The following is a 52,669-nucleotide window of genomic DNA, read 5'->3' as shown; positions in this document are numbered from 1 at the left end:
GTTGAAAAAGAAAAACCTGCCAATGGCAGGTTTTTTTATGCGTCAGTTTTAGCGACTGGTCATCAGAGCGGATCAACTTTCAGGCAGGAAACCGCATGGCGGAAACTGCCCTCCAGCAACGGGCGGGTTATCGCACATTCCGGTCCGGCAATCGGGCAGCGCGTTCGGAACACGCAACCGGATGGCGGGTTAATCGGCGAAGGTAACTCACCTTCCAGCAGCTGAATAGTTTTGTTGCGCTCTTTGTCCGGGTCCGGAACCGGCACCGCAGACATCAGCGCGCGGGTATACGGATGCTGAGGATTGTTATACACCTCGTCATACGTTCCCAGCTCAACCGCATGGCCCAGATACATCACCAGAACACGGTCAGAAATGTGTTTAACCACCGCCAGATCGTGCGCGATGAAGATCAGTGACAGGCCCATTTCACGCTGCAATTGCTGCAACAGGTTGACCACCTGCGCCTGAATGGAAACATCCAGCGCTGAAACTGGTTCGTCACAGATAATCAGTTTTGGCTCAAGGATCAACGCCCGGGCGATGCCGATACGCTGGCACTGACCGCCCGAAAATTCGTGAGGATAACGGTTGATCAGGTTAGGCAACAGCCCGACCTTCAGCATCATAGCCTTCACTTTTTCTTTCACTTCCGCGCGAGGCATTTTCGGGTTATAGGTTTTCAGCGGCTCGGCGATGATTTCGCCGATTGTCATACGCGGATTCAGGGACGCCAGCGGATCCTGGAAAATCATCTGGATATCGCTGCGAGTATGACGCCATTCGCTGTCAGACATGTTCAGCAGATCTTTGCCCAGCCAGGCCACGCGTCCGTCAGTGGCTTTAACCAGACCGATCAGTGCGCGGGCAAACGTCGATTTGCCGCAACCCGATTCGCCTACCACGCCCAGCGTTTCGCCTTCGTAAAGACGCAGCGTCACGCCGTCTACCGCTTTCAGCGTTTTCGACGGTTGCCAGAACCATTGTTTGCCGTCTTTGATGTCGAAATGGACTTTCAGATCCGACACTTCGAGCAGGACTTTTTTCTCGGGCGCGAACGAATTCATTGCCGCACTGTTCATTACTGTGTTGTCTGTCATACCAGTTCCTCCAGCGGCTTGTAGCAGGCACGTAAGCGACCATCACCGAAACGCTCAAGCGGCGGCGCAGAGGCACAAATATCCATGGCATGTGGGCAACGGGGCTGGAACGGGCAACCTTTTGGCAAACGCAGCAGGTTCGGCGGGTTGCCCGGAATGGTTAGCATCGCCCCACCCTCGGCATCCAGACGTGGAACTGCATTGAGCAGGCCAATGGAATACGGATGGCAAGGCTCGTAGAAGACATCGCGTGCGCGGCCATATTCCATGGTACGACCGGCATACATCACCAGCACTTTGTCGCAAATACCGGCGACCACACCAAGGTCATGGGTAATCATGATAATGGCGGTATTAAACTCAGCTTTCAGCTCGTTGAGTAACGTCATGATCTGCGCCTGAACGGTCACGTCCAGCGCCGTGGTTGGCTCATCGGCGATCAGCAATTTCGGGCGGCACAGCAAGGCCATTGCAATCATTACGCGCTGGCGCATACCACCGGAAAATTCGTGCGGGTACATTTTCATACGCTTGCGGGCTTCCGGCATTTTCACCGCATCCAGCATACGCACGGACTCTTCAAACGCTTCGCGTTTGCTCATCTTTTTGTGCAATACCAAGACTTCCATCAGCTGTTCGCCAACCCGCATGTACGGGTTGAGAGACGTCATTGGATCCTGGAAAATCATCGAAATCTGTTCTGCACGCAGCTTGTTCAGCTGGTTTTGTGGCAGATTCAGGATTTCGCGACCGTTAAATTTCGCCGTACCGCCGATGCGGCCGTTGCTGGCAAGCAGCCCCATGAGGGCGAAGGCGGTCTGGGATTTACCGGAACCGGATTCCCCGACAATACCGAGTGTTTCACCGGCGCGCAGATCGAAGTTAAGGTCGTTAACGGCGGTAACATCACCGTCCGGCGTCCCGAAGGTCACGCGCAGGTCTTTGACATCTAAAAGAATCGGCGACGTTGTGCCCTCAGTTGCGGCAGGTGCTGCAAAGGTGGAATGTTCAATTGTGCTCATGGTCGCACTCCTTAACGATCTTTCGGGTCGAGGGCATCACGCAGGCCATCGCCGATAAAATTGAAACAGAACAGAGTGACAACCAGGAAACCTGCCGGGAAGAGCAGCAACCAGGGTGAAACTTCCATCGAGTTGGCGCCGTCGCTCAGCAACGCGCCCCAGCTGCTCAGTGGCTCCTGCGTACCCAAACCCAAGAAGCTCAGGAAGGATTCGAACAGGATCATGCTTGGAACCAGCAGTGACGCATACACCACCACAACGCCCAGCACGTTAGGAACGATGTGACGCAAAACGATATTGCGCGTGTTCACACCACTCACCAGCGCGGCTTCGATGAATTCTTTGCGTTTCAGGCTGAGAGTCTGACCGCGAACAATACGCGCCATGTCCAGCCAGGACACCATCCCGATTGCCACGAAGATCAACAGGATATTCTGCCCAAAGAACGTCACCAGCAGGATAACGAAGAACATGAACGGGAAGGAGTTAAGAATTTCCAGCAGACGCATCATGGCGGAGTCGATTTTACCACCCAGATAGCCGGACAAAGATCCATAGAGCGTACCAAGGATCACCGCCACAAGCGCCGCGGCCACGCCGACCATCAGGGAAATACGCCCGCCGATTGCCACACGCACCAGCAAATCACGGCCAGAAGAATCGGTGCCGAAATAGTGGTGAGAGGCGAAATCAGGCGCGCCAGACATCATGTTCCAGTCGGTATCATCGTAGGCAAACTGCGACAACATCGGTGCAAACGTGACGAACAATGCAATAAAGGCCAGCACAATCAGGCTGGTGACCGCAGCGCGGTTATGCATAAACCGGCGTCGCGCATCCTGCCACAAACTGCGCCCTTCCACTTCCAGCTTTTCGCTGAAGTTTTCGACGACGTCGCTATTTTTTTTACTTAAGATCATTGACGTACTCCGGCATTAATAACGGATTTTCGGGTCGATGACGGCGTACAGCACGTCGACGATTGCATTGAACAAAATGGTCAATGCGCCCACCAAAATGGTCAGGCTGAGAACCAGCGAGTAGTCACGGTTTAATGCCCCATTAACAAACAGCTGGCCGATGCCCGGCAATCCGAAAATGCTCTCGATAACCATAGAACCGGTGATGATCCCAACGAAGGCCGGCCCCATATAAGACAGTACCGGCAACAACGCAGGCTTCAGTGCGTGACGCAGGATAATGCGGCGCAGCGGTAAACCTTTGGCGCGAGCCGTACGGATGAAGTTGGAGTGCAGAATTTCAATCATAGAACCGCGGGTGATACGCGCGATACTGGCAATATACGCCAGTGAGAGTGCGACCATCGGCAGGATCATGTATTTCGCTCCGCCGCCATTCCAGCCACCGCCCGGCAGCCATTTCAGGGTAATCGCAAATATCAGCACCAGTAACGGCGCAACCACGAAACTGGGGATAACCACCCCGGTCATCGCAACGCCCATCACGGTATAATCCCATTTCGTGTTTTGGTTCAGCGCCGCAATAACCCCGGCCGATACACCAAAAACAATCGCCATGATAAATGCCGCCAGCCCGAGTTTCGCTGAAACCGGGAACGAGGCCGCAACAAGATCATTGACGGTGTAATCCTTGTATTTGAACGACGGGCCGAAATCGCCTTTCGCCAGCTGTTCTAAATAGTGGAAATACTGCTTATACATCGGATCATTGAGGTGGTATTTCGCCTCAATGTTCGCCATCACTTCTGGCGGAAGATTACGCTCACCCGTAAAAGGGCTGCCCGGTGCGAGACGCATCATAAAAAACGAAATGGTGATCAGAATGAATAGCGTCGGAATCGCTTCCAGACAGCGGCGTAAAATAAACTTTAACATTGCCCGTACCTGTTTCTAAGCCTGTCACTACAGCTTGATAGTTTATGGCTTGGTCACGACGGCCATCGGGTGATAGCCGTCGTGGTGGCTCTTTGCTTCAGTACGAAAATTCGCACTAAAAACTTTACCTTCATCAAAATACAACAAGCAGGGCAGCTCGGGGATGCCCTGCTGTGCACTAAGTGATTAGTGTTTGATGATGTACAGATCTTTCACGTAGACGTTGTCTTGTGGATCTTTACCGGTGTAACCCCCGACGTAAGGTTTCACCAGACGAGCATTCACGTAGTAATAAACAGGAACGATGGCAGAGTCTTTATCCAGCTGAGTTTCCGCTTTCTGATACAGCGCAGCGCGTTCTTCATCAGTTTTGACATTCAGGGTATCTGCGATGTCTTTATCAAACGCCGGGCTCTTATAGTGCGCGGTGTTGTTGCTGCTGTCAGACAGCATGGTGTTCAGGAAGGAAGAAGGTTCGTTGTAGTCAGAGCACCAGCCCGCACGCGCAACGTCGAAGTTGCCCTGATGACGGCTGTCCAGGAAGGTTTTCCATTCCTGGTTGACCAGTTTAACGTCAACGCCCAGGTTTTTCTTCCAGATAGCAGCTGCAGCGATCGCCAGCTTTTTATGCAGATCAGAGGTGTTGTACAGCAGATCAAACGTAAGAGGTTTCGCAGAGGTGTAACCTGCTTCGGCCAGCAGTTTTTTCGCCTGCTCGTTACGCTGTTCCTGAGTTTCTTTGAACCAGGCCGGAGGCGTCAGTTTTGCGCCATCGGTGTAAGGCGGGGTGTAGCCATAAGCTGGCAGATCGCCCTGCGCTTTCACTTTGTTCACGATGATGTCGCGATCCAGACCCAGTTTCAGCGCTTCACGAACGCGGGAATCGGTGAAAGGGGCTTTCTGGTTGTTGATTTCGTAGTAATAAGTACACAGGTACGGGTCAACATGAACTTCAGCCGGGATTTCTTTTTTCAATTTCTGGAACAGTTCGATCGGCATGTTGTTGTAAGTCATGTCGATTTCGCCGCTGCGGTAGCGGTTAACATCTGTTACTTCAGAAGAGATTGGCAGGTAAGTCACCTGATTGATCACAGTTTTCGCGTTATCCCAGTAAGTCGGGCTGCGTTCCAGAACGATACGTTCGTTGACGGTCCAGGCTTTTAGGGTGAAGGCGCCGTTGCTCACGTAGTTTTCAGGCTGAGTCCATTTGTCGCCAAACTTCTCAACCACTTTTTTGTTTACCGGCTTCATCGCGGTGTGAGACAGCATTTTTACGAAATATGGAACAGGTTCGGTCAGGGTCACTTGCAGGGTATGGTCATCAATCGCCTTCACACCCAGGGTATCAGGGCTTTTCTTGCCACTGATGATGTCATCGATGTTTTCGATGTGGCCGTATTGCAGGTAGCTCTCATATGGAGAAGCGGTTTTCGGGTCAGCCAGGCGCTGCCAGCTGTAAACGAAATCTGCTGCAGTGACAGGATCGCCATTTGACCATTTAGCTTCCGGACGCAGGTGGAAGGTCCAGACTTTAAAATCTTTGTTATCCCAGCTGGTTGCTACGCCAGGGATTACGCTGCCGTCTTTGCTGTCGGTATTGACCAGGCCTTCAAGCAGATCACGGATGACGTTTGATTCCGGCACGCCTTCAACTTTATGCGGGTCAAGTGACTGAACTTCAGAACCGTTATTACGCACCAGTTCTTGTTTTGCAGCCAGTGTCACGCCAGCAGGCACATTGGCCGCAAAGGCGTTATTGACAGAAATAGTGCCCACTGCAGCCATGATGCATGCAGCCAGCAGATTTTTTTTTGTGATGTTGGTCATTTTTATTTAACTCCAATTTTTATTATGAACTTGCACGCCCGGGTGCAAGATAAACCCTTGCTGGGTAAATGGGTTTCAAAAGCAGGAACGAATTGCTCGAGAAAGGCTCCCCATGTAGTACCACCCGCAGATGGCTGTCCCCTATTACTGCATGTTGCTACATCTCAGGTTTGATGAAACGTCAGGCTGTATTCGCCGTGCGGTTTCCAGGATCCTTGAGGATGACCCCACTCCATTTGATAACCCCGTACGCCACTCCACAATGTTCAGTCGCACACCAGGCAATCACATTCTGTTATTTCTGTACTTCACCCGATTATTTTCTTTTAACCCGAATTAAGGCGATAGAAAATCCGTCGCAGTTAAGCGCTGTCATTCATTTTAATCAGAAGAAGTACTGAAGATTTGTTTTGTTGAATCGGGAGAGTCAACGCAAGGTTGTTAATTGTCGTCATCTCAATACCTGACTTTCTTTTCACAGAAAGCGCACGAGGATAATTTTGTGATACGCATGATGACACGACACTCTCCAAAACAAATGAAATTGCTTCAATCTCTCTATGCCGGGCAAGATTCATTCTCACTCTGAGCACGACTCTAAACAAAATTCCATTTTTGAAGACGATTTGAAAATTATCAGAAGCCTGATACGGGCGCCAATAAATTTTGCAAATTTGTTACGTAATTCTCTTTTATGCGTTAAGTGTGCCAGAAGGACACCTGCAACCTCACGTCAGAAATGGCACTTAACCCATTGTTATATGTTGAGTTAACATGCTATTTCTCACACTTTTTTGTAACGACGGTTGTTCAGGAACTGCTCTGACACAATCAGTTAACAATGGGATGATTTCAAGGATAAAGCGCTGTTAACTGCTGTGTTAACACTAATAACATCTCGGTACGGCCTGCACAAGCCTTACAGAATGATGTGGATAAATTAACGGCAATACGGGCAATAAATAACAGTATTTAGCGAAGAATTAGCTAAGTTTATTAGAATAAATGGAGACTTGGATTAAAAAGGAAGGTGAGATGTAGATTTACGCCACATTAGGGTGCAAGTGCTCTCAATTAAGGCATTAGCTGCACTATATTAATGCACACGATTATAAGAAGGAGTAATAATTCTCACGGATAACGTTAATGTATCCGCGAGAATTTGTAGCCTAGGAATCAGAGCAAGCCGGGGAAAATAGCTTTAATACCGGTGACGATAAACTCAATACCGAGTGACATCAGTAAAAGGCCCATGATACGGGTAATGACGTTGATGCCAGTTTGCCCTAACAGGCGGACTAATAAAGGTGCCGCACGGAACAGCAACCAGCAGCAGAATGCAAAGAAGATGATGGCAACGGTCAACCCCAGCAGATTCTGCCAGCCGTTGTAGCGGGAACTCCAGACAATCGTCGAGCTTATCGCACCCGGCCCGGCCATCAGCGGCAACGCCAGCGGAACCACGCCAACGTTTTCACGGATCGCCGTTTCTGACTTCTCCTGTTTATTCTGCTTATCTTCACCCAGCTTGCCGCTGATCATCGACATCGCAATCGTCACAACCAGGATCCCGCCGGCAATGCGGAATGAATCAATGGAAATCCCAAATAAGTGCAAAATCGCGTCGCCCAGGAAAAGCGCCGTCGACAATATAATGGCCACGGACAGATTGGCTGTCATGTTGGTCTTATTACGCCCTGCCGCTGCCTGATAGCTGGTCATACTGATAAACACCGGCAAGATCCCCACCGGGTTGACCAGTGCAAACAGGCCGACGAAAAATTTGATATACCCTGAAAAATCTAATAAAGATTGGCTCACGCAGAACTCCGCACAACTATGCCAGCAGAAGAAGGTTTTGATGGGCGCTAATGTACTGGAATCCCCGTAAAGGCGCCACGCCGTTTCATAGTTTTTATCACCAGATTTTGAAATAAAGGCAGTGAATAAGGCTTTTGTTAAAAATGAGTTTTTTTATTGATAACTTTAGCTACTAAACTGTATTATCCATGGGTTAATTTGATAATCATTCTCAACAACACCCTGCTGAAAGGTGTCAGCATCGGTATTTAGTGATCTAGATCAAATTCACCCTGCCTACAAATAGGTAAGCTCAGTACATAGTCACTCAGCGTTACTTGAAGACAAAACGTTAAGTGAAAAAGGTGATTTAAAAGATTTCGACTTTACCCGGTGCTTCACAACTGAAAGCTCTTTGAGCAAATAAAAATACAAAGACAACACATTGAGATCCTTAGCATTAATTAGTTTCTCACGGTGACTGATAGCAGGTCTATACTAGTCTTTGGCAGATTATTTACTAAAAGAGTTTAACTTTATCAGGAGAGCATTATGGCTGTAACAAATGTCGCTGAACTAAACGCACTCGTAGCACGAGTCAAGAAGGCACAGCGCGAATATGCCAACTTCAGTCAAGAACAAGTAGATAAGATTTTCGCTGCCGCCGCCCTGGCTGCTGCCGATTCTCGAATTCTCCTTGCCAAACTGGCTGTTGAAGAATCCGGAATGGGTATCGTCGAAGACAAAGTGATCAAAAACCACTTCGCTTCTGAATATATCTACAATGCTTACAAAGATGAAAAGACCTGTGGCATTCTGGGTCAGGATGATACTTTCGGTACCATCACTATCGCTGAGCCAATCGGCCTGATCTGCGGTATCGTTCCAACCACCAACCCGACTTCCACTGCGATTTTCAAAGCGCTTATTAGCCTGAAAACCCGTAACGGCATCATCTTCTCCCCGCACCCACGTGCAAAAAATGCGACCAACAAAGCTGCTGATATCGTGCTGCAAGCCGCTATCGCTGCAGGTGCACCAAAAGACATCATCGGCTGGATTGATGAACCCAGTGTAGAACTGTCTAACCAGTTAATGCATCACCCTGACCTGAACCTGATTCTGGCAACCGGTGGTCCTGGCATGGTTAAAGCCGCATACAGCTCTGGTAAACCAGCCATCGGTGTTGGTGCAGGTAACACCCCAGTTGTTGTTGACGAAACTGCCGACATCAAACGTGTTGTCGCTTCTGTTCTGATGTCTAAAACCTTCGATAACGGCGTAATCTGTGCTTCTGAACAGTCCATTATCGTCGTTGATTCTGCTTATAACGCAGTTCGCGAACGCTTCGCCTCCCACGGCGGCTACATGCTGCAGGGCAAAGAGCTGAAAGCGGTTTCTGACATCATCCTTAAAAACGGTGGTCTGAACGCTGCTATCGTAGGTCAGCCAGCGGTGAAAATTGCTGAAATGGCTGGTATTAAAGTTCCTGCTAACACCAAAGTGTTAATCGGCGAAGTCAGCGTTGTTGATGAATCTGAACCGTTTGCACACGAAAAACTGTCCCCTACCCTGGCAATGTACCGCGCTAAAGATTTCGAAGATGCGGTAAATAAAGCTGAGAAACTGGTAGAAATGGGCGGTATCGGCCACACCTCTTGTCTGTACACAGACCAGGACAACCAACCAGAACGTGTGAACTATTTTGGCAACAAAATGAAAACCGCGCGTATCCTGATCAACACCCCGGCTTCACAGGGTGGTATCGGTGACCTGTATAACTTCAAACTTGCCCCTTCTCTGACGCTGGGTTGCGGTTCATGGGGTGGTAACTCCATCTCTGAAAACGTCGGTCCTAAACACTTGATCAACAAGAAAACTGTAGCGAAGCGAGCAGAAAACATGTTGTGGCATAAACTTCCGAAATCAATCTACTTCCGCCGTGGCTCACTGCCAATCGCGCTGGAAGAAGTGGCAACGGATGGAGCGAAACGCGCCTTCATCGTGACTGACCGTTACCTGTTCAACAACGGCTATGCTGACCAGATCACCAGTGTTCTGAAAGGTCACGGCATTGAAACTGAAGTGTTCTTCGAAGTTGAAGCGGATCCAACACTGAGCATCGTTCGTAAAGGTGCTGAGCAAATGAATTCTTTCAAACCAGACGTTATCATCGCTCTGGGTGGCGGTTCCCCAATGGACGCCGCGAAGATCATGTGGGTTCTCTACGAACATCCGGATACTCAGTTTGAAGATTTGGCGCTGCGTTTTATGGATATCCGTAAACGTATCTACAAATTCCCAAAAATGGGTGTGAAAGCAAAAATGATTGCTGTCACCACCACTTCCGGTACCGGTTCTGAAGTGACTCCGTTCGCCGTTGTAACCGACGATGCAACCGGTCAGAAATATCCACTGGCTGACTATGCGCTGACACCTGATATGGCTATCGTTGACGCAAACCTGGTCATGAACATGCCGAAATCACTGTGTGCCTTCGGTGGGCTGGATGCGGTAACTCACGCACTGGAAGCTTACGTATCTGTACTGGCTAACGAATATTCTGACGGTCAGGCTCTGCAGGCACTGAAATTGCTGAAAGAAAACCTGCCAGCCAGTTACAAAGATGGCGCTAAAAATCCGGTTGCTCGTGAACGTGTTCACAATGCGGCAACTATCGCGGGTATCGCGTTTGCCAACGCCTTCCTGGGTGTTTGTCACTCAATGGCCCACAAACTGGGTTCTGAGTTCCATATTCCCCACGGCCTTGCTAACGCCATGTTGATTTCTAACGTGATTCGCTACAACGCCAACGATAACCCAACTAAACAGACTGCTTTCAGCCAGTATGACCGCCCGCAAGCGCGTCGTCGTTACGCAGAAATCGCTGACCATCTGGGTCTGGGCGCCCCTGGTGACCGTACTGCACAGAAAATTGCAAAACTGCTGAACTGGTTGGATGAAATCAAAGCGGAACTGGGCATCCCAACCTCTATCCGTGAGGCTGGCGTTCAGGAAGCAGACTTCCTGGCTAAAGTAGATAAACTGTCTGAAGATGCGTTCGATGATCAGTGTACCGGTGCTAACCCACGCTACCCTCTGATTGCAGAACTGAAACAGATTCTGATGGATACCTACTACGGTCGCGAATTCAGCGAAGAAGTTGCCGAAGAAGTGGTTGTTGCAGCGCCTAAAGCTGAGAAGAAAACCAGCAAAAAATAATCTGCTGAGATTCTTATAGCAAAAACCCCGCCGAAAGGCGGGGTTTTTATTTCAGTGAACAAACTTCGTTAAGCGCATTCCTCGTTAACTCTTTTATTCTGAAATCGGCATCGCTCTCAGAAGCGCTGTAATGGCCTCAGACGGACTTAAGGTCATCCTTCGTGTCGACAGCCGCCATCGCCTCTTTATAATGCTTACGGCACACGGAGACGTAGCTTTCATCCCCGCCAATAACAACCTGTGCGCCGTCATGCAGCGCATTGCCATTTTCATCTAAACGCAGATTACGGTTTGCCTTACGGCCACAATGGCAAATCGTTTTAAGCTCAACCAGCTTGTCCGCCCAGGCCAGCAAATATTCACTGCCCTCAAAAAGCTCACCACGGAAATCCGTCCGCAGCCCGTAACAAAGCACAGGCACATCCAGGTCATCCACAACGTCTGTGAGCTGCGATACCTGTGACTTGGTAAGAAACTGGCACTCATCTATCAAAACGCAGCTCAGACGCTGTAAGCGGTTCTCCTGCGCTATCAGATTAAAGAGTTCGGTGTCTTTGTTATAAAGCTCTGCATCAGAAGACAAGCCGATGCGGGAACTGACTTTACCCACGCCAAAGCGGTGATCTAATTCTGCGGTTAACACCAGCGTACGCATACCACGTTCTTGATAATTATATGAAGATTGTAGCAACGAGGTAGATTTTCCGGCATTCATCGCCGAGTAATAAAAATAAAGCTGAGCCATGAAACTGTGACCCCATAATGTATTGGATGGCGTAAATTTTCGGCGGCTATTGTACCACACGCCAGCCAACCTATAACAATAAGTACAAAGGGATTATTTCCTTTGGACTGATGTGTCATTGCATTTGAAAAATCACAGAAACTTACAGTCAGAGATTATAAAAGCATTAGATGATAATTAGTTAACGTTACTCATTACCGGCTGATGTACTCCTTATATGTTACAGCATCGACATAATTGTATTGTCTATACATTAACGGGCGATTCCATGATGATCCGATGTATTGATCAATCATCCCACAGGATCATCGCGCTCCCCTTTGCCATATCTTTACATTGTATGTCTTCACTTATCCTTTAATTTTGTGAACGACCGCATGCTTATAAAACTCCTCATGAAAAGCAACAATAACCCCAGTCAAAGTATTGAAACTCAGGTTATGGCCCCCAGATAAATAGCCGGTCTGGACCCAACTATATTTTCATACGATAAACACTATTTGCTTTAAATGCGTAAATTAAGGTCAGGCAAACAAATTGGCTATTGCAGAATAGCAAAGAGCATTCTATTATTAGCCAAACGCCCCCCACCAATATAATTCGAGACTAGTATAATGAGCGAAGCATTAAAGATTCTGAACAACATCCGTACTCTGCGTGCACAAGCAAGAGAATGCACTCTGGAAACTCTGGAAGAGATGCTGGAAAAATTAGAAGTTGTTGTGAACGAGCGTCGCGAAGAAGATTCTCAGGCAGCTGCTGAGATTGAAGAGCGCACCCGTAAACTGCAACAATACCGCGAAATGCTGATTGCTGACGGTATTGATCCTAACGAGTTGCTGCAAACTATGGCTGCTACTAAAGCAACCGGTAAAGCAAAACGTGCAGCACGTCCTGCTAAATACAAATACGTTGATGAGAACGGCGAAAACAAAACCTGGACTGGCCAGGGTCGTACTCCAGCTGTAATCAAGAAAGCAATCGAAGAGCAAGGTAAATCACTGGATGATTTCCTGCTGTAATTGCCCTTATTAACAACAATGTTAATACAAAAAGCCCGTCATCACTGACGGGCTTTTTTTACTTTTAGAACCGCCCGCTTTCTCATTCCAATTAACGCTTTTAAACTATGCAAAGCAATAAATCAGCATGATTAAATAACCATCAGAATAAGCTGAATTCATAAAAAAGGCCGCCCGCAGGCAGCCTTCACTGAAAAAACAAATTCAGACCTGATAGAAGCTGCGATACCAGTCGACAAAATTTTGCACGCCCTGCTCAACCGGTGTTTCAGGCTTGAAGTTAATGGCCTTATACAACGGCGCTGTATCGGCGCTGGTGTCTTTAACATCACCAGGCTGCATAGGCAGGAGGTTCTTGTCCGCAACAGTGCCCAGCGCCTTCTCCAATGCGCTGATATAAGTCATCAGCTTAACCGGATTGTTATTACCGATATTATAAACAGCGTACGGCGCAGAGCTGCTTGCAGGAGAACCATTTTCTACCGTCCACTCTGCATCTGGCTGCGGGATTACATCCTGCAGACGCACAATGGCTTCAGCGATGTCATCAATATAAGTAAAGTCACGGTACATTTCGCCGCGGTTATAAACATCAATACTCTGCCCGGCAATCATGGCTTTGGTAAATTTAAACAACGCCATATCCGGACGGCCCCACGGACCGTATACGGTAAAGAATCGTAATCCGGTTGTAGGAATACCATAAAGATGTGAATAAGTGTGAGCCATTAATTCGTTGGCTTTTTTGGTCGCGGCATATAATGAAACAGGATGATCAACAGAATCATCCGTTGAGAAAGGCTGTTTTTTGTTCAGGCCATAAACCGAGCTGGACGAGGCATACAACAAATGCCCGACTTTATTATGACGACAACCTTCCAGAACGTTAACAAAACCGATGAGGTTAGAGTCGGCATAAGCTAAAGGGTTTTCAATGGAATATCGTACACCGGCCTGAGCGGCTAAATGAATAACCCGCTCAAAACGCTGTTCTGCAAACAATGCTGCCATACCTTCACGGTCAGCCAAATCCAGCTTAATAAACGTAAAGCCGTCTTTATTCTCAAGCTGAGCTAGCCGGGCAAGTTTGAGACTGACGTCATAATAGTCATTCAGATTATCCAATCCGACAACTGAATGGCCTGCCGCCAGCAAACGTTGTGACACATAGAACCCAATAAAGCCCGCTGCACCGGTTACCAGATATTTCATGAACTCTCCTTACAGAACGGGATTGATTGATGCACCACGGCCAATGCCATAGTAAGTAAATCCGCGTTTTTCCAAACGTTCAGGATCGTATAAATTACGGCCATCAAAAATCACCGGCTCTTTCAATGCTTTTTTAATGGCATCAAAGTCAGGCGCGCGGAAATTCTGCCACTCAGTGCAAATAATCAGCGCATCGGCATTTTGTAATGCGGACTCTTTCGTCCCCATTAATTCCAGATCGTCACGCTGCCCGTAAATACGCTGAGTTTCATTCATCGCTTCGGGGTCGTACGCTTTGATTTTCGCACCGGCTGCCCAGAGTTGTTCCATTAATACGCGGCTTGACGCTTCACGCATGTCGTCGGTATTCGGTTTGAACGACAGCCCCCAGAGCGCAAATGTTTTGCCTTTCAGGTCATCACCAAAGTGGCGCTGAATGAACGTTGGCAGTTTGTATTTTTGCTGATAATTGACCTGCTCAACGGCCTGCAGCAGTTTTGGCTGGTAGCCAATATGTTCAGCCGTACGGATCAGCGCCTGAACGTCTTTCGGGAAACAGGAACCGCCGTAGCCGCAGCCCGGGTAAATGAAGTGGTAACCGATACGGGAATCAGAACCAATCCCCTGACGCACTTTTTCGATATCTGCGCCCAGCATTTCTGCCAGATTGGACATCTCATTCATAAAGCTGATTTTTGTCGCCAGCATGCAGTTTGCAGCGTATTTGGTCAGCTCTGCGCTACGGATGTCCATCAGAATCATGCGATCGTGATTGCGGTTGAACGGCTCATACAGTTCGCGAATAGGGTCAATGGCGTCCGGATTATCCGTACCAATAACGATACGCTCAGGTCGCATGCAGTCAGCCACTGCCGCGCCTTCTTTGAGGAATTCAGGGTTGGAAACTACGTTAAAATCGATGTCCACACCGCGTTCTTTCAGCTTTTCACTCATCACGGCACGCACTTTATCGGCGGTACCTACAGGAACGGTGGATTTATCAATGACTACTTTAGGTTCGGTCATGTGCTCAGCGATCGTGCGCGCCACGGCGGTCACATATTTCAGATCCGCAGAGCCATCTTCATCCGGAGGTGTACCGACAGCAATAAACTGAACCGTTGCGTGCGCCACGCCTTCAGCCGCATCGGTGCTGAACAACAAACGCCCTGCTTCATAGTTCTGCTGAACCAGCGGAGTTAAACCTGGTTCGAAAATTGGGATCTGCCCATTTTTCAGGTTCTCTACCTTTTTAGCATCAACATCAATGCACAATACTTCATGTCCGACTTCAGCAAGAACCGCCGCCTGAACAAGTCCGACGTAACCGATACCAAAAACTGTTACTTTCATCAGCGAATTCCTATTTGTTATTTATAATCAACGCAAAATAGACAGCCAAAATTCCGAGACGGATTATACCAGTTTCAACCGTGCGTGCCGCTGGAAAGGCATATTTTGCATAAGATAGGTCTTAGAAGAAGGGGATAAAACGGAAGGATAAAATATTCTGCAGAAAAAATACTCAATATTATGAAGACATTGTTATTGATACGTCAAAAATTGCTCACTCAGCTGACAGCATTAATCTCAGACGTCCGCCCGATCCCCACACCTGACACTGCCACGCCTCACAGCGCTGACTGATCTGATTAGAATATGTCGCACCGGTTGTTCCCAGCGGAACGCCATTACTCAGCTGGATCATATTTGTCCCGGTATTTACATTCGCATGTAATCCCGCAGAAACCAGAATGAGGTTTTTTTGTCCGGCGTGATAATACCCCAGCAGCAAGGGAAATTGTCCGTCGAGATTGGCTTGTTTGAATAAATGATTCACTTGTTTAAGTAATGTCGACATTTGCGGCAAACGCTGATCTTGATTACTTAAATGCTCGCGCAACAAACTGTTAAAAATAGCGCGCAGCAATAATGCCGCAAGGACACCATTTTCACTGGCGCGGGTGACGTCGAGACAATAAAAACCCAAATCTTTGGCAGACAGCGCCGCAATATCGAGCACCAACCCCGGCGCATCTGCCGTCGTCAGTTGCCGGTAATTGATACGGCAATGTGCCAGCGTTTGCTGGACAGGCGGCTGCAATTCCTGCAATAAACGCTGCGCCTCATTAGGGTTACGGCACAGCGCTTCCCAGTCCTGAACCAGCGAACTCTCTTCCATGGCCTGTGAAGAAAACAGTTTTGGATATAAAGAAGAAAGCAGCGCCTCGCGCAAACGTTGCAGATCGGTAATGGGTTTAAGCAAAACATCTTCGACGCCAAGACGCAGCATTGACGCCACGTCGGTCATTTTATCGGTCGCGGAGATCACCAGTACGGGGATTTTATTGCCCTGCAGTCTTAAATTTTCAACAAATTCCATACCGCCCATTTCGGGCATCGCTAAATCGCAGAGGATCAGGTCTGGAGGATAATCTTCGACCAGAGAGAGCGCTTCAAGCCCATTTTGCGCCTCGGTAAAAGTGGCACCCAGAGAACTTACATAGCCAGCAAGGATGGATCGGAAAACCGCTTCGTCTTCAACGATGAGAATATGCTTGCTTGTAAGTGGCTTGTCCATCAGGGTCCCCCGGAATCTCTTATTGTAATAGTGGCTCATAAAGCCTGTTTTTGCTTGGCAGAATTGTCAGATTCCGGCAATCACATTTTAAGCCATTCAGAACTGTCTATTTTTTATCAGGGGCTGCAAATGCTCTCTCTGTTTTTCGACGGCGAGGCGTCCGGCCTCAATGGCTTCTTCAGCGCGATGAAAATCCAGCGTCGAAATTTGCGGACAATAAGGCTGAATCAGCACATCCGGCGGGTCCCCCGCCATACGGTTACGCTTGAGCCGGTTTTCCAGCACCTGAATAGATGTCGACATAATCTCCATCGCAGACGGGCTCACATTCGGTTTTCGGGCGTTTGGCCGGGTCAGGCGCTGCCGTATTCTGTCACGCCAGCTAAGATCTTTCTCAGTATCCAGTGCTTCGCCCGTAGGTTGTACGGTCAGTAAATCCTGTTGCATCAGATGGGCGTCATGCTGCAAATCAACGGCAATCACGATATCCGCCCCCAAAGCGCGGGTCAGCGAGATGGGGACAGGATTCACTACCGCGCCATCGACCAGCCAGTAACCGTTGTGCCAAACCGGTGCGAGCAGGCCGGGCATACTACAGGACGCGCGCACTGCTTCAGGCAAATCCCCTTTGGTCAGCCACAGCTCGCGCCCGGTGCTCAGGTTTGTCGCCACCGCGCCGAATTTCTTCGAACACTTTTCAAAATCGGTGATGCGTATAATCTGCCCGACGGCGTTAAACACGCGCTCGCCGCGTAACAGGCCACCGCGTTTCCAGGAGAAATCCATCAGCCGCAGTACATCCCAGTAACTGAACGAACGCACCCAGCTTTCCATCGACGGCAACCGCCCGCTGACATACGCCGCGCCCACCAGCGCACCGACAGAACATCCGGCCACCACATCGACCTCGATATCCATGTCTTTCAGGGCATTGATCACCCCGATATGTGCCCATCCTTTTGCTGCGCCGGAGCCTAACGCAAGGCCAATGGTGACTTTTCTGCTCATCTGGTGACCTTAATATTGCGCAATAGTGAAGAATCGGCCGGGAAGCGCGTTGTCACCCGGCAAGTTTGTTAGGTAACATATCACTTTGGTGCATTCAATAGCGCAACCTGCGCACCGGCAGCCGATTCAGGAGTTCCCGTGTCACAACTTTGCCCTTGTTGCAGCAACCTTTCTTATGAAGAATGCTGCCAGCCATACCTTTCTGAGACCGAGGTCGCGCCCACCCCGTCAGCCTTAATGCGTTCGCGGTACACCGCGTATGCGTTGCAAAATGCGAGTTATCTGATCGCCACCTGGCACCCTGAATGTCAACCCGAACAATGGCGCAATAGTTTACAGGAAGGTTTCGCGAATACGCACTGGCAGGGATTGCAGGTTATTGATTCGCAGAACGGACGTGATGCAAACGAAGGCTTTGTCGAGTTTGCAGCACGTTTCACCGAGTCCAATGATGAAAAAATTCATCTCATCCATGAACGCTCGCGATTTCTTCGTTTGAAAGATCGCTGGTACTATGTCGACGGAATTAAACCGCAGACAGGCCGCAATGACGCCTGCCCGTGCGGATCGGGTAAAAAATATAAGAAGTGCTGCGGTAAATAAACCGGCTGCCTAATTAATACGAGAATTCGACAGGATCCACACTCTCATGCCGCAACAGAACGTACAAACCAAGGTGTTACGCACCATTTGCCCTGACGCAAAAGGTCTGATCGCCAAAATCACCAACATTTGCTACAAACACGAACTCAATATCGTGCAAAACAATGAATTTGTGGATCACCGCACCGGACGCTTCTTCATGCGTACCGAGCTGGAAGGGATCTTCAACGACAACACATTGCTCGCCGACCTGGACAGCGCGCTACCTGCCGGTTCAGTGCGTGAACTCAACAGCACCGGGCGTCGTCGCATCGTGATTCTGGTCACTAAAGAAGCGCATTGTCTGGGCGACCTGCTTATGAAAGCCGCTTACGGCGGTCTGGATGTGGAAATTGCCGCGGTTATCGGTAACCACGACACGCTGCAAACGCTGGTTGAACGCTTTGATATTCCGTTCCATCTGGTCAGCCACGATGGTCTGACCCGTGAACAGCACGACAGCGCCATGATTGCGCAAATCGACCAGTACCAGCCTGATTATGTGGTTCTGGCAAAATACATGCGCGTCCTCACGCCAGGTTTCGTCCAGCATTATCCGCATCAGGTGATCAACATTCACCACTCGTTCCTGCCGGCGTTTATCGGCGCACGTCCGTATCATCAGGCTTACGAACGCGGTGTGAAACTGATTGGTGCCACGGCGCATTACGTTAATGACAATCTGGACGAAGGTCCTATCATCATGCAGGACGTTATTAACGTCGATCACACCTATACCGCTGAAGATATGATGCGTGCAGGACGTGACGTTGAGAAAAATGTGCTCAGTCGTGCGTTATACCGCGTGCTGGCGCAGCGCGTATTTGTTTACGGTAACCGCACAGTTATTCTGTAATCCGCGCACCTAACGGTGCTTTTCGCTCAGAGAAGCACCGTTAAGGGCAAAAAAACCGCAAACGAACTTTTTTATCGCTTTCAGCGCTTTACACATCCGTTTCATTTGGTATTATGCGCCCCGTTCGCAGCTAACCGCTGTAACGAGAAATCATCCATGTAGCGCATGATGATTTTAAAAGAGTAAAGACCACGAAAATTGTGGTGGGGTTCCCGAGCGGCCAAAGGGAGCAGACTGTAAATCTGCCGTCATCGACTTCGAAGGTTCGAATCCTTCCCCCACCACCATCTCAAGCAGTTCGCCATACCTTCCGGTAAAAACAAAAATCAAATAAAGCACACATCGGGAAGGATAGAGAATCTTCGACCCGAAGGTTCGAGCCGAGCGAAGCGAGACAACGTTGCGCAGCAACGGCCCGAAGGGCGAGGCCGCAGGCCGAGTCATCCTTCCCCCACCACCATCTCAAGACACATCCCTGAGTCTCTTTTCCAAAAAGTACCTTTCCTGAAGCAAATTCAAACCTGAACAAAATGCCCTGCTGATACTTCCTGATACTGCCTTTGCGGTGAAATATAACCGTTATCGCGCACCGGGCTTTTCAGCTCATCGACCTGCATCTGCCGTTTCAGCATTCTGCGCGACGGATCCGGCACCGGCACTGACGCCATCAGTTTGCGCGTGTAAGGATGCTGCGGATTATCGAATATCGCCGCACGTGGGCCAATCTCAACAATTTCCCCCAGATACATGACCGCCACGCGATGACTGACCCGTTCCACCACCGCCATATCGTGTGAAATAAACAGATACGACAGATTCATGCTTTCCTGCAAATCGAGCAGCAGATTGACCACCTGCGCTTTCACCGACACATCCAGCGCGGAAACCGACTCGTCGGCCACAATCACTTTGGGATCTAACGTCAGCGCACGGGCGATACAAATTCGCTGACGCTGCCCACCGGAAAATTCATGCGGAAAACGACGCAACATATCCGGCGACAGCCCGACTTTTTGCATCAGCGACGCCGCTTTTTCCCGCGCATCGGCGCGGTTATGCAGTTTGTGTTGCAGCATCGGTTCGATCAGCGCGTCGCCAATGCGCATACGCGGATTCAGGCTGGCAAACGGATCCTGAAAAATCATCTGGATGCGCTGGCGCATTTGCAAAATATCGCGTTTACCCAGATTCATCACATCAAAACCGTCGAAATCTATCGCACCGCTGTGCGGTTTCAGCAAACGCGTCACGGCACGTCCGGTCGTCGATTTCCCGCAGCCGGATTCGCCGACCAGTGAAAGCGTTTCGCCCTGGAATAATTCGAAGCTGATGTTTTCAACCGCATGCACCGCACCCACCTGACGGCTAAATATCCCGCCATAGATCGGAAAACGCGCGCTCAGATTCTTCACCGAAAGCAGCGGCGTCAGCCCGACATCGACCGTTCTGGCCACTTCCTGTGGCATATTCGCCTCACCGGTTTGCAGATTGATTTGCGGGAAACGCAGCGGCCAGTCGCGGCCACGCATCGACCCGAGTTTGGGCACGGCGGCCAGCAGCGCGCGGGTATAAGGATGTTGCGGGCGATGGAAAATATCCTCCGTCGCTCCGCTTTCCACTGCTTCGCCGCGATACATCACCAGCGTCCGGTCGGCGATTTCCGCCACCACGCCCATATCGTGCGTGATGAACAAAACGGCCATGCCCTCTTCTTCCTGCAACGTCTTGATCAGATCCAGAATCTGTCCCTGAATCGTGACGTCCAGCGCTGTTGTCGGCTCATCGGCAATCAGCAGTTTGGGTTTCAGTGCCAGCGCCATGGCAATCATCACGCGCTGACGCATCCCGCCGGAAAACTGATGCGGGTATTCATCAAACCGTTTTTCCGCATTGGGAATGCGCACCTTCTCCAGCAGTTTCAGCGTTTCCGCTCTTGCCTGTGAAGAGGACATTCCCCGGTGGCGTTTCAGGCTTTCGCCGATTTGCCGCCCGATGCTGAACGTCGGATTGAGCGACGTCATCGGTTCCTGAAAAATCATCGCCATCTCGTTGCCGCGAATATCGCGCATCTCCTTATCCGATAGCGCCAGCAAACTACGCTGATTCAGCCGTACTTCTCCTTCAATCTGGCTGCTTTGCGCTTTCAGCAGACGCATCACCGACAGCGATGTTACGCTTTTTCCCGAGCCGGATTCGCCGACAATCGCCAGCGTTTCGCCGGGATATACGTCAAACGACAAATCGCGCACCACCGGCAGCCAGTCGTCTTCCCCGCGAAAGGACGTGGTCAGATGCTTAACGCTCAGCACGGGCTGACGGTTTTGCGGCTCGTTCATCTTATTTGCTCCTTGCCGACAGCTGAACCTGCGGCACATAGCTGAAATCGCGGTCGAACGGGAAAGTTTTGCGCGCCTTGCGGTTGCGTGGAAGACGTTCGACGAACTGATCGACCACGCCATTCGACAGCGCCATCAGATTCGGGCTGGCAATCGGCGCCAGTTCCGGCGACAGATAACCGGATTTCACCACCACGATATCGGCGGTATGCGGATCCAATTCCAGCACGGTGAAATCGCTGATGTTGTGATACGGGCGACGACGCGCCGACACTACTACGTCAATGCCGCCAGTGCGTAATACCGCCTGACGGTCAGCCGGTGCCAACGCATCGAGCAGGAAAATCACCTCAAACTCGCCTTTCACCTGCGGGCTGGCGTGATCCAGCGAAGCCCCCAGCGTTAGCGTTAATACTGATCCCACACCGGCGTTAAACGCCGCGTCGGTCGCAGGCGCATCAGCAATTCCGGCCACCACCACATTTTGCGCACACTGCTTAATCAGTTCCTGCAACACATCCGCACGATCACCCACGCCGCCGCCGGTCGGGTTATCGCCGGAATCTGCCAGCACCACCGGACGGGTTTCGCTGGCAATCGCCTTACGCACGCAGGCTTCCACCGTGTCGGTTTCGCAACCGAACACAAAATCTTCACGCGCATCCCAGTAAGCCTGCGCCAGAGTTGTTCCCTGGACTTCGAGCGCCGCACGGTCAGTGCCGGTCATGATCACCGCCGCGGTCGCACGCGGTTCATCAGCCCAGACGTAACCGACCATCAGCGAGCTGTCCCACACGCCGTCCACTTCATCTATTTCCGGCAGACGGGCATACAAACTTTTCGCCGGTTCATCTTCCGTGCTGGTGCGTTCGCCCGGCAGCACAACCGGCACCGGCACCCACAGCAGCGTCGGTTTTTCACCGGTTTGCAGATGCTTCACTAACATGGCCACCGAGCGGCGCATGGTTTCTTCCACGTCGATATGCGGCGCGGTGCGGTACGTTGAAAACATATCAATGGCATCGATAATCCGCTGCGAAACATTGCCGTGCAAATCGTAACTGACGCTGATCGGGCAATCCGGCCCGACGGCTTTGCGCGCAGCGGCAATCCAGTCGCCTTCCGCATCTTCCAGCCCTTCAACGTACATCGCGCCGTGCATCGCCAGATACAGGCCATCAAAGGGTTTTTGCGCGTCCAGCCCGGCCAGCATTTCCGCTTTGAATTTGTCGTAAGTCGACCGCGCGACCGGCCCGCCGGCAATGGCGCGGGCGTGGATTGTCGGCAAAAATGTGGCCGGATAATCCTGCAGGAAACGAAAACGCGGCGACGCCAGTAGCTGCGCGTCACGAACAACAGCGAAATCCTTTTCCTCGTTGAGAACCGGGTTGTAAGTGCTGCATTCAATATGAATACCGCTGACAGCTATACGCATGTTGATGATTCCTCAGACTGGCTTCAGGCCGACAAGAAAGCGGTGCGCAGCAATGCTTGCCGCCGCGCGCGCCCAGGTGTCGTCGTTTAGGGTGAAAGTGCGAACCGGCGTTTTCCCGGCGTTACCCGGCAACACGTTGGCTTCGATAGACTGCTGAACGACGGTGCCAAACAGGCCAGAAAAATCCGCGTCCTGGTGGGCGATCAGGATTAAATCAGGGTCGTTAATCTGAATAAGATGGGATATCGCTAAACCCAGTGCAGAACCGGCGCGATGCAAAATACGGATCGCCGACGTGGTGCCCTGCATCGCCTGCTGCTCCAGACCGCTGATGGTGGTGGCGTCCAGCCCTTCAGCTTTGGCCATTTCCGCAATGGCATTGAGCGAGGCCAGCGTATCCAGACATCCGCGTTTTCCGCAACGGCACGGCGAACCATTCAGTTCCAGCGTGCAGTGGGCGATTTCCCCGGCACCGCCATGCAGCCCCCGGTGAAGTTTTCCGGCAATGAAATGTGCGCTGCCAATCCCCGCGCCGTGGCTGACCAGCGTAAAGCTACTCAGATCACGCGCCTGACCAAAATTCTTCTCACTCACCGCCAGGGCTTTGGCGTCATTTTCAATCGCCACGTCCATGCCGGTGGCCTGCGAAATCAGCCTCGCCAGCGGTACATCGCGCCAGCCCAGCAGCGCCGACTGCACGCAGGTGGACTGATATTCATCAATCAGGCCCGATAATGTCACCCCGAGCCCGACCATTTTTTTGGCTGCTTCAGGATGCGGTTCAAGCAAGGCCGGCAGCGCCAGCGCGATGTTTTCCGCCAGCCGCTTTGGGTCGGAATCAGCCGCAAAAGACACGCGCGAGAGAATTTCGCCGTGCAGATTGATCAGCGCCATCTGCGCCGGATTTTGCAGAAGGGAAACGCCCGCAAACCACGCGCCATCCGGGTGAACCACCAGACGCACCGACGGCCTTCCCTGCCCGCTGCCGGGCACTGTTTCGGCCTCGAGCAGAAATCCGGCATCAATCATTTCGCGAACCACGCCGCTTATCGCCGCCTTACTCATCCCGCAAAATTGCGCGAGTTCTGTCCGGCTTAAATTGCCGGACGCATTCACCGCACCCAAAATCTGGCGTTGCATGGTTGTTAACATATTCGTTTTGCCGCTCTCAGTTTTGGCTCATCTGCATTGACATTAAACGCTAGAAATGGATATATCAATGCCAATTAGTTCACAAATTAAACTAAATGTTCCTACATAAGTATTTCATATGAACTATTTGTTAAAAAATGTCTTGTAATGAGATTCGTCGAATAACCCAACAAAACGACATAGCCAGAGCCACTTAATCCGATTTTTCACGCAGAGGGCAGAACATGAAGATTACCCGTTACATCCGGCGTCCCGTGCAGTTATCACTGCTGAGCAGCGCCCTTCTCGCCGCGTTCTCGCTGCCGGTTTTCGCCGCCACGCTGAACGTGATGCAAAACGAAGCGCCGCGCAGCATGGACCCGGGCAACCAGACCGCCACGTTTACCGGCACGGTGTTGGATCCGATGTACGAAGGTCTGCTGGGCATGTCGCCTCAGCTGAAACCGGAAGCCGCGCTCGCCACCTCATGGAGCAGCGATGAAAGCGGTCTGGTCTGGACATTCAAACTGCGCAGTGGTGTGACATTCCACGACGGCACGCCGTTTAACGCCGACGCCGTGGTCGCCAACTTCGCCCGCCATCTCGACACCAAACGCGGGCTTGCCGCCAGCGGACGTCTGCGCACCTTCCTCGACAGCGTCACCAAAACAGACGAATCCACCGTGGTCTTCAAACTGAAAAAACCGTATCCGGCCTTCCTGAATTTACTCACCACCGGCGCGTGTCTGATGGTCAGCCCGGCGGCGGATAAAACCGGCACACTCGACAGCAAAGCCGTCGGCACCGGCCCATACAAAATGGTGCAGTACAAAACCGGCGAATTCGTGCTGGAAGAAAAATATCCGGGCTACTGGGGTGATAAAGCCGCCGGGCCGGACGACATCAAATGGACATGGAGCGCTGAGCCATCAGTCATGAACATGGCGTTGCAGGCCGGTGAAACCGACGTCATCAATCCGGTGCCACCGCAGTTCGCCCGCGTGCTGAAAAACAACCCGAAATTCAGCCTGCACGAAAGCCCGGGTGCCGCCGTGTTTTGGGTCGCGCTCAACACCGATCTCAAACCGCTTAACGATGTTCGCGTCCGTCAGGCGCTGAACTACGCCACCGACCGCGACGGGCTGGTGCGCGCCATCATGTCCGGCTTCGCGCAACCGGCTAATTCCCCGCTGGCACCGGTTACTGCCGGTTACGACAAAACGCTGAACCCGTATCCGCTGGATCTCGCCAAAGCCAAAGCGCTGTTAAAAGAAGCCGGTGTCGCTGACGGATTCAGCATGTCGATTGCGGTACAAGGCCAGGACGCGCGGATCGGCCAGGTGCTGCAAAGCATGTGGGCGAAAATTGGCGTGAAACTGGACGTGCGCATCATGGAAAGCGGCGTATGGACCAAAGCCGCGTTTGCCGATCAGGCCGGGAAAAAAGCCGATAATACCGGCGCAATTCTGGCGTCATGGTCTTCTGGCGCGAACGGCGCAGACCTGCAACTTCGTCCGCTGTATTACAGCAAAAGCTTTGCACCGGGCGGCGCAAACCTCGGCTTCTTTAACGATCCGAAACTCGATGAAATGTTAGATAAAGCTGCGTCAACGCTGGACGAAAACAGCCGTAATGCGATTTATGGGGAGGCGCAAAAAGAAATCAACCAGCAGGCGCCGCAGGTCTTGCTGTATTACCAGAATGATTTGTACGCCACGGGCACCGGGATTTCCGGCGTAACGATGATTCCGGGCGGTCAGATCGTGGTCAAAGACGCACAGAAAAAATAACAGCGTCATTTACGGTGGAAAAGAGTGATGAAAGCCTATCTTGCCAAAAAGCTTATCGCTTTCCCGATCATTCTGATCGGGGTTTCGATGCTGATTTTTGTGTCCATCCGGGCGCTGCCGGGCGATCCGGCACGTCTGATGGCCGGGCCTGAAGCCACACAGGAAGCGGTGGACGCCATGCGCGTGCGCCTTGGACTGGATCAGCCGCTGGTCACGCAATACCTGCATTTTGCCGGTAACGTGCTGCACGGCAATCTCGGCGTCTCGTTGCAGTCGCAACAACCGGTGACACAGGAAATCGGCGAGCGTATGCCGTACACCCTGATGCTCGCTGTGCTGTCATATTTTCTGGCGGTAGCGATTGGCGTTCCGGCGGGCATGATAGGCGCGGTTTACCGCAACCGCTGGCCGGATTTTGGCGTGATGCTGCTGGCGATTGCCGGTGCGTCTATCGCCAACTTCTGGCTGGGGCTGATGGCGATGAATACCTTTTCGGTGAATCTCGGCTGGCTGCCGCTGCTCGGCGCCACGTCGTGGAAAAGCTACATTTTGCCCTCGGTCACGCTGGCGGTTTTACCGATGGCCGTGATGGCACGCATGACGCGTTCGAGCATGCTCGACGTCTTGTCGGAAGATTATATCCGTACCGCGCGCGCCAAAGGGTTATCTGCCACCACGGTCTATTGCAGCCACGCCTTTCGCAACGCACTGATCCCGATTGTCACCATTGTGGCGCTTAATTTCGGCAGTTTGATTGGCGGCGCGGTGGTCACGGAATCCGTCTTCAACTGGCCGGGCATTGGCCGTCTGCTGGTCGATTCCGTGCGCTATCGTGATTATCCGGTGATACAGGGCGTCGCGCTGGTGGCCGTTTGCGGCGTGGTGGTGATGAACCTGCTCGGTGAATTACTGATAGCCTTCCTGAATCCAAAAATAAGGTTCGACTAATGTCTGCCATTATCACGCAATTACCTCGTCGCAAACCGCGCACGCTGCGGCTGTTTCGCTGGTGTTGGCGTCATCCTGCGGTGACGCTCGGCGGCCTGATTGTCGGCCTGATCGTCCTGATGGGGTTGTTCGCGCCGCTGATTGCCCGCCACGATCCTTATGCACAGGATCTGATTGATACCCTGCTCGTGCCGAATGGCGATCACTGGTTTGGCACCGACGACTATGGCCGCGATATCTTTGCCCGCGTCATTTACGGCGCACGGATTTCCATTGTCGAAGTGGTGCTGAGCGTCGGGCTGGCGATGATTATCGGCATTCCGTTAGGGATTATTGCCGGAATGGCCGGTCGTTATACCGACATGATCATCATGTGGTTTATGGACATGCTGTTTGCATTTCCGGGCATCGTGCTGGCGATTCTGGTGGTCAGTATTCTCGGCGGCGGGCTGGTCAATTTACTGATCGCCATTTCTCTGTTTGCGATTCCGGTCTATGCACGTTTGAGCCGTAACCTCACGCTCGGTTTAAAGCAGATGGAATACGTCGAAGCCGCGCAGGCGCTCGGGTTGTCGAATTACCGGATTATCGTGCATTACATTCTGCGCAACGCCATCGGCCCGATCATTGTGCAATCGACGCTGACGGCGGGCACCGTTATTCTCGCCGCCGCCAGTCTCTCATTTCTGGGTCTGGGCGTGCAGCCGCCGATGCCGGAATGGGGTACCATGATGAGCGATGGCCGTAACTTCCTCGGCATAAATATTTACCTTTCGCTGTTCCCGGGTCTGGCCATTATGCTGACCGTGCTTGGTTTTAACGTACTGGGCGACGGGCTGCGCGACTTACTGGACACACGCTCATGAGTTCTGCGGTTTTCTGCGCCGATATCGGCGGTTCATTTATTAAGTTTGGCGTTTCACGTGCTTCCGGCGAAGTGGAAGAATGCGGCAAAGTACCGACACCCGTTTCGTCGTGGGATGATTTCGTGACGGCGATGCAAAACTTCATCACGCAGTTTGGCGGGGATTTACCCGCGTCTACCCCGCTGGCGATCTCCACCGCCGGGCTGGTTTCTCCGCAAACCGGCGAACTGCTGGCGACCAACATTCCGGCCTTCACCGGACGCTCGCTGGCGAATGACCTGAGCGCGGCGCTGAACCGTCCGGTCACCGCCGCCAACGACGCTGACTGTTTTGCACTGGCCGAAGCCCATGCCGGAAACGCGCAAAATCATGCGGTGGTTGTAGCGATTATTCTGGGTACCGGCGTGGGCGGCGGTGTGGTCATTAACGGCCATCTGGTTCGCGGCCACGGTGGCGTCACCGGCGAATGGGGACACGGCGCCATCACGCGCACCGAAGTGTTGGTTGACGGCGAAACCTATGCGGTTCCGCGTCTCAAATGCGGCTGCGGTCAGACCGGTTGCCTCGATATGCTGGGTGCCGCACGCGGCCTTGAACGCCTGCATAAGCATTTCCATCAGCAGGATAAAACCAGCCTGGAGATCGTCAGCGGCTGGCAAGCCGGTAATGCGGCCTGCGGGCTGACGGTGAACGCCTGGCTGCAAATCGTATCCGAACCACTGGCGCTGCTGGTGAATATTCTTGGCCCTTCACGAATTGTCGCGGGCGGCGGCCTGGCGTCTGCGACGGCGCTGATTGCGGCGCTGGATCAGGCTGTGCGTAAAGGTGTTTTGCATACTTATGCAGAGGCACTGCTGGTGCCGGGGAAATTTCTGACAGCTGGCGGGCTGGTGGGGGCATCGGTGATGGGGAGGATTGAAGGATAGTTTTTGCTCCTCCGCCTGCGAAGACGGTGTGCCCGTTAACACCTCATCAGAGCATACTTCAACTTTTGATTATTCTTTAATATCCCACCCCAACCCTCCCCTTCGCAGGTGAGGAAGCCGTCCGAGCTGTTTCGGACTTTGTGTTGCTCCTCCCCCTGCGAAGGGGGAGGTTGGGAGGGGTTTAGCAACGAACTCACTGGCTATAAACCTAATGCATCACGCATGCGGTTTTCGACGGTTTGCTTTTGTTCCCGGGTCAGTGCGCGCAGCGGAAGGCGCGGGTTGCCGGCGTCGATGCCGTGCAATTTCATCGCAGCTTTGCCTGCGGCGACGCCCCCAAATTCGACCAGTACGCGGATCAACGCCACAACGCGATCCATGCCCTGACGGACGGCGGTCTGATTCCCGGCGTTAAAGTCTTCAATGATCTTATGGAACAGCGGCGCAGCGTAGTTATAGGTGCTGCCGACTGCGCCGGTGGCACCGACGGCCAGACCGCCGGGCAGGTGTTCGTCGACGCCAAACGGAATATCGAATTTACCGCCGCTGACGCGCTGGCAGCGCTGAAATTCATACAAATCCGCGCTGTTGAATTTAATGCCGGACAGGTTCGGGATTTTGGATTCGCCTTTGATCAGGAACTGCTCCATATCCAGATTCACGCCAGACATACCGGAATGGTAATAATAGAAACCTTTCGACGGTGCCGCCGACGCTATCGCCCGACAGTAATCAATCAGGTCATCCACGTTTGCCGGCTTAAAGAAGCACGGCCCGATAACCGATGTGGCAAAAATATCCAGCGTTTCGGCGTGGCGCGATAACTCCACCGCATCTTTGATACTGAGCGCGCCGGTGTGCAGCGTAATGCTTAATTCTCCCTGCGCAGCTTTTACCCAGCGTTCGGCGATTTTTTTGCGTTCTTCAACAGAACAGTGGATACCTTCACCGGTGGTTCCGCAGACGTAAACGCCCTTCACGCCATCGTTCACCAGATGTTCCGCTATCTGATCGATAACCGGAAAATTCACCTCACCCAGCGCATCAAATGGCGTGTGTGGAGCAGCAATCAGACCTGTTAATTTTTTCATGTGCTTTCTCATCAATGGGACGTTAAGGGAATCAGTCCGTTTTCTCAGAAACCGGTCAGTTTGTTCTTTTCGTTTTGCGCAATGGCCTCACAAAACCAGCCGCAAATATGTTCAATTCGCGTCACGGCAGAACCGACTGTCACGGCGTAAGCGCCCGCCGCCATCACTTCCGCGGCCAGCGCGGGGGAGTTGTAACGACCTTCGGCAATCACCCGGCATCCGGCCTGCGCCAGTGCGCGGACTAGCGCGATATCCGGCGTTTCGGGCACCGGCGTTTGGGTATAACCCGAGAGCGTGGTGCCGATAAAATCACAGCCAAGTTTTTGCGCCAGCAGGCCATCTTCGAGGCATGATGCGTCGGCCATCGTCAGGTATCCGGCTTCGCGGACTCGCTGATACAACGCCTCAACCGGCACGGGGCGAAAACGCTGCGTGACGTCAAAAGCAATAATATCGGCTCCGGCAGCGCACAGTGCGTCCACGTCTTCCCGCCACGGTGTGATCCGCACGTCAGAATCCGGCAGGTCGCGTTTGATAATGCCGATAAGTGGTGCATCCGTTGCCCGGCGCACCGCTTCGATGTTGCGGATGCCTTCAATACGCAGCGCCACCGCCCCGCCATCGAGCGCCGCACACGCCATCGCGGCGACGATTTCCGGTTTGTCCATGGCACTGCCGGGCACCGGCTGACAGGAAACGATCAGACCTTTGTCCAGCAGGGTCAGGAGGTCATTCATGTTGCGCACGTTCGTCTTTACCATGAACCTAAAACTCCAATATTAAATTTTAAATGAAGTGTAACTCCAATCATGGTAGATCTTTTGTTCTCAGGCCGCAATGGCGCAAATCGCCGTTAGCGCTTTATGTTAGTGAGCGGCATTCAGTTTTGTGAGGAAAACTCAGATGGGAAACGTGTTAGCACTGGATATTGGCGGAACAAAAATTGCGGCGGCCATTGTGGCGGAAGACGGCACGCTGTCGGAACGTCAGCAGGTCGCCACACCGCACGGTGATACCGCCGGGTTAGCCGGCGCGCTGGAAAAACTGATTACGCCACGGCGTAACCGGGTGGATCTGATTGCCGTCGCCTCGACCGGCATTATCAGCCAGGGGCGGCTGACCGCGCTGAACCCGGCGAATCTAGGCGGGCTGGCGGGGTTTCCATTGCAGGACTGCATCCGCGCCGTAGCGGATTTACCGAATGTTGTGCTCAATGACGGACAGGCCGCGGCGTGGGCGGAATATCAGGCCGTGCAGGAAACCTGCGATAACGCGCTGTTTGTCACCGTCTCAACCGGCGTGGGCGGCGGGATTATCTGGAACAGAAAATTATTAACCGGCTGCAACGGGCTGGCCGGGCACATCGGCCATACCGCGTTTGATCCGCAGGGCGGGCTGTGCGGCTGCGGGCGTCGCGGGTGTGTCGAAAGCATCGCCTCGGGCACCGCTATCGGCCATGCGGTGATGGAAAACGCCAGACCGCTGGGCGCGGAACAGGTTTTCGAACGCGCCCGCGCGGGGAACAGCGAGGCGCAACGAGTGATCGGCCGTTCAGCGGCTGCCGTTGCATCCATGCTGGCAGATATGCATATTTCGCTGGATCTGGATATCGTCATGATGGGCGGCAGCGTCGGGCTGGCGGAAGGGTATCGTGAAAAAGTGACGCATGCGCTTAACCAGTTACCGGTGATTTACAGGGTTCCGCTACGCCCGGCGCATCACCGGCAGGACAGCGGTTTAATCGGCGCAGCGTTATGGGCCAGAGCCACGCTGTAGCCCTGCGCGGCGGTAATCAGGCTTCACGGAGTCAGCCAACTATGTAATGATGTGCACCGGTTAAATCATTGTTTCTGTCACTCTTTCCCCCGAGGTGTCCACGTGAAAACGGGTGCTCAACATTTCAAACCAGGTAAAATTCTTGATGCTCTGGGGGCGATGCAAAACAGCCTGACCCGCTCTGCGCAGCGCATTGCGGTTTATATTCAGGCCGAACCTTCTAAAGTCACGCAACTTTCCCTCGCTGAACTTTCCGCGCTCACGCAGGCCGGTGAAGCCACGATAATTCGTTTCTGCCGCACGCTGGGTTACAAAGGTTTTCAGGATTTCAAAATGGATCTGGCGATCGAAGTGGCGACGCGCCCAAATCCTGAAGAAAGCCTGCTGGACGCCGATGTTCAGGACGCCGACAGCCCGCAGGCGATTGCCGGAAGATTGCAGTCGGCGATCAATAACGTGCTGACCGAAACCATCAATCTGCTGTCGCTGGAAAACGTCGAACAGGTGGTGAAACTGATGCGCCCCGCTGACCGGATTTGTATTTTCGGGCTGGGCTCTTCCGGCATTACCGCTGAGGATGCCAAAAGCAAGCTGATGCGTATCGGGCTGCGCGTTGACGCGGCGACCAACAACCATTTCATGTACATGCAGGCTTCGCTGATGAAGCCCGGCGATGTCGCCATTGGTATCAGCCATTCCGGCACCTCCGCCGAAACGGTGCACGCGCTGAAACTGGCGAAAGAAGCCGGAGCGACCACCGTCGCGCTGACTCACAATGTCGGTTCTCCCATCACCGACATGGCCGATTACGTACTGATTAACGGCAACAAGCAGGGTCAATTGCAGGGCGACTCCATCGGCACCAAAATCGCTCAACTGTTCGTTCTCGACCTGATTTACGCCCTGCTGGTGAAAGCCGATCCGGTGCAGGCGGAGCAAACCAAACGTAAAACCACGCAGGCCCTCAGCCAGCTCGGCACCCGCTAGAACCATTTTCTGCCGCACTTCCGGGCTTTGAGCGCGCTGATTCATTTTCAGCGCGCCTTCCGACCTCTCCATCCTGCTGCTTATCTTTCCCTGTTCAGCATTTCACCTTCTTTATCACACTTTTCTCAGACAGCGATTGAAATGCCGGAGCGATCTAATACACTCAAACGGAGTTTTACTCCCAATTATAATTTAAGTTGGAGTAAAACGCGAAATAACCAGAAGACGAAAACAGTGACGATGAGCGACCCCTGACAACAATTTTGCCCGTGACCGACGGGATGTGGAGAGAGCGACGATATGAGCAATTCATTACGGCCTCGTGCTGACAGGCCAGAGACAAAAGCGCCCCGCTGGTACAAACAATTGTCACCTGCGCAATGGAAAGCCTTCGCCGCCGCCTGGGTCGGTTACGCCCTGGACGGGTTTGATTTTGTGATTATCACGCTGGTGCTGACGGACATTAAACAGGAGTTCGGCCTGACGCTTTTACAGGCCAGCAGCCTGATTTCCGCCGCTTTTATCTCCCGCTGGTTTGGCGGATTAGTGCTCGGCGCGATGGGCGACCGGTATGGCCGCAAGCTGGCGATGATCACCAGCATCGTCCTGTTTTCCTGCGGCACGCTGGCCTGCGGGCTGGCACCGGGTTACACCACATTATTTATCGCACGCCTGATTATCGGCATCGGCATGGCGGGCGAGTACGGCTCCAGCTCAACGTATGTGATGGAAAGCTGGCCGAAAAACATGCGTAACAAAGCCAGCGGATTTCTGATTTCGGGCTTCTCGATCGGTGCCGTGCTGGCGGCGCAGGCGTACAGTTACATCGTTCCGGCTTTCGGCTGGCGGATGCTGTTTTACATTGGATTACTGCCGATCGTTTTCGCGCTGTGGCTGCGTAAAAACCTGCCCGAAGCCGAAGACTGGAAAGAATCTCAGCGCAAAAACCAGCAAAACAAACAACACGATGACCGCAACATGGTCGATATTCTCTATCGCAGCCGTCTCAGTTATCTCAACATCGGGCTGACTCTTTTTGCCGCCGCCGCGCTGTACGCCTGTTTCACCGGCATGGTGTCTGCGCCTTTCATCGCCGCGCTCGGTATTTCCTGCGCCGCCATTTTCATCTGTTTCATGGTGCAAACCAGCGGCGAACGCTGGCCGACCGGTGTGATGCTGATGCTGGTGGTGTTCTGCGCCTTTCTGTATTCGTGGCCGATTCAGGCATTGTTACCGACATACCTGAAAATAGATCTGGGTTATGACCCGCATACCGTTGGCAACGTCCTGTTTTTCAGCGGGTTCGGCGCGGCTGTCGGCTGTTGCGTCGGCGGCTTCCTCGGCGACTGGCTGGGCACGCGCAAAGCCTACGTCACCAGCCTGCTGATCTCTCAGTTACTGATTATTCCGCTGTTCGCCATAAAAGGTTCGGACATGCTTTTCCTCGGCGGGCTGCTGTTCTTACAGCAAATGCTCGGTCAGGGCATCGCGGGGTTACTGCCTAAACTGCTCGGCGGATATTTTGATACCGAACAGCGCGCGGCCGGTCTGGGTTTCACCTATAACGTCGGTGCGCTGGGCGGCGCACTGGCACCGATATTGGGCGCGTCGATTTCCCAGCATCTCAGCCTCGGCACCGCGCTGGGTTCGCTGTCATTCAGCCTGACGTTTGTCGTTATTCTGCTGATTGGTTTTGATATGCCTTCACGCGTACAGCGTTGGATCCGCCCTTCCGGCCTGAGAACGCACGACGCCATCGACGGCCAGCCCCTCAGCGGCGCGGGAGGTGCAAAACCGGCGTTTCAAAAACCGGGATGCGCGCGCAGTTAAACCTCCACACAGCAAAAAGGGCCGCTCAGGCCCTTTTCTTTATGCGAAATTCCCGCGTTTTAGCCGGTACAGGCAATGCTCCTCAAGCCAGTTTCCCTTCTCCACCGCCGGATGGTTGAAGTTTTCACAGATATCACACGCCATCCCCATTTTCATCATAACGGCCTGCGAACGCACATTCGGCAAGGCCGTGAAAGCCACGATTTCATCCAGCCCGAGTTGTTCAAATCCGGCATTCAGCACTGCACGCGCCGCCTCGCTGCAATAGCCTTTTCCCCACACGTCAGCACGAAGTCGCCAGCCGATTTCCACACACGGCGTAAACGGCAAATCATAACCTGGTGTATGCAGACCCACAAAACCGATAAACTCACCGGTGTCACGCAGCTCAACCGCCCAGATCCCCCAGCCGCGAACTGCAATCAAATCCCGGCAACGGGCGAGCATCTCGTCGCTTTTTTCACGGGTCATTGTGGACGGGAAAAACTCCATCACCCGCGGGTCAGCGTTCATTTTGGCAAACGGATCGGCATCGCTGTCGCGCCACTGCCGCAGCGTCAGGCGGGGCGTCACGATTTTCAGTGGTGGAAAGGCCACCGGAACGGTAAAGGTTTCCATGAATAGCTCCTTGTTGTGGCTCGCGGAATAACCGGCGAAAGTGTTTATTACCACGCGCGGCGCGAATTTTACATTCGTGAACTCATCAGCCCGAAAATCCGCGTGGTTAATCACGTCAAAATAAAGCTGACAAACCGCCGCTTTCCCATTACATGTATTCATATCAATGATGAATATATTGGGATCACAAACATGCTTTTTCACCGCTATCACGGGTTGGGTAACGATTATCTGGTCTGCCATCACAGCCTCGCCAGCATGCTGACAAATCAGCAAATTCAGCGCATCTGCGACCGCCATTACGGCATCGGTTCTGACGGATTATTGATCGACATCGACGACACCGAAATCCCGACATTGCGCATCATCAATCCCGACGGCTCCGAAGCAGAGAAAAGCGGCAACGGCCTGCGCATTTACGCCCGCTATCTTTTTGATATTGGCCGCGTCGGGCATGCGCCGTTTCTGGTGAATACGCTGGGCGGTCAGGTGCGTTGCGAAGTCACCGAAGGCGCGCATCAGGTGATTGTGGATATGGGGCAGGCAAAATTTTCGCCGTCGGCGTTACCGGCGAGCGTCGAAGGCGACGAAGCGCTGGCGTTACCGCTGGTCGTCGGTGGCCATCTGCTCAGCGCCACACTGGTATCGATGGGCAATCCGCATTGCGTGATTTTGGTGAAAAAGCTCGACCTGGATTTAGTCAGACAACTGGGCGCAGAAATAGAAACGCTGGCAATATTCCCGAAACGCACCAACGTACAGTTTGTTGAAGTGCTGGACCGCAACAATATCAGCATCGGGATCTGGGAACGCGGAGCCGGTTACACGCTGGCGTCCGGCAGCAGCAGTTGCGCCGCCGCCAGCGCCATGCGCAAACTCGGACACGTGGACGACAACGTCACGGTGCATATGCCGGGTGGCACACTGGCGATAAGCTTCAGCGATGATTTTCAGGTCAGCATGCGCGGACCGGTGCAAAAAATCGCCTCTGTCACGCTCAATGACGACTGCTTTTGGGACATGCCGGAATAAATTTACTCCGCCCTTTTCTCCCTGCTCTCTTTGCATTTTCGCATTAACCTTTCCCTGACGGCAGCCAGCCTGCCGTTCTTCAATTACCCATCGTGATAAACAAAACTCATACCTGCATAATGATTTTATGGCAGACAGCGCGCTTTCCAGCCCCTAAGTTGGTTATCAGAAAGCACCACAATGAATAACCAACTCATTGTTTAATAAATAAAATAATTTTAATAAAACCCCATCACGACACACCGGTGTGCTCCGGAAGTCAGTGAGTATTTTTTCAAAGTTTTAATCCGATCACATATTAATAAAAAAAACAGAGAGCGTACCCTATGAGCAACAACACCATCGTGGATGTTAAAACGTGGATAGACGAACGCCCGATATCAAAATATCAATGGGTGGTTCTGGGGCTGTGTTTCATCATCATTATGTTCGACGGCTACGACGCGGCGGTGATGGGCTTTATCGCCCCGGCGCTGATTGAAGACTGGGGCATCAGCCGCGCGGAAATGGGGCCGATTCTGGGTGCAGCCATGTTCGGCGTCGCCATCGGCGCGCTGATTGCAGGGCCAAACGCCGACCGGTTCGGGCGAAAACGCGTCCTGATGTGGTCCATTCTTTGTTTCGCCCTGTTCAGCCTGCTGAGCACCTTCGCCCGCACGCCGATGGAAATGGCCATTTTGCGCTTTCTCACCGGCCTCGGTTTAGGCGCGGTCATGCCCAACACCGTCACGCTGGTCTCGGAATACATGCCTGAGCGCCGCCGCAGCCTGATGATCACCGTGATGTACAGCGGCTTTAACGTCGGCTCCGGTGCGGGAGGCTTTGTCGCCGCCGGTTTGTTACCGCATTTTGGCTGGAAAGCGGTGATCTTCGCAGGCGGCATTATGCCTCTGCTGATGCTGCCATTGCTGATGTGGATCCTGCCGGAATCGGCGATGTACATGGTGGTGCGCAATGTTGCGAAAGAGAAGATCGCCAAAGTGCTGACCCGCGCCGGTGGCCTGTTCAGCGCGGAAACTAAATTCGTACTGAAAGCGCCGGTGATTCAGAAAAAAGCCAAAGTCTTCCAGCTTTTTACCAACGGTTATGCCAAAGGTACGGTGGTCCTTTGGGTCACATACTTCATGGGGCTGTTCGTGATTTACCTGCTCAACGGCTGGCTGCCAACCATTATGCGTAACGGCGGTTTCTCGCTGGAGCGCGCCGCCATCGTCGCCGGTTTATTCCAGCTCGGCGGCACCTTCGGCGGCCTGATGGTCGGCGGTCTGATGGATAAATTCACCGCGAAACGCGTCATCGCCGGTTTCTACATCATGGGCATGATAAGCCTGCTGTCGCAGGGTATCGGCAACTTCGGCCCGGACGTACTGGCGCTTCTGGTCTTCATCAGCGGCGTGTGTATTAACGGCGCACAGACCGGGCTTCAGGCGTTTTCCCCGGCCTTCTACCCGACCGAAATGCGCGCCACCGGCGTCTGTTGGATGCACGGCATAGGCCGCAGCGGCGCCATTATCAGCTCATCTATGGGCGGCATCCTGCTCGGGGTTTTCTCCGGCGAGAACATGATCTTCATTATTCTGGCGTTGCCTGCCCTGCTGGCCGGCCTGAGTATTCTTTTGCACCGCGCGGCACACCCGGCCGAGATGATCAAAGGCGTTGATATTACTGACATCCCGGAGTTGTCGCGCACCATGAACATCCGCTAACCTTGCGTTAGCCTCCTGATAATTAGAAACATAAATACACTGACGCAGTGGCTGCGTTGCGATTACCCTACAAAAAGTTCAGAGGATTTAAGATGGCTAAGATCATAGGCGGTTTAGCGGTTTCACATACCCCGACTATCGGCTTCGCAGTGGATCACAACAAACAGGACGAAAGCGCCTGGGCACCGATTTTCGAGAGTTTTGCGCCGATGCAAAAATGGCTCGAAGAAAAGAAACCCGACGCGCTGGTGTACGTTTTCAACGACCATGTCACGTCCTTTTTCTTTGATCACTATTCGGCGTTTACGTTAGGCATTGATGACCACTACGAGATCGCTGATGAAGGCGGCGGCCCGCGCGACTTGCCGCCGGTCAAAGGCCATGCGGCGCTGTCGCAGCACATCGGTGCCAGTCTGATGGCGGACGAATTTGATATGTCGTTCTTCCAGGACAAACCGCTGGATCACGGCCTGTTTTCACCGCTTTCCGCGCTGATGCCGCACGAAGGCGGCTGGCCGACGCAAATCGTTCCGCTGCAAATCGGCGTGTTGCAGTTCCCGATCCCGACGGCGCGCCGTTGCTACAAACTCGGTCAGGCGCTGCGCCGCGCGATTGAAAGTTTTCCGGAAGATCTGAACGTGGCGATTGTCGCCACCGGCGGCGTTTCCCATCAGGTTCACGGCGAACGATGCGGCTTTAACAACCCGCAGTGGGACGAACAGTTTGTCGATATGATTGTGAACGACCCGGAACGTCTGACCGAAATGACGCTGGCGGAATTCGCCACGCTTGGCGGGCTGGAAGGTTCGGAAGTTATCATGTGGCTGGTGATGCGCGGTGCGCTGTCTGCCAACGTGAAGAAGCTGCATCAGGCCTATTATTTGCCGTCGATGACCGGTATCGCCACACTGATCCTCGAAAATCAGTCCCGCGAAGCGCCGGTGGACGTGCAGCAGCGTCAGCGCGACAAAATCGCTCAACAGCTGGCGGGCGTGGAAAAACTGCCGGGCACCTATCCGTTTACGCAGGCGCGCAGCCTGAAAGCATTCCGCATGAACCGGTTCCTGCATCGCCTGATCCAGCCCGCGTGGCGCGAGCGTTTCCTCACTGACCAGAACGCGATGTTTGCCGAAAACAAACTGACCGCTGATGAACAAAAACTCCTGCGCGAACTCGATTGGCGCGGGATGATTCATTACGGCGTGAGCTTCTTCCTGCTGGAAAAACTCGGTGCCGTGGTGGGTGTGTCCAACTTACATATTTATTCCGCGATGCGCGGTGAAACGCTGGAGGAATTCCAGAAGACCCGCAATCAGCAAGTTCTCTACTCAGTAGCAGGTAAAGCGAAAGCATGACGATATTTGAGCAACCCAAGATCGACACCCATCATCACGTGTTTGATCCGGCGCGCTTCCCGTACCTTCCGGACACGCCATACCGTCCGGAAGGGCACGAGATTGGCACCGCCGATTATTACCGCGCGGTGATGCAAGCCTACAACATCCGCCACTCCCTGATTGTCGGCCCGACGTCAGGGTATAACACTGACAGCTCATGCCTGCTGGATGCGCTGGAAAAAGGCAATGGCCGCTTCAAGGGCATCGCCGTGGTACCTTTTGAACTTCCGCTGGAAAGACTCGCCGCGCTCAAACAGGCCGGCGTGGTCGGTATCGCGATGAATGTGGCTATGCTCGGCACTGTACCTTTTTTACACCTCGACGGCCTGATGGGACGCCTGACCGAGCTGGACATGTTCGCCGCCATTCAGGTACAGGACGACCAGTTACTGGCACTTTTGCCGCTGATTAACCGCACGAAAACCCGCCTGCTCATCGATCACTCCGGCCGCCCCGATGTGACGCAAGGTTTGCAGCAACCGGCGTTTCAGGCGCTGTTGCAACTCGCGAGCCAGCAACGCACCTGGGTGAAACTGTCCGGCTTATCGAAATTCAGCCGTCAGCCTTTTCCATATCAGGACGGCCACGCTTACCAGCACGCTCTGCTTGAGGCATTCGGCGCTGAACATTGCCTGTGGGGTTCCGACTGGCCGTTCCTGCGCGCAGAACACCGGATGGATCTCGGTACATTACTGATGCTGGTGGAACAGTTGTTCCCGGATGAAAAAACGAGGCACCAGATCCTGTGGCAGACGCCAAAAGACCTGTTTGGTTTTGCAGATTACTGAAGAAAGGAAGACCGGATGAACTACAAAATTGCCGTCTTTAACGGCCCGAACCTGAATCTGCTCGGCACCCGCGAACCGGAAACTTACGGTTATGACACGCTGGCAACCATCGAAACGCTGTGTCATCAGACCGGTAAAAGTTGCGGTGCGGAAATCGAATTTTTCCAGACCAACCACGAAGGCGATTTGATCGACCGCATTCAGGCCTGCCGCGGCACCACCGATGCGATTGTCCTGAACGCTGCTGCCTGGACTCACACATCTGTCGCCCTGCGCGACGCCGTCACCGCCGTCAGCCTGCCACTGTATGAAGTCCATATCACCAACGTGCATAAACGCGACGCGTTCCGCCACCACTCCTTCCTCTCCGACGTTTCCGTCGGTGTGATCTGCGGTTTCGGCATTCAGGGCTACGAATACGCCATCCGCCAGGCGGTGGTGAATTTGAGTCAGTGAGATATCGGAAAGGATGATATTGGCAGGCATTGAGCATCAGGGCCCTAACCGGGCCCTGATGTTTGTATAAAAATCAGTTCACTGCTTTGAAAGGTTTGAGGCTGCAAATCGCCAGCGCAATGACAAATAGTGTGGCCGTCTGGCTGTTCAAAATCACTGAATCTGTCAGCCCGGAAATAAACAACACAATATACGGTATCATCACGCCTTTTATATCGCATTTCCTGATGCCACCGACAATGATAACGCCATAGATTAATAATAACGATAATGTGCCTAACAGCCCCTGCAAAGTGGTGACTTCGAGGAATTCATTATGCATGTTGTACTGAACATTGGTATATCCCTCAATATTTTCAGGATGATGCGTTTTAATGAATCCCCGCGCGATTTCGGTTCTTTCATCTGGCGATGAAAAACCTAAATGGCTACGCATGAAATAATTTCCACTTTCCCAGATTGCCATCCGCGCACCTAAGGATGTGGAACTTTGAACATCATATTCCTGAATATCAGTAACTCCTTGCACCCAGCGTTTTCCTGTAACACCCATAATAACGGCAATGGCCAGAAGAATAAGTCCTGTTGCGCGCCAGTTCCTGATAAGGTTAATTTTATACTCAATCAGCATAAAGGTTATCTTGAGGAAAATAAGCGCCAGCACGGTTATCCTCGTTCCGCATAAATACAAAATAGCGAAAGTCACGACGAACGCGATTAAGTCTAAAATTTTAGAAGAAGCGTTATGCTCCAGGCGGCTTAAACCAAGATGCGCACAGTAAATAAAAATAACCATATAAGACGATATGGAGGCTGCATCCGTGGTCAATTTAATGCGTTCATTAAGCGTAAAATGCTCATGTAATCCAACGCCCAGTGTAATCATCAACCCAATGGTGATGATGATCTTGCTACACAGGATTGTTCTTTTCGTCACCAGAAAACCGTAGGCAGAAAAACAGAGCAAAATAAAGGCACCCAGAAGGATCCTTTTGCTGCCCAATAAATAATTATTAATGATACCCGCACTGGCCGGGGACGGCGTGACGCCATCATGTTTGAATATCATGGCCCAGGTAAATCTGACGACGGCTAAAAACACCAGCGAAAGGAATATACCGAGGTAAAGCCTCTCACTCTTGCAGGCGAAATGTTTTTTAAAAAATGCATACAAAACAGTGAAAAAAGAAACATAGGATAAGACGTAAAAGATTTTCTGAGGTAAGCCTGTGACAAACATACTTAACGCCAGTGAAATACACAGCCCAATGACAGCAGTGTTAACAATTAATTTCAAAACACGTGTTTCATTGTAGTTAAGCATTTTTATCCTCAGAGATTTTATTAAGGATCATCTTGAAGTTTTCCATATACTTGTCTTCATAAAATTTCTCTATGCTTTCTTTTATCAAAGCATGCTCAGGCAGGGTCGCAGTCATGCCGGTTTGTTGCAGAATTTCAGAGAGACGCAGACTATCATTTTGCGGATAAAGCCTGCCATTTATATTGTTTTCAATTATTTCGGATGGCCCGCTGACGCAATCAGAGGAAATACAATAAATCCCGCGGGAAATAGCCTCCAGCAAAACAAGCGGGAACCCTTCGAAATTCGAGGTCATCGCCAGACAGGTGACCTCCCGAATGCTTTCCTCGACATATTTCCAGGGATCACTTTGCCACCCATGCCATGAAACATGGCCTGAAATACCCAGCGTATGCGTATAAGCCTGGCATTCAGCCACATCCTCTCCGTCACCGACAATTTCCAGAGACCAGGGAATACTAATTTTCTGAAGAGCATCGAACAAATCTTTTAACTGTTTTTGCCTTTCGAAATGAATCCGGCCCACGTAAAGGATCCGAAGATGAGAGGGTCTTGGAATAACGACTTCCGTCTTTTTAACCGGATTAAAGACCACATCAACGTCGGCCGGATTGACGCCCAGGGCTACAAGTTGATTTTTAATTTCCCCGCTGATGGCGAAATGATGACGTGCAGACAAAAGATAATGCGGCCGGTAAGTATCTTTGGGGGGAAGGTGCATCCAGGTCGACAAAACAGAATTCTGCCCTGAATATTTGATTGCCCGATGTGCCATCAAATTGGGTATGGTATTAAGCGTAATAACGTGATCAGGTTTATATTTCTTTATAAAGAACATCAGTCTGAGGGTATGTATAAAATTTTTGATTTTTTTGTTTCTTAATTTACACACACTCTCATGGAAGACGGCATTATCTAACCACGTTCTTGACTGCGTTTTTTCGCCACTGTTAAACACAAAGAATCCGGCATCAAACTCGCCGCTCTTTTTAAATTCTGATACGACTTGGCTCGTGACATTTTCCATTCCGCCGCGCCCGATGAGCAGGTCCGTAACTACGACGATTTTCTTTTTTTGGGCCAATTCGTTTTCTTTATTTTCCATAACTTATCTCTTGGCTGGCTCCCAAATGACAGAAGCTCAATCTTACTCCGCATGTTGCACGACGCGCTGTGGGTATCTCAGAGGAATGCCTATGCATTGCAATGAAAAATCCGCACTATATTACATCAAAAACCTTCACCAACCATGTTCTGAACACCAGAAGGTGCGTCTTCCGGGATAAATTAGAACAATCTGTAATACCCTTAAGAAATGCACACCCTCCGGACCTCCTCCACCAGCGCCTGTGCGGCGGGGGAAAGCAGGCTTCCGGCGCGGAACGTCAGGCCTATGACACGGTGCGTGTCAGCCAGTTCCAGCGGCAGTCTGACCAGTTCACCGCTTTCCAGTTCGTGCTCAAGCTGGCGGGCAGAAACCGCCGCCAGCATATCCGACCCCAGCAGCAACCCGCGTACAATCCCCAGATCGCCGCTTTCCACTACCGGATCCGGCGGCGGCATATCCATCGCGTGAAAACTGTTATCCAGCAACCGTCGCGACGGCGTGTCGGCACGCGGCAAAACCCAGCGTGCCACACGCAAATGCGCCTGCGTCACCGGCTCAGCAAGCAGCGGATGCCCTTTTCTCGCCAGAATCACCATGCTTTCGGTGAACAGCGTTTCGGTCACCATGTCCGCGGCATAATCACTGGAACGCAATGCGCCGAAGATAAAATCCACCTCGCCGGAACGCAGTTCGGACGCCAGCGCGCTGAACGCACTTTCATTGGTGATCACCTTTACGCCGCCATAGCGCTGCGTCAGCCTGATGATCGCCTGCGGCAACAAACGCGTGCGACCAAGCGGCAGTGCCCCCACCTGCACCGACCCTTCCAGCACGCCACGACGGGCGGCGATATCGGCAGGGATATGCCGCAGTTCGTTAAGCGCGCGGCGCAGGTTTGGCACGATATCCTGCCCCGCCAGCGACGGCATCATGCCGTGCGGTGTGCGTTCCAGCAGCGCCAGACCCGCCCCGTTTTCCAGCATCTTTAACGCCGCGCTAACCGCTGGCTGGCTCAGCCCGAGCAGTGTGGCGACCGTCTGCATATGTCGGGTTTTGCACAACGAAATGAAGATTTGCAGACGACGAACGTTAAACAGATAAAGCGGCTCGGTTTCGCTGCGCGTATGTACCGCTTTACCCTGCAATTTCGCCAGCTGTGATGGGATCAGCCGCAGTTCGGCAATCGCACGACGCGCACGCGGCAGCACGCATTTACCAAAATCGGTGAGCAACATGCCGTTGGCATGCCGCTCAAATAAAGGCACGCCGAGCGTCTGTTCCAGATCACGGATCGCCCGCGTCACCGCCGACTGCGTGCGGTAAAGTTCATCGGCTGCACGCGATACACTTCCCTGATCGACCACCTGACAAAAAGCGCGTATTTGCATCAGGTTACTCAGCATCTCGTCCTGCGCCATCCCCTTCTCCCGTCAGGTTTTTTTTCGTGATATCCCTCAGCAATATAAATAAAACGCATACCCCCTGCAATCAAATGAATTACCCGCCACCGGCACGGACTGACAGCATGGAACGCAGGCAATCTGATCACCCTAAACACAGGACATACTCATGACTCAGCCCAAAAAAGATGAAAGCAAAAGTGCATTAGTCGTCAGCGCCCACTCTGCCGATTTCGTCTGGCGCGCAGGCGGTGCCATCGCAAAACATACGCAGGCCGGATACGCGGTTCACATCGTTTGTCTGTCTTTCGGCGAGCGCGGCGAATCCGCCAAACTGTGGCGCAAAGGCAATATGACCGAAGAAATTGTGAAAGCGTCGCGCCGCGAGGAAGCGATGGCCGCTGCTGAAATTCTGGGTGCCACCGTCGAGTTTTTTGACATGGGCGATTACCCGCTGCGCGCCGATAAAGAATCACTTTTCCGCCTGGCCGACGTTTACCGCCGCGTACAGCCGCATTTCGTCCTGACGCATTCCCTGAAAGACCCGTACAACTACGATCATCCGATGGCCACCCATCTGGCGCAGGAAGCGCGGATCATCGCCCAGGCTGAAGGCTATAAACCGGGCGAACCCATCGTCGGCGCACCACCGGTTTACTGTTTCGAGCCGCATCAGCCGGAACAGTGCGAATGGAAACCCGACGTTTTGCTCGATATCACCGACGTCTGGGACAAAAAATATCAGGCGATCCAGTGCATGGCCGGTCAGGAACATTTGTGGGAATACTACACCCGCGTCGCCCAGCAGCGCGGCGTTCAGGCCAAGCGTAACGTCGGCATCACCAGCACCAAAAACATCGTTTACGGCGAAGGTTATCAGAGCATATTCCCACGCGTGACGGAGGATTTAGCATGAGCGTAATCGGCAAAAAAGGCGTGGTGGTGCGCAATATTCCACGGGCAAATTCTGTTGATGTCACGGCGCTGGCCGCCTTTGGCGTGGCCACCGTTCACGAGGCGCAGGGCCGCACTGGATTGCTGGATCCGGCAATCAGGCCGATCCAGCAAGATTGCGCTATTTCCGGCAGCGCCGTCACCGTGCTCACCGCACCGGGCGATAACTGGATGTTCCACGTCGCCGTCGAACAATGTCAGCCGGGCGATATTCTGGTGGTCGCGCCGACGTCGCCCTGCTCCGACGGTTTCTTCGGCGATCTGCTGGCCACTTCGCTGAAAGCACGCGGCGTGGTCGGGCTGGTGGCAGATCTTGGCGTGCGTGATACCAAAACGCTGCGCGATATGGGCTTTCGCGTGTGGTCGCGGGCGGTTTACGCACAGGGCACGGTGAAAGAAACGCTCGGCTCGGTCAACGTGCCGGTGGTCTGCGCCGGACAGCTGGTGTATCCGGGTGATGCGATTGTGGCAGACGATGACGGCGTAGTAGTGGTTCCCCGCGAAAACGTCACGCCGGTGCGCGAAGCCAGCCGTCAGCGGGAAGCGCTGGAAGAGAGCAAACGGGCACGGATGGCCGACGGCGAACTCGGGCTGGATATCTACAATATGCGCCCGCGTCTGGCCGAAAAAGGGCTGAAATATTTCGACTCCACCGCGGAGCTGGAACAAGCCGAACAATGCTGAGGAACCGCTATGCCACAGACCCGAATTCCCTGCCTGTTAATGCGCGGCGGCACCTCCAAAGGCGCTTTCTTTCTGGCAGATGACCTACCGCGTGACCCGGCAATACGCGACCGGGTGTTGCTGGCAGTCATGGGTTCGCCCGATCCGCGCCAGATTGACGGGCTGGGCGGTGCCGATCCGCTGACCAGCAAAGTGGCGGTCGTCCGCCCTTCTGACCGCGCTGACGCCGATGTCGATTACCTGTTTGCGCAGGTTAACGTCGATAAAGCCGTGGTGGACTACGGCCAAAACTGCGGCAATATTCTGGCCGCCGTCGGCCCGTTCGCCCTCGAACGCAATCTCATCGACGCCACAAATGGCATCACGCCGGTGCGAATCTTTATGGAGAACACCGGCCAGATCGCCACCGCGTATGTTCCGGTTGAAGACGGACAGGTTTGCTATCAGGGCGATTTACGCATCGATGGCGTACCCGGCACAGCGGCAAAAATCAGTGTGGAATTTGCGGATATCGCCGGTTCCAGCTGTGGCGCATTACTGCCCACCGGTAATGCGCGGGACGTTTTTGACGGTATTGACGTCACCTGCATCGACAACGGCATGCCGGTAGTTTTGCTGCGCGCCGCAGATTTAAGCCGCACGGGCTATGAAAGCCGCGAACAGCTCGACGCCGATTCTGAACTGAAAACACGCCTCGAATCGATCCGCTTACAGGCCGGTGTAAAAATGAATCTCGGCGACGTTTCGCAGCGTACCGTACCGAAAATGACGCTCATCGCGGAACCGCGCAACGGCGGCGCAATCTCAAGCCGGACGTTCATTCCGCACCGCTGCCACGCCTCGATTGGCGTGCTCGGTGCCGTCAGCGTCGCCAGCGCCTGCATGATCCCGGGATCTGTGGCCGAAGGATTGGCGCATACACCTTCTGGTTCAACACCGCTTATCAGCGTGGAACATCCGACCGGCGAATTCAGCGTTGAATTGAAACTCGATATGGCGCAATCAGGCGCAGAGCGGCTTACCGGATGCGGGTTGCTGCGGACAGCACGGTTGATTTTTGAAGGCGTGGTAATGGTACAGGGGGAAATAGGGGGAGGAGAATAAACCGGAAAATTTCGGTTTTTCACTTCCAGTGAGGTGCTCACCTCTGACCGGGAAAATTTCGGTTTTTCAATAACGGTGTTCACTTAACTCGCTGCGCCGAAACCGACAAAAGAGGGGCAAGACGGCCCCTCTTTTGAATCTCCACGTCTTTCAAAACACGCGCTTTCGCTCGCTGGCTATGTTTCAGGCACCACTGCTATTGCCGCGAAAACTTGCCGCTACGCGGTTCCCTCACTCGGTTTCGAGCCATTGGTCTCGAAACACTTCGTTCGGCAAGCTTTCTGAAAGCGGCAGGAGGCTTAACCAAATTTAGCGACATTTTTTGAATAACAATCAGCAGTAAGGTTGCGAACTAGAAAGTCTGTGGCCGCTTTCAAAACGACGTCGAATGAGTGATGAGAAACGGAGAGAGTCTTTTTTCTCGCGGGTTCGAATCCGAAATGAGAGTACCGCGCAGCGGCGGCGTTTGCGGCACTAGCCGGAGCCGCTGAAACAGTGTCAGCGAGCGGTAGCGCGCAGTTAAAAAGCGCGGGTGTCCAGAGGGCGCGCGCGTTATCGCGCCCTTTGGGCCCGTTTGGGCGGCGAGCCCAAGGTTTTGATGTTTATTGTGGTTACAAAAGCGCTCTTATGCCCGCTCCGGCATAACCCGATGACATCTCGCCACCACCTCGTTTGCCCCGCAAACCAGATCCTGCGGCATCTGGCATCCATCGCCCGCCAGCGGGCATCGCTCCCGGAAATAGCACCCCATTGGCAGATTCCGGTTGCTCGGCAATTCCCCTTTTTTATCGACGACGCCGTCATCTAACAGCCGTCCGGCGCGGGGCACGGAATCGAGCAGCAAACGGGTGTACGGATGCTGTGGTTCTGTCAGCACTTTTTCTGCGGCGCCCAGTTCGACAATCTGCCCGAGGTACATTACCGCCACGCGGTCACTCATGTGGCGCACCACGGAAACGTTATGGGAAATCAGCACAAACGTCAGGCCGCGCTGGCGTTGCAGTTCCACCAGCAGGTTGAGGATCTGCGCCTGTACGGAAATATCCAGCGCCGAAGTCGGTTCGTCGAGCACGATGATGTCCGGCTCTGACGACAACGCACGGGCGATGGAAATACGCTGGCGCTGACCACCGGAAAATTCATGCGGTAAACGATCCAGATATTCTTTGCGGATGCCGACCTGCTCGGCCAGCGTGGCAGCGAGTTCACGGCGTTCGCGGCTGCTGTTGTGTTTTTGCACAAACACCGGTTCGGTGATAATTCGCCAGACGGGCAGACGCGGATCGAGCGATGATTGCGGATCCTGAAACACCATTTGCATCCCGGAGCCAAACCACGAATTATCATGGCGTGCCCGGTGAATTTCTCCGCTGCTTGGCTTTTGCAGCCCCATCAGCAACTGGGCGAGCGTGCTTTTACCACAACCGGATTCGCCGACTATCCCCAGCGTTTCGCCGCGAATGATATTCAGATCCAGGCCGTTGAGCGCGTGGACGTAACCGGTCGGTTTGCCGCGCCAGTTAAAGCTGGCGGGGAAACGCACGCGGACATCCTGCAATTCGACTAATGCTTCAGCAATCATCAGGAAATCTCCTCAGTGCGTTGGGTGGGGATCTGCGGGTGCCAGCAGGCGACGGACTGACGCGGAAATTGCGGCAACGGCGCCAGCCCCGGCGTTTGCGTGCAGCGGTCATCGGCGTGATTACAGCGTCCGCGAAACGCACAGCCTTGCGGCAGTCTCGAGAGATTCGGCACAGTGCCCGGAATGGCTTTAAGCAGGCTGCGCGGTTCGCCATTTTCCGGCGCGGCCTGCAACAGGCCGATGGAATAAGGGTGCGACGGCGATTCGATCACGTCCGCCGTGTTGCCGCTTTCAATCACATGCCCCGCGTACATCACGTAGACGCGGTCGCAGAGTTGTGAAACAACCGCCATATCGTGGGTGATAAATAAGACGGCGGTGCCGCTGGCGCGGGCTTTGCGCTGTAGCAAACGCAGAACCTGACGCTGCACGGTGACATCCAGCGCGGTGGTCGGTTCATCGGCGATAATCAGTTCGGGTTCGCAGGAAAACGCCATCGCAATCAGCACGCGCTGACGCATACCACCGGAAAGCTCGAACGGATAACGCGACATCACCTGCTCCGCGTCGGCAATCTGCATATCTTCCAGCAGACCGGTGGCTTTTTTCCAGGCCTGCGCTTTGCTGATTTTCTGGTGCAGGCAAATAACCTCACACATCTGCCGCCCGATTTTGCGCGTCGGGTTTAGCGCGTTCATCGGTTCCTGAAAAATCATCGCCACCCGTGCCCCGCGCAACGTGCGCATCTGTTCTTCGCTGGCGTTCACCACGTCGGTGCCCAGCATGCGCAATTCGCCGCCCGTCACGGTAAAGCCCTCCGGTGGCAGAAGACGCATCGCCATCATCGCCGTGACCGATTTACCGGAACCGGATTCACCGACCACGCCGACTATTTCGCCCGCACTGACCGACAGCGATACCTGATTGAGCGCTTTCACTTCACCGCCGTAAACCGGGAAAACCAGTTGCAGGTTGTCGATTTCCAGAACCGGCGCATTATTTTGTTCAGCCATTTCAGCGCCCTCTGCTTTTCGGATCGAGCAGGTCACGCAGACCGTCGCCGAACAGGTTAAAACCGGTGGCAGTGATCAGGATCGCCACGCCGGGGAAGGCGGAATACCACCACTGGTCGAGAATATAATTGCGGCCATTCGACACCATCGCGCCCCATTCGGCGGTCGGTTGCTGTGCGCCGAGACCGATAAACCCTAAGGTTGCAGCCATCAGAATCGAAGTGCCGATATCGAGCGAGGCCTGCACCACCAGCGGCGGCATCACGTTACGCAAAACATGCCAGGTAATGAGATGCCAGCGCGATGCGCCAAAGGTGCGCGTGGCCTGCATGTATGCCTGATGACGCAGCATCAGCGTTTGCCCCCGCGCCAGCCGGACGTAAAACGGAATGCGCACCACGGCAATCGCCAGCATAGCGTTGAACAGACTCGGCCCAAGCGCCGCCGCCAGCGCCATCGTTAAGACTAACGACGGCACGGAGAGCATGATGTCCATACAGCGCATGATCAGCGCGTCCACCACGCCGCCGACCACGCCGGAAAAACAGCCGAGCAGTGAACCGAGGGTGCCCGCAATAATCACCACTGCCAGCCCGGCGGCGACCGATTGCTGGCTGCCGATCAACACGCGGCTGAACAGGTCACGCCCGACTTCATCGGTACCGAACCAGTGCGCGGCAGACGGTGCTTGTAAACGGTCAGTCAGGCTGATGGCGTTCGGATCATGCGGCACCAGCCACGGCGAAAACACCATGACAAACAGGACGATAAGCATGATCGCCAGCCCGAGCATCGTCAGCGGGCTGCGGCTCAGCAGATGAAACGTCCGCCGCCAGGTGGCGAAGCGCGGTTTGACGTCCGGCGGTACAACACCCGCACGGTGATTATTCACGCCAGGTTCAATCACAGACATTCGCTCACCCCTCCCGGCCAATGCGCGGGTCAATCCACACATACAGCAAATCCACGCACAAATTGACGATGACGTAAGCAAACGACACCACCACCGCAAAGCCCATCACCGCCGGGAAATCCAGCGCCTGAATCGAATTCACCACGTAAGCACCCATCCCCGGCCAGGCAAAAACCGTTTCGGTCAGCACGGCGCCGTAAAGCAGATCGCCCATCGCCAGCCCGAGTACGGTGACGGACGGGATCAGCGCATTCGGCAGCGCGTGGCTCAAAATCACCCGCCAGCGCGATAAGCCGTTGGCGCGCGCGGTGCGGATATAATCTTCACTCAGCTGTTCAAGCATCGCAGAACGGATTTGTCGCGCCACTATCCCCATGTGGACGAACGCCAGCGTCAGCGCGGGCATCGCCAGATGCTGAAGGCTGTTCCAGAACGTGTCCCAGTTGCCAGTCAGCAGCGAATCGAGCACATAAAAGCCGGTGATATTGGCCGGCGGATCCAGCCAGTCGTCCAGCCTGCCGCCGCCCGGCAACAGGTTCAGATGGCCATAAAACAGAATTATCACGCCCAGCCCCAGCCAGAATGCCGGGGTGGAAATCCCCAGAACCGACAGCAAACGCACCAGATGATCGGGAAATTTATTGCGGTACACCGCCGACAGCACACCGAGCGGAATACCCAGCACGATGGCCAGAAACAGCGCGCTGACCGCCAGCTCCAGCGTGGCCGGGAAGAAGGCTTTCAGGTCATCAAGAACCGGTCTGCCGGTGCGGATCGACGTCCCTAAATCGCCGTGCAACAGGTCACTCACGTAACGGAAAAACTGCACATATAAAGGCTGATTCAGTCCGAGCTGCTCGCGGATGTGTTCGACCATTTCGTTGCTTGCGCGGTCACCCGCCAGCAGGCGCGCCGGATCGCCGGGGATCATGTGCGAGATAATAAACGTGATGACGCAAACGCCCGCCATCACCAGTATCAAACCCCAGCATCGTTGACGGATTAGAGTCCAGAAAGTCATATTTCCCCTTAAAACCCTTCATATTTCGCGCTGCTGATGCGTTGGCTGCGCTCACTCACCCCGGTCACATAGTTCACGATGCGCCCGGGGATTCCTTCACTTGCCGCCTTTCCGCAACCCGAACTATTTTGGGTTTAAAGCGGAAATCCTGCGGATAATCACTGTTTGCTCATTTGCGCAACATTAAAGACCTGCTCAAGCATCGGGTTGAAAACGAAACCTTTGACGTCTTTGTTCATCGCAACCTGATAGTTTTTCTGGAACAGATACACATACCCCGCTTCGTCGATGACGATTTTCTGCGCCTGCTGATAGTCATCCGTCCGCTGTTTCTGATCCGTTACCGACACCGCTTTTTTCAGCAACGCATCGACGTCAGGATTGGAATAGAACGAACGGTTGCCAGGCAGCCCTTTTTTGTCGGACTCGAACCAGTAGTTCATGAACATGTACGGGTCGGCGAAATCCGGGCTCCAGTTGCCGATCGAAATGTCGTAATCGCCCTGCCCGATACGGTCGCGCATGGTGGCGTTCGCGAGTTTCTCCAGCTTCACGTTGATCCCGGCCTGACCGAGGCTGGCCTGTACGGCAAGCGCGATGGATTCCCAGTTCGGATCGTTATCGGAATAGAGGAAATCCAGCGTCTGCGGCTTGTCTTTCACTTTTTCCAGATCGGCTTTCGCCTGTGTCAGGTCCAGGGTGTACTGTTTGGCCGTCGGGTCAAAACCCCACATACCATCCGGGATCGGCCCGCGCATCTGTTTGGCGTTACCGCCGAGAATGCCCTTCACCATGCCCTGATAATCCACCGCAGACGAAATCGCACGGCGCAAATCCACCTGATTAAGCGGGGTTTTGGCGTTATTGAGATACAGATACGTCACGCGCAGCGACGGGAATTCCTCAACCGCAACTTTGTCTTCTTTCTTCAGCGCCGCCAGCTGGTCCATCGGCAGGGAATCGGCAATGTCCAGATCACCGCGCGACAGTTGCAGACGGCGCGTGGCACTCTCACCAATGATCTTGACCGTAACGCGTTTAAAGGCCGGTTTTGCGCCGCTGTAATGCGGGTTCGGCACCAGCACCAGTTGCTGGCCTTTCTGCCAGCGGTCGAGTTTGTACGGGCCGGACCCGGCGGTATGACCAGCCAGCCAGGCTTTGCCTTCATCAGCCGGATTAGCTTTGGCAATCGCCGGATTCACAATGCCCGCGCCGTCATTGGCCAGCGTATACAGGAATGGCGCGAACGGTGTTTTCAGCGTGAACGTGACGGTCAGCGGATCCACCACCGTCACCGCCATGTCTTTTGGAAAAGCTTCCGACGGCCCCTGAGCAATTTTCATCAGACGTTCAAACGACCATTTCACCGCATCGGCATTGACGTCGGTGCCGTCGTCAAATTTCGCGCTCGGCTTGAGTTTAAACGTCCAGACCAGTTGATCCGGCGACGCCGTCCAGCTGGCCGCTAAGTCCCCTTCCACCTGCGTGGAGCCTTTGCCGTTTTCTGTTTTGTACTGCACCAGACGCTGATACGCCGGGTACGTTACCGTCCAGTCGTTG

The 52,669-nt window shown here is 53.4% G+C and carries 44 protein-coding genes, 1 tRNA gene and 1 other RNA gene (1 of these 46 only partly in view); 21 read left to right on the top strand and 25 right to left on the bottom strand.

Annotated features, from left to right (window positions below; translation table 11 throughout):
• Positions 1-62: 62 nt before the first annotated feature.
• The 6 genes from oppF to ACLBVC_RS16500 all read right to left on the bottom strand — a co-directional run bounded on the left by oppF (position 63) and on the right by ACLBVC_RS16500 (position 7,626).
• Positions 63-1,067, bottom strand: coding sequence for a murein tripeptide/oligopeptide ABC transporter ATP binding protein OppF (oppF, locus tag ACLBVC_RS16525; protein ID WP_410150541.1), 1,005 nt, complete (start codon positions 1,065-1,067; stop codon positions 63-65).
• A gap of 29 nt (positions 1,068-1,096) precedes the next feature.
• Positions 1,097-2,122, bottom strand: a complete 1,026-nt coding sequence (gene oppD / locus ACLBVC_RS16520; RefSeq protein WP_410150534.1) for an ABC transporter ATP-binding protein — start codon at positions 2,120-2,122, stop codon at positions 1,097-1,099.
• 11 nt (positions 2,123-2,133) lie between these two features.
• Positions 2,134-3,042, bottom strand: coding sequence for an oligopeptide ABC transporter permease OppC (gene oppC / locus ACLBVC_RS16515; RefSeq protein ID WP_152325915.1), 909 nt, complete (start codon positions 3,040-3,042; stop codon positions 2,134-2,136).
• Positions 3,043-3,057: 15 nt separating this feature from the next.
• Entirely contained in the window at positions 3,058-3,978 is a 921-nt protein-coding gene (gene oppB / locus ACLBVC_RS16510; RefSeq protein WP_013575945.1) for an oligopeptide ABC transporter permease OppB, read from the bottom strand.
• 186 nt (positions 3,979-4,164) lie between these two features.
• Positions 4,165-5,805, bottom strand: coding sequence for an oligopeptide ABC transporter substrate-binding protein OppA (gene oppA, locus ACLBVC_RS16505; RefSeq protein ID WP_410150533.1), 1,641 nt, complete (start codon positions 5,803-5,805; stop codon positions 4,165-4,167).
• 1,176 nt (positions 5,806-6,981) lie between these two features.
• Positions 6,982-7,626 (bottom strand): YchE family NAAT transporter, encoded by a 645-nt coding sequence (locus ACLBVC_RS16500; protein ID WP_104921625.1) that lies wholly within the window; start codon positions 7,624-7,626, stop codon positions 6,982-6,984.
• A gap of 531 nt (positions 7,627-8,157) precedes the next feature.
• Here ACLBVC_RS16500 and adhE point away from each other — a divergent pair.
• The gene (adhE, locus tag ACLBVC_RS16495) at positions 8,158-10,827 is read left to right on the top strand and encodes a bifunctional acetaldehyde-CoA/alcohol dehydrogenase (RefSeq protein WP_410150532.1); all 2,670 of its coding nucleotides are present in this window, start codon (positions 8,158-8,160) and stop codon (positions 10,825-10,827) included.
• 136 nt (positions 10,828-10,963) lie between these two features.
• Here adhE and ACLBVC_RS16490 read toward each other — a convergent pair whose 3' ends face one another.
• Positions 10,964-11,572: a thymidine kinase gene (locus ACLBVC_RS16490; RefSeq protein ID WP_410150531.1), complete on the bottom strand. Its 609-nt coding sequence runs from the start codon at positions 11,570-11,572 to the stop codon at positions 10,964-10,966.
• Positions 11,573-12,186: 614 nt separating this feature from the next.
• Between ACLBVC_RS16490 and hns the strand changes: the two genes are divergently transcribed.
• Positions 12,187-12,594, top strand: coding sequence for a histone-like nucleoid-structuring protein H-NS (gene hns / locus ACLBVC_RS16485; RefSeq protein ID WP_013575950.1), 408 nt, complete (start codon positions 12,187-12,189; stop codon positions 12,592-12,594).
• Positions 12,595-12,798: 204 nt separating this feature from the next.
• On the opposite strand, the gene ACLBVC_RS16480 is transcribed toward hns, so the two are convergent.
• From ACLBVC_RS16480 to rssA, 4 genes are all read right to left on the bottom strand, one after another.
• On the bottom strand, positions 12,799-13,806 hold the full coding sequence (locus ACLBVC_RS16480) for an NAD-dependent epimerase (protein WP_410150530.1): 1,008 nt from the start codon (positions 13,804-13,806) through the stop codon (positions 12,799-12,801).
• A gap of 9 nt (positions 13,807-13,815) precedes the next feature.
• Positions 13,816-15,159 carry a UDP-glucose dehydrogenase family protein gene (locus ACLBVC_RS16475; protein ID WP_410150529.1) on the bottom strand — a complete coding sequence of 448 codons (1,344 nt, stop codon included), beginning with the start codon at positions 15,157-15,159 and terminating at the stop codon, positions 13,816-13,818.
• Positions 15,160-15,373: 214 nt separating this feature from the next.
• Complete coding sequence (rssB, locus tag ACLBVC_RS16470) at positions 15,374-16,387, bottom strand: two-component system response regulator RssB (RefSeq protein ID WP_410150528.1); 1,014 nt, start codon at positions 16,385-16,387, stop codon at positions 15,374-15,376.
• 96 nt (positions 16,388-16,483) lie between these two features.
• Entirely contained in the window at positions 16,484-17,395 is a 912-nt protein-coding gene (rssA, locus tag ACLBVC_RS16465; RefSeq protein WP_410150527.1) for a patatin-like phospholipase RssA, read from the bottom strand.
• A 138-nt stretch (positions 17,396-17,533) separates the two neighbouring features.
• Here rssA and ACLBVC_RS16460 point away from each other — a divergent pair, with 138 nt between their 5' ends.
• The 4 genes from ACLBVC_RS16460 (at position 17,534) to ACLBVC_RS16445 (ending at position 19,353) form a co-directional block, all read left to right on the top strand.
• Complete coding sequence (locus tag ACLBVC_RS16460; RefSeq protein ID WP_410150526.1) at positions 17,534-17,998, top strand: YchJ family protein; 465 nt, start codon at positions 17,534-17,536, stop codon at positions 17,996-17,998.
• A gap of 46 nt (positions 17,999-18,044) precedes the next feature.
• Entirely contained in the window at positions 18,045-18,893 is an 849-nt protein-coding gene (gene purU, locus ACLBVC_RS16455; RefSeq protein ID WP_101076920.1) for a formyltetrahydrofolate deformylase, read from the top strand.
• A 202-nt stretch (positions 18,894-19,095) separates the two neighbouring features.
• Positions 19,096-19,180, top strand: a tRNA-Tyr gene (locus tag ACLBVC_RS16450).
• 43 nt (positions 19,181-19,223) lie between these two features.
• A non-coding RNA gene (locus ACLBVC_RS16445) (RtT sRNA) lies at positions 19,224-19,353 on the top strand.
• A gap of 55 nt (positions 19,354-19,408) precedes the next feature.
• Here the strand turns inward: ACLBVC_RS16445 and ACLBVC_RS16440 are convergent.
• The 3 genes from ACLBVC_RS16440 to ACLBVC_RS16430 are packed head-to-tail and all read right to left on the bottom strand — an operon-like array spanning position 19,409 to position 23,816.
• Positions 19,409-21,229 (bottom strand): ABC transporter ATP-binding protein, encoded by a 1,821-nt coding sequence (locus ACLBVC_RS16440; RefSeq protein ID WP_410150525.1) that lies wholly within the window; start codon positions 21,227-21,229, stop codon positions 19,409-19,411.
• A gap of 1 nt (position 21,230) precedes the next feature.
• Entirely contained in the window at positions 21,231-22,664 is a 1,434-nt protein-coding gene (locus tag ACLBVC_RS16435; protein ID WP_410150524.1) for a M81 family metallopeptidase, read from the bottom strand.
• A 12-nt stretch (positions 22,665-22,676) separates the two neighbouring features.
• Positions 22,677-23,816 (bottom strand): ROK family protein, encoded by a 1,140-nt coding sequence (locus ACLBVC_RS16430; RefSeq protein ID WP_410150523.1) that lies wholly within the window; start codon positions 23,814-23,816, stop codon positions 22,677-22,679.
• Between the two features lie 224 nt (positions 23,817-24,040).
• Here ACLBVC_RS16430 and ACLBVC_RS16425 point away from each other — a divergent pair, with 224 nt between their 5' ends.
• The 4 genes from ACLBVC_RS16425 to ACLBVC_RS16410 are packed head-to-tail and all read left to right on the top strand — an operon-like array spanning position 24,041 to position 28,325.
• Positions 24,041-25,585 (top strand): ABC transporter substrate-binding protein, encoded by a 1,545-nt coding sequence (locus tag ACLBVC_RS16425; RefSeq protein WP_410150522.1) that lies wholly within the window; start codon positions 24,041-24,043, stop codon positions 25,583-25,585.
• Between the two features lie 27 nt (positions 25,586-25,612).
• Positions 25,613-26,533 (top strand): ABC transporter permease, encoded by a 921-nt coding sequence (locus ACLBVC_RS16420; RefSeq protein WP_195812590.1) that lies wholly within the window; start codon positions 25,613-25,615, stop codon positions 26,531-26,533.
• Complete coding sequence (locus ACLBVC_RS16415) at positions 26,533-27,399, top strand: ABC transporter permease (RefSeq protein WP_410150521.1); 867 nt, start codon at positions 26,533-26,535, stop codon at positions 27,397-27,399. The genes ACLBVC_RS16420 and ACLBVC_RS16415 overlap by 1 nt, the downstream gene beginning before the upstream one ends.
• Entirely contained in the window at positions 27,396-28,325 is a 930-nt protein-coding gene (locus ACLBVC_RS16410; protein ID WP_410150520.1) for an ROK family protein, read from the top strand. The genes ACLBVC_RS16415 and ACLBVC_RS16410 overlap by 4 nt, the downstream gene beginning before the upstream one ends.
• A 200-nt stretch (positions 28,326-28,525) precedes the next feature.
• Here the strand turns inward: ACLBVC_RS16410 and ACLBVC_RS16405 are convergent, their stop codons facing one another.
• Together ACLBVC_RS16405 and ACLBVC_RS16400 are read right to left on the bottom strand one after the other, a co-directional pair.
• Positions 28,526-29,416 (bottom strand): dihydrodipicolinate synthase family protein, encoded by an 891-nt coding sequence (locus ACLBVC_RS16405; RefSeq protein ID WP_410150519.1) that lies wholly within the window; start codon positions 29,414-29,416, stop codon positions 28,526-28,528.
• A gap of 44 nt (positions 29,417-29,460) precedes the next feature.
• Positions 29,461-30,177: an N-acetylmannosamine-6-phosphate 2-epimerase gene (locus ACLBVC_RS16400; protein ID WP_410150518.1), complete on the bottom strand. Its 717-nt coding sequence runs from the start codon at positions 30,175-30,177 to the stop codon at positions 29,461-29,463.
• 142 nt (positions 30,178-30,319) lie between these two features.
• On the opposite strand from ACLBVC_RS16400, the gene ACLBVC_RS16395 reads away from it, so the two are divergent.
• From ACLBVC_RS16395 to ACLBVC_RS16385, 3 genes are all read left to right on the top strand, one after another.
• Positions 30,320-31,192, top strand: a complete 873-nt coding sequence (locus ACLBVC_RS16395) for an N-acetylmannosamine kinase (RefSeq protein WP_410150517.1) — start codon at positions 30,320-30,322, stop codon at positions 31,190-31,192.
• Between the two features lie 159 nt (positions 31,193-31,351).
• The gene (locus tag ACLBVC_RS16390; RefSeq protein ID WP_458351916.1) at positions 31,352-32,179 is read left to right on the top strand and encodes a MurR/RpiR family transcriptional regulator; all 828 of its coding nucleotides are present in this window, start codon (positions 31,352-31,354) and stop codon (positions 32,177-32,179) included.
• A gap of 300 nt (positions 32,180-32,479) precedes the next feature.
• The gene (locus tag ACLBVC_RS16385) at positions 32,480-34,009 is read left to right on the top strand and encodes an MFS transporter (protein ID WP_410150515.1); all 1,530 of its coding nucleotides are present in this window, start codon (positions 32,480-32,482) and stop codon (positions 34,007-34,009) included.
• 39 nt (positions 34,010-34,048) lie between these two features.
• Here the strand turns inward: ACLBVC_RS16385 and ACLBVC_RS16380 are convergent, their stop codons facing one another.
• Positions 34,049-34,627: a GNAT family N-acetyltransferase gene (locus ACLBVC_RS16380; RefSeq protein WP_410150514.1), complete on the bottom strand. Its 579-nt coding sequence runs from the start codon at positions 34,625-34,627 to the stop codon at positions 34,049-34,051.
• Between the two features lie 192 nt (positions 34,628-34,819).
• On the opposite strand from ACLBVC_RS16380, the gene dapF reads away from it, so the two are divergent.
• From dapF to aroQ, 5 genes are all read left to right on the top strand, one after another.
• Entirely contained in the window at positions 34,820-35,659 is an 840-nt protein-coding gene (gene dapF, locus ACLBVC_RS16375) for a diaminopimelate epimerase (protein WP_410150513.1), read from the top strand.
• A 326-nt stretch (positions 35,660-35,985) separates the two neighbouring features.
• Complete coding sequence (locus ACLBVC_RS16370) at positions 35,986-37,365, top strand: MFS transporter (RefSeq protein ID WP_410150512.1); 1,380 nt, start codon at positions 35,986-35,988, stop codon at positions 37,363-37,365.
• A gap of 92 nt (positions 37,366-37,457) precedes the next feature.
• Positions 37,458-38,720: a gallate dioxygenase gene (locus tag ACLBVC_RS16365; protein ID WP_410150511.1), complete on the top strand. Its 1,263-nt coding sequence runs from the start codon at positions 37,458-37,460 to the stop codon at positions 38,718-38,720.
• On the top strand, positions 38,717-39,550 hold the full coding sequence (locus ACLBVC_RS16360; protein WP_410150510.1) for an amidohydrolase family protein: 834 nt from the start codon (positions 38,717-38,719) through the stop codon (positions 39,548-39,550). The genes ACLBVC_RS16365 and ACLBVC_RS16360 overlap by 4 nt, the downstream gene beginning before the upstream one ends.
• A gap of 15 nt (positions 39,551-39,565) precedes the next feature.
• A complete protein-coding gene (aroQ, locus tag ACLBVC_RS16355) occupies positions 39,566-40,006 on the top strand; it encodes a type II 3-dehydroquinate dehydratase (protein ID WP_218521182.1) in 441 nt (146 codons plus the stop codon).
• Between the two features lie 73 nt (positions 40,007-40,079).
• Here the strand turns inward: aroQ and ACLBVC_RS16350 are convergent, their stop codons facing one another.
• The 3 genes from ACLBVC_RS16350 to ACLBVC_RS16340 form a co-directional block, all read right to left on the bottom strand.
• Positions 40,080-41,330, bottom strand: coding sequence for an O-antigen ligase family protein (locus tag ACLBVC_RS16350; RefSeq protein ID WP_410150509.1), 1,251 nt, complete (start codon positions 41,328-41,330; stop codon positions 40,080-40,082).
• Positions 41,323-42,435 carry a glycosyltransferase gene (locus tag ACLBVC_RS16345; RefSeq protein ID WP_410150508.1) on the bottom strand — a complete coding sequence of 371 codons (1,113 nt, stop codon included), beginning with the start codon at positions 42,433-42,435 and terminating at the stop codon, positions 41,323-41,325. Before ACLBVC_RS16345 ends, ACLBVC_RS16350 begins: the two co-directional genes overlap by 8 nt.
• A gap of 203 nt (positions 42,436-42,638) precedes the next feature.
• Complete coding sequence (locus ACLBVC_RS16340; protein ID WP_410150507.1) at positions 42,639-43,856, bottom strand: LysR family transcriptional regulator; 1,218 nt, start codon at positions 43,854-43,856, stop codon at positions 42,639-42,641.
• 151 nt (positions 43,857-44,007) lie between these two features.
• Here ACLBVC_RS16340 and galB point away from each other — a divergent pair, with 151 nt between their 5' ends.
• Genes galB through ACLBVC_RS16325 form a run of 3 tightly spaced genes read left to right on the top strand, consistent with a single transcriptional unit; the run spans position 44,008 to position 46,580 of the window.
• Positions 44,008-44,754 (top strand): 4-oxalmesaconate hydratase, encoded by a 747-nt coding sequence (galB, locus tag ACLBVC_RS16335; RefSeq protein ID WP_410150506.1) that lies wholly within the window; start codon positions 44,008-44,010, stop codon positions 44,752-44,754.
• A complete protein-coding gene (locus ACLBVC_RS16330) occupies positions 44,751-45,476 on the top strand; it encodes a 4-carboxy-4-hydroxy-2-oxoadipate aldolase/oxaloacetate decarboxylase (protein ID WP_410150505.1) in 726 nt (241 codons plus the stop codon). The genes galB and ACLBVC_RS16330 overlap by 4 nt, the downstream gene beginning before the upstream one ends.
• A 9-nt stretch (positions 45,477-45,485) precedes the next feature.
• Positions 45,486-46,580 carry a 4-oxalomesaconate tautomerase gene (locus ACLBVC_RS16325; RefSeq protein WP_410150504.1) on the top strand — a complete coding sequence of 365 codons (1,095 nt, stop codon included), beginning with the start codon at positions 45,486-45,488 and terminating at the stop codon, positions 46,578-46,580.
• Positions 46,581-47,205: 625 nt separating this feature from the next.
• Here the strand turns inward: ACLBVC_RS16325 and ACLBVC_RS16320 are convergent.
• The 5 genes from ACLBVC_RS16320 to ACLBVC_RS16300 form a co-directional block, all read right to left on the bottom strand.
• Complete coding sequence (locus tag ACLBVC_RS16320) at positions 47,206-48,162, bottom strand: oligopeptide/dipeptide ABC transporter ATP-binding protein (protein WP_410150503.1); 957 nt, start codon at positions 48,160-48,162, stop codon at positions 47,206-47,208.
• Complete coding sequence (locus ACLBVC_RS16315) at positions 48,162-49,175, bottom strand: ABC transporter ATP-binding protein (protein ID WP_410150502.1); 1,014 nt, start codon at positions 49,173-49,175, stop codon at positions 48,162-48,164. Before ACLBVC_RS16315 ends, ACLBVC_RS16320 begins: the two co-directional genes overlap by 1 nt.
• A 1-nt stretch (position 49,176) precedes the next feature.
• Positions 49,177-50,088 (bottom strand): D,D-dipeptide ABC transporter permease, encoded by a 912-nt coding sequence (ddpC, locus tag ACLBVC_RS16310; protein WP_410150501.1) that lies wholly within the window; start codon positions 50,086-50,088, stop codon positions 49,177-49,179.
• 4 nt (positions 50,089-50,092) lie between these two features.
• On the bottom strand, positions 50,093-51,109 hold the full coding sequence (locus ACLBVC_RS16305; RefSeq protein ID WP_101076946.1) for an ABC transporter permease: 1,017 nt from the start codon (positions 51,107-51,109) through the stop codon (positions 50,093-50,095).
• A 158-nt stretch (positions 51,110-51,267) separates the two neighbouring features.
• On the bottom strand, positions 51,268-52,669 hold the 3' portion of the coding sequence (locus tag ACLBVC_RS16300) for an ABC transporter substrate-binding protein (protein ID WP_410150500.1). 179 nt of this gene lie beyond the right edge of the window; only the last 1,402 of its 1,581 coding nucleotides appear in the window; its start codon lies beyond the right edge, outside the window; the stop codon is at positions 51,268-51,270.

Origin of the sequence: Rahnella selenatireducens, assembly GCF_046449555.1 — a bacterium.
Lineage (GTDB): Bacteria > Pseudomonadota > Gammaproteobacteria > Enterobacterales > Enterobacteriaceae > Rahnella > Rahnella selenatireducens.
Note: the sequence above shows the minus strand (reverse complement) of the source record. Positions and strands in the feature narration are given on the sequence as shown.

Bases quoted from the DNA above. Each gene is read 5' to 3' on its own strand.
- ACLBVC_RS16435 (WP_410150524.1), bottom strand. From the start codon at position 22,664: ATGCGTATAGCTGTCAGCGGTATTCATATTGAATGCAGCACTTACAAC.
- ACLBVC_RS16345 (WP_410150508.1), bottom strand. From the start codon at position 42,435: ATGGAAAATAAAGAAAACGAATTGGCCCAAAAAAAGAAAATCGTCGTA.
- purU (WP_101076920.1), top strand. From the start codon at position 18,045: ATGCCGCAACAGAACGTACAAACCAAGGTGTTACGCACCATTTGCCCT.
- adhE (WP_410150532.1), top strand. From the start codon at position 8,158: ATGGCTGTAACAAATGTCGCTGAACTAAACGCACTCGTAGCACGAGTC.
- ACLBVC_RS16390 (WP_458351916.1), top strand. From the start codon at position 31,352: ATGCAAAACAGCCTGACCCGCTCTGCGCAGCGCATTGCGGTTTATATT.
- ACLBVC_RS16320 (WP_410150503.1), bottom strand. From the start codon at position 48,162: ATGATTGCTGAAGCATTAGTCGAATTGCAGGATGTCCGCGTGCGTTTC.
- rssB (WP_410150528.1), bottom strand. From the start codon at position 16,387: ATGGACAAGCCACTTACAAGCAAGCATATTCTCATCGTTGAAGACGAA.
- ACLBVC_RS16420 (WP_195812590.1), top strand. From the start codon at position 25,613: ATGAAAGCCTATCTTGCCAAAAAGCTTATCGCTTTCCCGATCATTCTG.
- ACLBVC_RS16440 (WP_410150525.1), bottom strand. From the start codon at position 21,229: ATGAACGAGCCGCAAAACCGTCAGCCCGTGCTGAGCGTTAAGCATCTG.
- ACLBVC_RS16395 (WP_410150517.1), top strand. From the start codon at position 30,320: ATGGGAAACGTGTTAGCACTGGATATTGGCGGAACAAAAATTGCGGCG.
- ACLBVC_RS16430 (WP_410150523.1), bottom strand. From the start codon at position 23,816: ATGTTAACAACCATGCAACGCCAGATTTTGGGTGCGGTGAATGCGTCC.
- dapF (WP_410150513.1), top strand. From the start codon at position 34,820: ATGCTTTTTCACCGCTATCACGGGTTGGGTAACGATTATCTGGTCTGC.
- rssA (WP_410150527.1), bottom strand. From the start codon at position 17,395: ATGAGCAGAAAAGTCACCATTGGCCTTGCGTTAGGCTCCGGCGCAGCA.
- galB (WP_410150506.1), top strand. From the start codon at position 44,008: ATGACTCAGCCCAAAAAAGATGAAAGCAAAAGTGCATTAGTCGTCAGC.
- ACLBVC_RS16350 (WP_410150509.1), bottom strand. From the start codon at position 41,330: ATGCTTAACTACAATGAAACACGTGTTTTGAAATTAATTGTTAACACT.
- ACLBVC_RS16415 (WP_410150521.1), top strand. From the start codon at position 26,533: ATGTCTGCCATTATCACGCAATTACCTCGTCGCAAACCGCGCACGCTG.
- ACLBVC_RS16340 (WP_410150507.1), bottom strand. From the start codon at position 43,856: ATGGCGCAGGACGAGATGCTGAGTAACCTGATGCAAATACGCGCTTTT.
- ACLBVC_RS16400 (WP_410150518.1), bottom strand. From the start codon at position 30,177: ATGGTAAAGACGAACGTGCGCAACATGAATGACCTCCTGACCCTGCTG.
- ddpC (WP_410150501.1), bottom strand. From the start codon at position 50,088: ATGTCTGTGATTGAACCTGGCGTGAATAATCACCGTGCGGGTGTTGTA.
- ACLBVC_RS16325 (WP_410150504.1), top strand. From the start codon at position 45,486: ATGCCACAGACCCGAATTCCCTGCCTGTTAATGCGCGGCGGCACCTCC.
- oppD (WP_410150534.1), bottom strand. From the start codon at position 2,122: ATGAGCACAATTGAACATTCCACCTTTGCAGCACCTGCCGCAACTGAG.
- ACLBVC_RS16330 (WP_410150505.1), top strand. From the start codon at position 44,751: ATGAGCGTAATCGGCAAAAAAGGCGTGGTGGTGCGCAATATTCCACGG.
- ACLBVC_RS16360 (WP_410150510.1), top strand. From the start codon at position 38,717: ATGACGATATTTGAGCAACCCAAGATCGACACCCATCATCACGTGTTT.
- oppF (WP_410150541.1), bottom strand. From the start codon at position 1,067: ATGAATTCGTTCGCGCCCGAGAAAAAAGTCCTGCTCGAAGTGTCGGAT.
- ACLBVC_RS16410 (WP_410150520.1), top strand. From the start codon at position 27,396: ATGAGTTCTGCGGTTTTCTGCGCCGATATCGGCGGTTCATTTATTAAG.
- ACLBVC_RS16370 (WP_410150512.1), top strand. From the start codon at position 35,986: ATGAGCAACAACACCATCGTGGATGTTAAAACGTGGATAGACGAACGC.
- ACLBVC_RS16365 (WP_410150511.1), top strand. From the start codon at position 37,458: ATGGCTAAGATCATAGGCGGTTTAGCGGTTTCACATACCCCGACTATC.
- ACLBVC_RS16305 (WP_101076946.1), bottom strand. From the start codon at position 51,109: ATGACTTTCTGGACTCTAATCCGTCAACGATGCTGGGGTTTGATACTG.
- oppC (WP_152325915.1), bottom strand. From the start codon at position 3,042: ATGATCTTAAGTAAAAAAAATAGCGACGTCGTCGAAAACTTCAGCGAA.
- ACLBVC_RS16405 (WP_410150519.1), bottom strand. From the start codon at position 29,416: ATGAAAAAATTAACAGGTCTGATTGCTGCTCCACACACGCCATTTGAT.
- aroQ (WP_218521182.1), top strand. From the start codon at position 39,566: ATGAACTACAAAATTGCCGTCTTTAACGGCCCGAACCTGAATCTGCTC.
- hns (WP_013575950.1), top strand. From the start codon at position 12,187: ATGAGCGAAGCATTAAAGATTCTGAACAACATCCGTACTCTGCGTGCA.
- oppB (WP_013575945.1), bottom strand. From the start codon at position 3,978: ATGTTAAAGTTTATTTTACGCCGCTGTCTGGAAGCGATTCCGACGCTA.
- ACLBVC_RS16490 (WP_410150531.1), bottom strand. From the start codon at position 11,572: ATGGCTCAGCTTTATTTTTATTACTCGGCGATGAATGCCGGAAAATCT.
- oppA (WP_410150533.1), bottom strand. From the start codon at position 5,805: ATGACCAACATCACAAAAAAAAATCTGCTGGCTGCATGCATCATGGCT.
- ACLBVC_RS16480 (WP_410150530.1), bottom strand. From the start codon at position 13,806: ATGAAATATCTGGTAACCGGTGCAGCGGGCTTTATTGGGTTCTATGTG.
- ACLBVC_RS16425 (WP_410150522.1), top strand. From the start codon at position 24,041: ATGAAGATTACCCGTTACATCCGGCGTCCCGTGCAGTTATCACTGCTG.
- ACLBVC_RS16475 (WP_410150529.1), bottom strand. From the start codon at position 15,159: ATGAAAGTAACAGTTTTTGGTATCGGTTACGTCGGACTTGTTCAGGCG.
- ACLBVC_RS16315 (WP_410150502.1), bottom strand. From the start codon at position 49,175: ATGGCTGAACAAAATAATGCGCCGGTTCTGGAAATCGACAACCTGCAA.
- ACLBVC_RS16385 (WP_410150515.1), top strand. From the start codon at position 32,480: ATGAGCAATTCATTACGGCCTCGTGCTGACAGGCCAGAGACAAAAGCG.
- ACLBVC_RS16380 (WP_410150514.1), bottom strand. From the start codon at position 34,627: ATGGAAACCTTTACCGTTCCGGTGGCCTTTCCACCACTGAAAATCGTG.